This is a genomic window from Sphingorhabdus lacus (genome assembly GCF_009768975.1).
In the GTDB taxonomy this organism is placed as follows: Bacteria; Pseudomonadota; Alphaproteobacteria; order Sphingomonadales; family Sphingomonadaceae; genus Sphingorhabdus_B; species Sphingorhabdus_B lacus.
Genome location: NZ_CP035733.1, coordinates 1 through 57,061, shown reverse-complemented (window position 1 = coordinate 57,061; position 57,061 = coordinate 1). Strand labels below are relative to the sequence as shown.

56 protein-coding genes, 1 tRNA gene and 2 pseudogenes are annotated in these 57,061 nt (G+C 55.6%); 38 read left to right on the top strand and 21 right to left on the bottom strand.

The window, feature by feature from the left end; all coding sequences use genetic code 11:
• Positions 1-238: 238 nt before the first annotated feature.
• Positions 239-799, top strand: a complete 561-nt coding sequence (locus EUU25_RS00290; RefSeq protein WP_158897490.1) for a hypothetical protein — start codon at positions 239-241, stop codon at positions 797-799.
• Between the two features lie 131 nt (positions 800-930).
• Complete coding sequence (locus EUU25_RS00285) at positions 931-1,704, top strand: DUF4126 domain-containing protein (protein ID WP_425505191.1); 774 nt, start codon at positions 931-933, stop codon at positions 1,702-1,704.
• Positions 1,705-1,792: 88 nt separating this feature from the next.
• Here EUU25_RS00285 and EUU25_RS16520 read toward each other — a convergent pair.
• Positions 1,793-2,548: pseudogene (locus tag EUU25_RS16520) on the bottom strand (murein L,D-transpeptidase catalytic domain-containing protein); the annotation flags it as partial.
• Positions 2,549-2,738: 190 nt separating this feature from the next.
• Here EUU25_RS16520 and uvrA point away from each other — a divergent pair.
• Positions 2,739-5,771, top strand: coding sequence for an excinuclease ABC subunit UvrA (gene uvrA / locus EUU25_RS00275; protein WP_158897488.1), 3,033 nt, complete (start codon positions 2,739-2,741; stop codon positions 5,769-5,771).
• Positions 5,772-5,809: 38 nt separating this feature from the next.
• On the opposite strand, the gene EUU25_RS00270 is transcribed toward uvrA, so the two are convergent.
• Both EUU25_RS00270 and EUU25_RS00265 read right to left on the bottom strand, forming a co-directional pair.
• Positions 5,810-6,493, bottom strand: coding sequence for a hypothetical protein (locus EUU25_RS00270; protein ID WP_158897487.1), 684 nt, complete (start codon positions 6,491-6,493; stop codon positions 5,810-5,812).
• On the bottom strand, positions 6,490-8,079 hold the full coding sequence (locus EUU25_RS00265; protein ID WP_158897486.1) for an RNA-directed DNA polymerase: 1,590 nt from the start codon (positions 8,077-8,079) through the stop codon (positions 6,490-6,492). The genes EUU25_RS00270 and EUU25_RS00265 overlap by 4 nt, the downstream gene beginning before the upstream one ends.
• A 175-nt stretch (positions 8,080-8,254) precedes the next feature.
• On the opposite strand from EUU25_RS00265, the gene EUU25_RS00260 reads away from it, so the two are divergent.
• From EUU25_RS00260 to EUU25_RS00250, 3 genes are all read left to right on the top strand, one after another.
• On the top strand, positions 8,255-8,455 hold the full coding sequence (locus EUU25_RS00260) for a hypothetical protein (protein ID WP_246162817.1): 201 nt from the start codon (positions 8,255-8,257) through the stop codon (positions 8,453-8,455).
• Between the two features lie 263 nt (positions 8,456-8,718).
• Entirely contained in the window at positions 8,719-10,248 is a 1,530-nt protein-coding gene (locus EUU25_RS00255; RefSeq protein ID WP_158897485.1) for an alkaline phosphatase family protein, read from the top strand.
• Between the two features lie 64 nt (positions 10,249-10,312).
• A complete protein-coding gene (locus tag EUU25_RS00250; protein ID WP_158897484.1) occupies positions 10,313-10,639 on the top strand; it encodes a hypothetical protein in 327 nt (108 codons plus the stop codon).
• Between the two features lie 120 nt (positions 10,640-10,759).
• Here the strand turns inward: EUU25_RS00250 and EUU25_RS00245 are convergent, their stop codons facing one another.
• Positions 10,760-11,359: a fasciclin domain-containing protein gene (locus EUU25_RS00245; RefSeq protein WP_158897483.1), complete on the bottom strand. Its 600-nt coding sequence runs from the start codon at positions 11,357-11,359 to the stop codon at positions 10,760-10,762.
• 167 nt (positions 11,360-11,526) lie between these two features.
• Here EUU25_RS00245 and prmC point away from each other — a divergent pair, with 167 nt between their 5' ends.
• From prmC to EUU25_RS00225, 4 genes are all read left to right on the top strand, one after another.
• Complete coding sequence (gene prmC, locus EUU25_RS00240) at positions 11,527-12,399, top strand: peptide chain release factor N(5)-glutamine methyltransferase (protein WP_158902950.1); 873 nt, start codon at positions 11,527-11,529, stop codon at positions 12,397-12,399.
• A 175-nt stretch (positions 12,400-12,574) separates the two neighbouring features.
• Positions 12,575-13,273: a DUF4167 domain-containing protein gene (locus EUU25_RS00235; protein ID WP_158897482.1), complete on the top strand. Its 699-nt coding sequence runs from the start codon at positions 12,575-12,577 to the stop codon at positions 13,271-13,273.
• A gap of 81 nt (positions 13,274-13,354) precedes the next feature.
• Positions 13,355-14,743, top strand: coding sequence for a DUF4139 domain-containing protein (locus tag EUU25_RS00230; RefSeq protein ID WP_158897481.1), 1,389 nt, complete (start codon positions 13,355-13,357; stop codon positions 14,741-14,743).
• Between the two features lie 4 nt (positions 14,744-14,747).
• On the top strand, positions 14,748-16,316 hold the full coding sequence (locus tag EUU25_RS00225; protein WP_246162816.1) for a DUF4139 domain-containing protein: 1,569 nt from the start codon (positions 14,748-14,750) through the stop codon (positions 16,314-16,316).
• Here EUU25_RS00225 and EUU25_RS00220 read toward each other — a convergent pair.
• Together EUU25_RS00220 and EUU25_RS00215 are read right to left on the bottom strand one after the other, a co-directional pair.
• Positions 16,313-16,708 carry an acyl-CoA thioesterase gene (locus EUU25_RS00220; protein ID WP_143776203.1) on the bottom strand — a complete coding sequence of 132 codons (396 nt, stop codon included), beginning with the start codon at positions 16,706-16,708 and terminating at the stop codon, positions 16,313-16,315. The two genes, EUU25_RS00225 and EUU25_RS00220, sit on opposite strands and share 4 nt — an antisense overlap.
• Positions 16,705-16,998 (bottom strand): hypothetical protein, encoded by a 294-nt coding sequence (locus EUU25_RS00215; protein WP_158897480.1) that lies wholly within the window; start codon positions 16,996-16,998, stop codon positions 16,705-16,707. Before EUU25_RS00215 ends, EUU25_RS00220 begins: the two co-directional genes overlap by 4 nt.
• A gap of 63 nt (positions 16,999-17,061) precedes the next feature.
• Here EUU25_RS00215 and EUU25_RS00210 point away from each other — a divergent pair, with 63 nt between their 5' ends.
• Both EUU25_RS00210 and EUU25_RS00205 read left to right on the top strand, forming a co-directional pair.
• Positions 17,062-17,490, top strand: coding sequence for a CBS domain-containing protein (locus EUU25_RS00210; RefSeq protein WP_158897479.1), 429 nt, complete (start codon positions 17,062-17,064; stop codon positions 17,488-17,490).
• 311 nt (positions 17,491-17,801) lie between these two features.
• Complete coding sequence (locus EUU25_RS00205) at positions 17,802-19,268, top strand: GGDEF domain-containing protein (protein ID WP_158897478.1); 1,467 nt, start codon at positions 17,802-17,804, stop codon at positions 19,266-19,268.
• Positions 19,269-19,289: 21 nt separating this feature from the next.
• On the opposite strand, the gene EUU25_RS00200 is transcribed toward EUU25_RS00205, so the two are convergent.
• From EUU25_RS00200 to EUU25_RS00190, 3 genes are all read right to left on the bottom strand, one after another.
• A complete protein-coding gene (locus tag EUU25_RS00200) occupies positions 19,290-20,018 on the bottom strand; it encodes a hypothetical protein (RefSeq protein WP_158897477.1) in 729 nt (242 codons plus the stop codon).
• A gap of 145 nt (positions 20,019-20,163) precedes the next feature.
• Positions 20,164-20,907 carry a Bax inhibitor-1/YccA family protein gene (locus EUU25_RS00195; RefSeq protein WP_158897476.1) on the bottom strand — a complete coding sequence of 248 codons (744 nt, stop codon included), beginning with the start codon at positions 20,905-20,907 and terminating at the stop codon, positions 20,164-20,166.
• A 148-nt stretch (positions 20,908-21,055) separates the two neighbouring features.
• Positions 21,056-21,526, bottom strand: a complete 471-nt coding sequence (locus tag EUU25_RS00190) for a low molecular weight protein-tyrosine-phosphatase (protein ID WP_158902946.1) — start codon at positions 21,524-21,526, stop codon at positions 21,056-21,058.
• Between the two features lie 117 nt (positions 21,527-21,643).
• On the opposite strand from EUU25_RS00190, the gene EUU25_RS00185 reads away from it, so the two are divergent.
• From EUU25_RS00185 to EUU25_RS00175, 3 genes are all read left to right on the top strand, one after another.
• Complete coding sequence (locus EUU25_RS00185; protein ID WP_158897475.1) at positions 21,644-23,260, top strand: spinster family MFS transporter; 1,617 nt, start codon at positions 21,644-21,646, stop codon at positions 23,258-23,260.
• A gap of 80 nt (positions 23,261-23,340) precedes the next feature.
• Complete coding sequence (locus EUU25_RS00180; RefSeq protein WP_158897474.1) at positions 23,341-24,495, top strand: acyl-CoA dehydrogenase family protein; 1,155 nt, start codon at positions 23,341-23,343, stop codon at positions 24,493-24,495.
• Between the two features lie 125 nt (positions 24,496-24,620).
• The gene (locus tag EUU25_RS00175) at positions 24,621-25,052 is read left to right on the top strand and encodes an acyl-CoA thioesterase (RefSeq protein WP_158897473.1); all 432 of its coding nucleotides are present in this window, start codon (positions 24,621-24,623) and stop codon (positions 25,050-25,052) included.
• Here EUU25_RS00175 and EUU25_RS00170 read toward each other — a convergent pair whose 3' ends face one another.
• Together EUU25_RS00170 and EUU25_RS00165 are read right to left on the bottom strand one after the other, a co-directional pair.
• Positions 25,053-25,850, bottom strand: coding sequence for a crotonase/enoyl-CoA hydratase family protein (locus EUU25_RS00170; RefSeq protein WP_158897472.1), 798 nt, complete (start codon positions 25,848-25,850; stop codon positions 25,053-25,055).
• A complete protein-coding gene (locus EUU25_RS00165) occupies positions 25,847-26,467 on the bottom strand; it encodes a 2-hydroxychromene-2-carboxylate isomerase (RefSeq protein WP_158897471.1) in 621 nt (206 codons plus the stop codon). The genes EUU25_RS00170 and EUU25_RS00165 overlap by 4 nt, the downstream gene beginning before the upstream one ends.
• 227 nt (positions 26,468-26,694) lie before the next feature.
• Here EUU25_RS00165 and EUU25_RS00160 point away from each other — a divergent pair, with 227 nt between their 5' ends.
• From EUU25_RS00160 to EUU25_RS00145, 4 genes are read left to right on the top strand one after another with little or no spacing between them, the layout of a single operon-like run.
• Positions 26,695-28,266 carry a M23 family metallopeptidase gene (locus EUU25_RS00160; RefSeq protein WP_246162815.1) on the top strand — a complete coding sequence of 524 codons (1,572 nt, stop codon included), beginning with the start codon at positions 26,695-26,697 and terminating at the stop codon, positions 28,264-28,266.
• A 39-nt stretch (positions 28,267-28,305) separates the two neighbouring features.
• Positions 28,306-29,313: a porphobilinogen synthase gene (gene hemB / locus EUU25_RS00155; protein ID WP_158897470.1), complete on the top strand. Its 1,008-nt coding sequence runs from the start codon at positions 28,306-28,308 to the stop codon at positions 29,311-29,313.
• A complete protein-coding gene (locus tag EUU25_RS00150) occupies positions 29,310-31,544 on the top strand; it encodes a fused MFS/spermidine synthase (RefSeq protein WP_158897469.1) in 2,235 nt (744 codons plus the stop codon). Before hemB ends, EUU25_RS00150 begins: the two co-directional genes overlap by 4 nt.
• On the top strand, positions 31,541-32,104 hold the full coding sequence (locus EUU25_RS00145; protein WP_158897468.1) for a gamma carbonic anhydrase family protein: 564 nt from the start codon (positions 31,541-31,543) through the stop codon (positions 32,102-32,104). The genes EUU25_RS00150 and EUU25_RS00145 overlap by 4 nt, the downstream gene beginning before the upstream one ends.
• Here the strand turns inward: EUU25_RS00145 and EUU25_RS00140 are convergent.
• Positions 32,101-34,191, bottom strand: a complete 2,091-nt coding sequence (locus tag EUU25_RS00140; RefSeq protein WP_246162814.1) for a TonB-dependent receptor — start codon at positions 34,189-34,191, stop codon at positions 32,101-32,103. The genes EUU25_RS00145 and EUU25_RS00140 overlap by 4 nt on opposite strands.
• A 171-nt stretch (positions 34,192-34,362) precedes the next feature.
• Here EUU25_RS00140 and EUU25_RS00135 point away from each other — a divergent pair, with 171 nt between their 5' ends.
• Positions 34,363-34,710, top strand: a complete 348-nt coding sequence (locus EUU25_RS00135) for an arsenate reductase family protein (protein WP_158897467.1) — start codon at positions 34,363-34,365, stop codon at positions 34,708-34,710.
• A 29-nt stretch (positions 34,711-34,739) separates the two neighbouring features.
• Here the strand turns inward: EUU25_RS00135 and EUU25_RS00130 are convergent, their stop codons facing one another.
• A complete protein-coding gene (locus EUU25_RS00130; protein WP_158897466.1) occupies positions 34,740-37,100 on the bottom strand; it encodes a putative bifunctional diguanylate cyclase/phosphodiesterase in 2,361 nt (786 codons plus the stop codon).
• 168 nt (positions 37,101-37,268) lie between these two features.
• Positions 37,269-38,996, bottom strand: a complete 1,728-nt coding sequence (locus tag EUU25_RS00125; RefSeq protein ID WP_158897465.1) for a fatty acyl-AMP ligase — start codon at positions 38,994-38,996, stop codon at positions 37,269-37,271.
• A gap of 112 nt (positions 38,997-39,108) precedes the next feature.
• Between EUU25_RS00125 and EUU25_RS00120 the strand changes: the two genes are divergently transcribed.
• The 5 genes from EUU25_RS00120 to EUU25_RS00100 all read left to right on the top strand — a co-directional run bounded on the left by EUU25_RS00120 (position 39,109) and on the right by EUU25_RS00100 (position 41,754).
• Positions 39,109-39,639: a regulatory protein RecX gene (locus tag EUU25_RS00120; RefSeq protein ID WP_158897464.1), complete on the top strand. Its 531-nt coding sequence runs from the start codon at positions 39,109-39,111 to the stop codon at positions 39,637-39,639.
• A 285-nt stretch (positions 39,640-39,924) separates the two neighbouring features.
• The gene (locus tag EUU25_RS00115; protein ID WP_158897463.1) at positions 39,925-40,401 is read left to right on the top strand and encodes a helix-turn-helix transcriptional regulator; all 477 of its coding nucleotides are present in this window, start codon (positions 39,925-39,927) and stop codon (positions 40,399-40,401) included.
• Positions 40,402-40,467: 66 nt separating this feature from the next.
• Positions 40,468-40,839: a hypothetical protein gene (locus EUU25_RS00110; RefSeq protein WP_158897462.1), complete on the top strand. Its 372-nt coding sequence runs from the start codon at positions 40,468-40,470 to the stop codon at positions 40,837-40,839.
• Positions 40,840-40,993: 154 nt separating this feature from the next.
• Positions 40,994-41,278: a hypothetical protein gene (locus EUU25_RS00105; RefSeq protein WP_246162813.1), complete on the top strand. Its 285-nt coding sequence runs from the start codon at positions 40,994-40,996 to the stop codon at positions 41,276-41,278.
• 8 nt (positions 41,279-41,286) lie between these two features.
• A complete protein-coding gene (locus EUU25_RS00100; protein WP_158897460.1) occupies positions 41,287-41,754 on the top strand; it encodes a helix-turn-helix domain-containing protein in 468 nt (155 codons plus the stop codon).
• 71 nt (positions 41,755-41,825) lie between these two features.
• On the opposite strand, the gene EUU25_RS00095 is transcribed toward EUU25_RS00100, so the two are convergent.
• Positions 41,826-43,919 (bottom strand): RelA/SpoT family protein, encoded by a 2,094-nt coding sequence (locus EUU25_RS00095; protein WP_158897459.1) that lies wholly within the window; start codon positions 43,917-43,919, stop codon positions 41,826-41,828.
• 181 nt (positions 43,920-44,100) lie between these two features.
• The gene (locus tag EUU25_RS00090; protein ID WP_158897458.1) at positions 44,101-44,457 is read right to left on the bottom strand and encodes a CC_3452 family protein; all 357 of its coding nucleotides are present in this window, start codon (positions 44,455-44,457) and stop codon (positions 44,101-44,103) included.
• Positions 44,458-44,653: 196 nt separating this feature from the next.
• Here EUU25_RS00090 and EUU25_RS00085 point away from each other — a divergent pair, with 196 nt between their 5' ends.
• The 8 genes and pseudogenes from EUU25_RS00085 to EUU25_RS16660 all read left to right on the top strand — a co-directional run.
• On the top strand, positions 44,654-45,172 hold the full coding sequence (locus tag EUU25_RS00085) for a winged helix-turn-helix transcriptional regulator (protein ID WP_158897457.1): 519 nt from the start codon (positions 44,654-44,656) through the stop codon (positions 45,170-45,172).
• Positions 45,173-45,382: 210 nt separating this feature from the next.
• Positions 45,383-45,910 (top strand): CarD family transcriptional regulator, encoded by a 528-nt coding sequence (locus tag EUU25_RS00080; protein WP_143776229.1) that lies wholly within the window; start codon positions 45,383-45,385, stop codon positions 45,908-45,910.
• 106 nt (positions 45,911-46,016) lie between these two features.
• Positions 46,017-46,766: a head GIN domain-containing protein gene (locus tag EUU25_RS00075; RefSeq protein WP_158897456.1), complete on the top strand. Its 750-nt coding sequence runs from the start codon at positions 46,017-46,019 to the stop codon at positions 46,764-46,766.
• A gap of 10 nt (positions 46,767-46,776) precedes the next feature.
• Positions 46,777-47,403 (top strand): class I SAM-dependent methyltransferase, encoded by a 627-nt coding sequence (locus tag EUU25_RS00070; RefSeq protein ID WP_158897455.1) that lies wholly within the window; start codon positions 46,777-46,779, stop codon positions 47,401-47,403.
• Positions 47,358-48,116 carry a GIN domain-containing protein gene (locus tag EUU25_RS00065; protein WP_158897454.1) on the top strand — a complete coding sequence of 253 codons (759 nt, stop codon included), beginning with the start codon at positions 47,358-47,360 and terminating at the stop codon, positions 48,114-48,116. The genes EUU25_RS00070 and EUU25_RS00065 overlap by 46 nt, the downstream gene beginning before the upstream one ends.
• Entirely contained in the window at positions 48,113-48,625 is a 513-nt protein-coding gene (locus EUU25_RS00060) for a DUF192 domain-containing protein (RefSeq protein ID WP_246162811.1), read from the top strand. Before EUU25_RS00065 ends, EUU25_RS00060 begins: the two co-directional genes overlap by 4 nt.
• A 40-nt stretch (positions 48,626-48,665) precedes the next feature.
• A complete protein-coding gene (locus tag EUU25_RS00055; protein WP_158897453.1) occupies positions 48,666-49,052 on the top strand; it encodes an NADH:ubiquinone oxidoreductase subunit NDUFA12 in 387 nt (128 codons plus the stop codon).
• Positions 49,049-49,465, top strand: a pseudogene (locus tag EUU25_RS16660) (DUF2155 domain-containing protein); the annotation flags it as partial. The gene EUU25_RS00055 and the pseudogene EUU25_RS16660, both read left to right, overlap by 4 nt.
• 35 nt (positions 49,466-49,500) lie before the next feature.
• Here the strand turns inward: EUU25_RS16660 and aat are convergent.
• Positions 49,501-50,265, bottom strand: a complete 765-nt coding sequence (gene aat, locus EUU25_RS00045; RefSeq protein WP_158902938.1) for a leucyl/phenylalanyl-tRNA--protein transferase — start codon at positions 50,263-50,265, stop codon at positions 49,501-49,503.
• Positions 50,266-50,439: 174 nt separating this feature from the next.
• Here aat and purC point away from each other — a divergent pair, with 174 nt between their 5' ends.
• Positions 50,440-51,219: a phosphoribosylaminoimidazolesuccinocarboxamide synthase gene (gene purC / locus EUU25_RS00040; RefSeq protein WP_143776235.1), complete on the top strand. Its 780-nt coding sequence runs from the start codon at positions 50,440-50,442 to the stop codon at positions 51,217-51,219.
• 6 nt (positions 51,220-51,225) lie between these two features.
• Positions 51,226-54,123, top strand: a complete 2,898-nt coding sequence (locus tag EUU25_RS00035; protein ID WP_158897452.1) for a M16 family metallopeptidase — start codon at positions 51,226-51,228, stop codon at positions 54,121-54,123.
• Here EUU25_RS00035 and EUU25_RS16485 read toward each other — a convergent pair whose 3' ends face one another.
• Entirely contained in the window at positions 54,124-54,276 is a 153-nt protein-coding gene (locus tag EUU25_RS16485; RefSeq protein WP_170226820.1) for a hypothetical protein, read from the bottom strand.
• Positions 54,277-54,455: 179 nt separating this feature from the next.
• Between EUU25_RS16485 and purS the strand changes: the two genes are divergently transcribed.
• Positions 54,456-54,689: a phosphoribosylformylglycinamidine synthase subunit PurS gene (purS, locus tag EUU25_RS00030; protein WP_158897451.1), complete on the top strand. Its 234-nt coding sequence runs from the start codon at positions 54,456-54,458 to the stop codon at positions 54,687-54,689.
• Positions 54,689-55,354: a phosphoribosylformylglycinamidine synthase subunit PurQ gene (purQ, locus tag EUU25_RS00025; protein WP_158897450.1), complete on the top strand. Its 666-nt coding sequence runs from the start codon at positions 54,689-54,691 to the stop codon at positions 55,352-55,354. The genes purS and purQ overlap by 1 nt, the downstream gene beginning before the upstream one ends.
• On the opposite strand, the gene EUU25_RS00020 is transcribed toward purQ, so the two are convergent.
• Positions 55,307-55,717: a hypothetical protein gene (locus EUU25_RS00020; protein ID WP_158897449.1), complete on the bottom strand. Its 411-nt coding sequence runs from the start codon at positions 55,715-55,717 to the stop codon at positions 55,307-55,309. The two genes, purQ and EUU25_RS00020, sit on opposite strands and share 48 nt — an antisense overlap.
• Complete coding sequence (locus tag EUU25_RS00015; RefSeq protein WP_158897448.1) at positions 55,717-56,448, bottom strand: queuosine precursor transporter; 732 nt, start codon at positions 56,446-56,448, stop codon at positions 55,717-55,719. Before EUU25_RS00015 ends, EUU25_RS00020 begins: the two co-directional genes overlap by 1 nt.
• Before the next feature lie 58 nt (positions 56,449-56,506).
• Here EUU25_RS00015 and EUU25_RS00010 point away from each other — a divergent pair.
• A tRNA-Arg gene (locus EUU25_RS00010) sits at positions 56,507-56,583 on the top strand.
• Positions 56,584-56,704: 121 nt separating this feature from the next.
• Here the strand turns inward: EUU25_RS00010 and EUU25_RS00005 are convergent.
• Positions 56,705-57,061: transaldolase family protein (locus EUU25_RS00005; protein WP_281346998.1), on the bottom strand; the 357-nt coding region annotated here is incomplete at its 5' end.

Sequence of the window (57,061 nt, the reverse complement as noted above, 5' to 3'; positions counted from 1 at the left end):
TTAGACGGAGTGGAGAGGGGGCGTTGGTGCGCTGACCTCGCCGTCGGAGCCCCTCACCAACTGCGCCTAGGCCTGTCGGCCAAGGCTTCGTATCCTCTCCCCTGAAGGGGAGAGGAAATAACCTTTCTTATTCATCCCGAAAAAACTCCAAAAAAATTTCGAAGGGTTTCCAAACCTCATGCGTTTCAGTTTCAGGAGCGGGGAAATTCTCCCTCCCTTTGAAAACTGGAGAATGACCATGAAATATCTTATTGCACTTCCTCTCGCCGCCCTTGCCTTTGCCGCATCGGCCAATGCCCAGACCAGCAAGACGGTCACCGTTGAAAAGCCAAAAGGCACCGCAACCAAGACCGTAACCCGCGAAAACGGTAATGTAACCGTTGATGCGGTCGCCACACGCGCCAGCGACGGTGCAACCGCCACGCATCACCGCGAACGGACAAAGACCGAAGATGGTGTCAGCGGCAGCGGATCGCAGACCGGCTTTAACGGCAAGACCCGTTCCTATGAATATGACCGTGTCCGCACCGAAGATGGCTTCACCACCACCGGATCCGCCGTCGACAAGCAGGGCCGCACCTATGAATATGACGCCTTTGGCCGCAAGACGGAGACGGGCCGTGAAACCGGCCGTACGGTGCTGCGCGATGGCGAGCAGGTGTATAACCGCACCAGCAATGTGAACCGCGCTGACGGTCAGGTAACGCGCGACGTCAATGTCACACGCGCCCAGGACTTCCGTCCCAAAAAGGCCCTGCCGATCCGTCCGGGCAAAGCCCTGAAGCGTCGCGGTAACTAAGCTGCGAGGTTGGGGACTGTCCCCAACAGTAAAAGCAAATCTATCCAGTTTGCCGCGCGCCTGTCCGCACTCAGGGCGCGTGGCAATCCTTCCCCCCGCCCGGGCCATGCGACCCTGAACCCGGGCACCCTATGGGGAGCAGAGATGCGGGCCTCCACATCCCTGCTCCCCACCCTTTTTGGAACTTCGGATGTTGGGCGACAGTCCTCAACCCGCCTGCCAACAGCCCCATTGCGCCCGACATCCATACATGGCAGCGTAGCCGGATACGGGTGGAGGACAATATGGGCATCATCGAACTATTAGGACTCGCCGCCAGCCTGAGCCTGCTTTCCGGATGGCGCTTTTACCTCACCATTTTTGCGACCGGCCTTGCGATGCATTTCCAGATCGTACCGCTTCCCGAAAATCTCCAAATGCTGGATGTTCTCGCCAACCCCTGGGTGTTGGGGATCAGCGCGGTCGGGGCCATTGCGGAGTTCTTTGCTGACAAGATTGCCTGGCTCGATTCCATCTGGGACGGCATCCACACTCTGGTCCGGCCCGTCGGCGGAGCGCTTCTTGCGCTGGCAATTGTCGACAGTTCGGACCCGACTTGGCAGGTGATTGCCTTCCTCTTGGGTGGCGGGGCGGCTTTTGCGAGCCATGCCACCAAGGCAAGCGCGCGGGCGGCGGTGAATACGAGTCCTGAGCCGTTCAGCAATATCATCCTGTCCAGTGTCGAGGATGTCGCGACCGGCGGCCTGCTCGTGCTGGCCTTTGCCAATCCGGTGGCAGCGATGCTTATTGCCCTGACGCTGCTGGCGCTGGCGATATGGGGGTTGTGGGCGGGCTACCGGGCGTTCCGGCGGCTATTTCCGAAGCCGGTGGCGCAGCAGGAAAAGCAGGCGCCGCCGCAGGAGTAGATCCGGTCCCCCGGGCAAAGATCACATTGGGATTGGCGACCGGCACGATGGGTTGCGGCAGCTTGCCGCTATAGCCCGCATAGAGGAAGCCGCCGTTCTCGAGCGTTTCCAATATCCATTCGCGCTTGTCCGGTTCCACCACAAAACAGCCTTCACTTGATCCCGGGCGGCCGCGGGTGGCGATCAGGTCGGCGTTGAAGTAGCGGCGGCGTTCGGGGGTGTAGCTGTGCACGACGATGTCGCGGACGCGCATCTGGTTGTTGCTGGGCTCCAGCCCGTCGAGCCGGAGCGAGAGGCCATTGATACCCACATAACGCTCCCCACCCCGCGCCGCGCCGAGGGAGGAGGTCAGGCTGTCCTGCACATTGGTGAAGATCGTGGCAAAGCCGTCGTCGTCCGGATCGGAGCCGATACCGTGCGCCACGCGGATCGGGCTGTCGAGTCCCTCCCCGCTGCGCAGGTCGACGCGGTAGAGGCGCGGGTCGCTGCTGTGCCGGGCGAAGTCGACGATGACGATGACCGCAGGGCCGCTGCTGCGCCCGAACTGGCAATGATGCTCGCGATACTTCGCGACCGCCGCGGAAAAGAGCCCGGCATCCAGACGCTGCCGCGGCGCGTCCAGCCCGCCATAATAGCCAAAGCCGATCGCCCGCTCGGCAAGGGCCAGCGTGTCGCAGCCGATCTCGGCGCGCGGCGGCTTGACATAGATGGGTTGCGCGACCGGGGCGTTTCCGGTGCCGCTCTGGAACACGATCGGAGATGCGGCCTCCTGCGCCAGACATGGCGCCGCAGCCAGTGCGCAATACACCGATATTTGTTTCCGGAGGATAGTGTACCAAGTCATGCGTCTGCCCTAGCCCTGCCCAAAAGCTGTTAGCCCAACGTTGCGACCATTATTTCGTTCCATTATGCTGCATTTGCGAGATTCGGCAAGCTTGGGAAAAACCCTGCCTTGAAATGGGACGCAAGTCGGGCCATTTCGCATGTCACGCACCCTCTTGCGCATTTAGAACAAATCTGGAACAACTGACCCCATGTCACTCACCCATATCAAGGTGCGCGGTGCGCGCGAGCATAACCTCAAGGGCGTCGATATCGACCTGCCCCGGGACAAGCTGATCGTCATTACCGGCCTGTCGGGGTCGGGCAAGTCGTCGCTGGCCTTCGACACCATCTATGCCGAGGGGCAGCGCCGCTATGTGGAATCGCTGTCCGCCTATGCGCGCCAGTTTCTGGAAATGATGCAGAAACCCGATGTCGAGCATATCGAGGGCCTTTCCCCTGCCATCTCCATCGAGCAGAAGACGACGAGCCGCAACCCGCGCTCGACCGTCGCCACCGTGACCGAGATTTACGACTATATGCGCCTGCTCTGGGCGCGGGTCGGCGTCCCCTATTCCCCCGCCACGGGCCTGCCGATCACCGCCCAGACCGTCAGCCAGATGGTCGACCGCGTCATGACCCTGCCCGAGGGCACGCGCGCCTTCCTGCTCGCGCCCGTGGTGCAGGGCCGCAAGGGCGAATATCGCAAGGAACTGGCCGAGTGGCAACGTTCGGGCTACACCCGCGTGCGTATTGACGGCGAATTTTACCCCATCGAAGAAGCCCCCGCGCTCGACAAGAAATACAAGCATGACATCGAAGTCGTCGTCGACCGCATCGTGGTGAAGGACGGCATCCAGCAACGTCTGGCCGAAAGTTTCGAGGCGGCGTTGAAGCTTGCCGATGGCTTGGCTTTTGTGGATCTGGCGGATGGGACTGTGGCGGAGGCTATGGGCACCGCCAGCTCCGGTTTTGCCGAAGCCAGAACCCCGTTCGTAACACAAAACCGTAGTCCTGAGCTTGTCGAAGGACGACCCACAGCCGAGAACCGCCCTTCGACAGGCTCAGGGCTTACGGTAGATGGAGATGGCAGTTCATCCAAAGCCAAGATGAAAGGCACCGGCCTGCCCGCCAACCGCATCGTGTTCAGTGAGAAATTCGCTTGCCCGGTCAGCGGCTTTACCATCGCCGAAATCGCGCCGCGCCTCTTCTCCTTCAACGCACCGCAGGGCGCTTGCCCCGAATGCGACGGACTGGGCGAGCGGCAGGAATTCGACCCGCAACTGGTCGTCCCCAACGAACATCTCAGTCTCAAAAAAGGCGCGATCGTGCCTTGGGCGAAGTCCAACCCGCCGTCGCCTTATTATATGCAGGTGCTCGCCAGCCTCGCGAAGGCCTATGATTTCAGCCTTGATACCCCGTGGGAAGACCTGCTGCCCGACCAGAAGCTGATCATCCTGCACGGCACCGGCGGCCTGCCGGTCGAGCTTACCTTCAAGGACGGGCGCAAGGAATATACGGTGCGCAAGGCGTTTGAGGGCGTCATCGGCAACCTCAACCGCCGCCTGCTGCAAACCGACAGCGCGTGGATGCGCGAGGAGCTTTCGAAATACCAGACCGCGCAGCCCTGCGAAACCTGCCACGGCGCGCGGTTGAAGCCGGAGGCGCTGTCGGTCAAGATCGCTGGCGTCGACATCTCCATCCCCACGCGGATGAGCGTCGCCGACGCCGTGAACTGGTTCGCCAGCGTCAACGACACGCTGACCAACCAGCAGCAGCAGATCGCCAAGGCCATCCTCAAGGAAATCAACGAACGGCTGGGCTTCCTCAACAATGTCGGGCTCGATTATCTCAACCTCGACCGCACATCGGGCACGTTGAGCGGCGGCGAAAGCCAGCGTATCCGCCTCGCCAGCCAGATCGGTTCGGGCCTGTCGGGCGTGCTCTATGTGCTCGACGAACCCAGCATCGGATTGCACCAGAAGGATAATGACCGCCTGCTCGCCACGCTGCGCCGCCTGCGCGACCTCGGCAACACGGTCATCGTCGTCGAACATGACGAAGACGCCATCCGCACCGCCGACTGGGTGGTCGACCTTGGCCCCGGCGCCGGGGTGCATGGCGGCACCGTCATGGCGGAAGGGACGCTGAAACAAATATTGAAAGCCAAGGGCAGCCTGACCGCCGACTATCTGAACGGCACGCGCGAGATTGCGGTGCCCAAGACACGGCGCAAGGGCAACAAGAAGAAGCTGACCGTCCACGGCGCGCGCGCCAACAACCTGAAGAATGTGACCGCCAGCATTCCGCTCGGCACCTTCACCTGCATCACCGGCGTGTCGGGGTCGGGCAAGTCGAGCTTCACCATCGACACGCTCTACGCCTCTGCCGCCCGCGCGCTGAACGGTGCGCGTGTCATTGCGGGCGCGCATGACAAGATCACGGGCCTAGAGCATTGCGACAAGGTGATCGACATCGACCAGTCCCCCATCGGCCGCACCCCGCGCAGCAACCCGGCCACCTATACCGGCGCCTTCACCAATATCCGGGACTGGTTCGCCGGATTACCGGAATCCGAAGCGCGCGGGTACAAGCCCGGCCGGTTCAGCTTCAACGTAAAGGGCGGACGCTGCGAAACCTGTAGCGGCGACGGCCTGATCAAGATCGAGATGCACTTCCTGCCCGACGTCTATGTGACGTGCGAGGAGTGCAACGGCAAACGTTACAACCGCGAAACGCTGGAGGTGAAGTGGAAGGGCCTGTCCATCGCCGACGTGCTCGACATGACGGTCGAGGATGCGGTGGAGGTGTTCAAGGCCGTCCCGCCCATCCGCGACAAGATGATGATGCTGGCCGAAGTCGGCCTCGGCTATGTCAAGGTGGGGCAGCAGGCGACGACCCTATCGGGCGGCGAAGCGCAACGCGTCAAACTCGCCAAGGAACTCAGCCGCCGTTCCACCGGCCAGACACTCTACATATTGGACGAGCCCACCACCGGCCTCCATTTCGAAGATGTCCGCAAATTGCTGGAGGTCCTCCACCGCTTGGTCGAACAGGGCAACAGCGTGGTGGTGATCGAACATAATCTCGACGTCATCAAGACCGCGGACTGGATCATCGACCTGGGGCCAGAAGGCGGCGTCAAGGGCGGCGAGATCGTGGCCGAAGGGACGCCCGAGGATGTGGTGAAGGTGCCCGCGAGTTATACGGGGCATTATTTGAAGCCGATGTTGGGGCGGGGGTAGAAGGCAGAACCTCTCTTTCAGGGGGAAGATATCAAGGCTTAGCGGCTTGCCCCGCCGGAACCTACCGCCGCAAAAAACTTGTTCTGGATGTCTGTAAAATTTGAACCGGATGTGTCCGAAACGAAATCTGATAATTGAGCACCAAAAAATATACCGCGCCTTGCGTTTAAAATTGCGAGTTTTTTAATAGTGCTAGAACCTGTTGACCGGTCTTGAAATATATACGTGATTAGCTGTCTAAAATCCGTAGATCGAAATGTACGATCGACCGATTTTACTTCAATTATTACATCAGTTGTTCGGATATCTCCCCTTGAGTGATTTAGTAAACCACATCCAGAAAATAAAGGATCATATTGAAGTGGAATGTTATTACCTGCTATTCGTTGAGCCATAATTCCTATTCGGTGAGCTAGATCAGTAGCAGCCTTTGCCTCGTCACTGCTCAACTGTTGATCATCAACTGGCACACCCGGCAAATTCGCAAGCCGGATTTTTGCCTCCGAGAATGCATCGGAAATCGTCAACGAAGGGTGTCGACGCATGCAAAACGCAACTTCGCTAACGAGGGCGCTTCGCAGTGGTGCTATAGGCCAACTTAATTCATTGAAGCTTCGTTCGTACCCGCCAGCATTGATTACTCGAACGTAATTTTCCAACGCTGGAAAACAATCTGACCAAAAACTGTGATGCGAAGAAGCGAACTGTGCCGATGAAATCATATCAAATCACCATACGATGACGCGTCAAAGTTGGAGGAGGTATCTCTTACAAAACGATCAAAATCATTCAAAATATTGTCGTTTCTCCAATGCTTTCCTTCGTCGCCCAAGCCATAGGAAGCTGCAATCATCGCGCGTTTGACCCACGCCGTTTGACCAGCCGTCCTATTCTTGAAATCAGACAGGTGGTCCCAGCCACCGCGCGCAGCGAAGCCTATTATTACGTCCCTTTTTAGTGCCGAGCACCCGTTCGCTAGCCAATCGGTAAACACGCTATCGACACGATAATCCGGTAGTCGATAAAGTAGTCTAACGGCATACGCCCTGTGAACATCCAGCGCCATTAGATATGATTTATCGGAAACCATTTTTAAAATTGCATCACAAACAATTTTAGTTTCGTTTTCCGTAAGATCATCTCTCATGCTGTTTAACATTATCAGCAATTGGGAAAAAACTGGGTAGAGCAATGGCACATTGCCGACGAGAGTTTTAATTGCTTGTTCTCGGACGGTTCCGTCAACCGCGCGAAGTGCACGGATTAACTTAGAAACAGTTGGCGTATGAACCTGTGACTTATGCAACTCCTCATCGAGCAACGACAAAAAATCTATACCACTGAGAGACTGCTTAAGTGTCTCATAGTCAGTCTCCGCAGTGGGAGAGTATGGATCGTAATTCAAATCAATTGTGAACAGGCGCTCACGATCAGACTGGGCCGTAGCCCCTGGCACTAAATGGCTAGGAAATGTGCCAATAAATTCAGCGCCGGTCATCACCCTAGTCTTACTCTTCTGAAGATTAAGCCCCTGATTTATTATCAATAACTCAGTTAGTTGTTGTAAACATCGATAAGCGTCTTCTTCTGAATTTGCGAAGATATGAAAGTCATCAACGAATCGGCAGAAATTTATTCCTCGAGCATTCAAAAGGTGATCGACTTGATTTATAACAATCTCAGCCATTATGCGCGATGCCGGCCCACCAATTGGAAGCCCGTACGATGTTCCCAAACTAAATGCCGACAGCAGTTCTATTATTTTATCGGGAATGTTGGTTTTGCACACGCGCTCTAAAGAATTTTCCACGCGGTGATGATAAATTCGTCTGTAAAATTCCGAAATGTCGGTTGTGACTACGTACGCATGTTGAGAGGCTCTAGCATACGATTCTTGCATGAAGCTTCGCCAATTCCATTCCTTTTCGAACAGATCGTCGGTGGTTTGATCCGCTGACAACCGATATGAATGGACGGATCGCTCGGTTGTCGGAGTTCTTGCATTTTCCAGCTCGACCGCATGGCGGAGTAAACCAGATAGCATGAACGCGTTCCAGTACGGGTCAATTTGGGTAATCCAACGGTATCCGTTATAACCTACTGGCGAAAGTATGTTTTCAAATTGTGGCGGGTTTGACTTAATGTATTCGTCAAACGAGTTTGAGAGTCTCTCAATAAGTTCCACAAAGCCGTCAGTGTTGCGCCTTATAAGTACATTTTCGAACGAGTACGGAAAGACGTCAGTGTCGCCAAACGATATGACATTTTGCGCCGCGCGCTTTATATTCTTCTTATGTATCTCCGGCATCTTTAAGTGTCCCTGCTAGTCGAGATCGTTTTCTAAGGAAATTCAGTAGTATAAGCAAGTAGCTGAGGTGTTGGGCCGATGACTGTGTTAATGCAACAGGCGCAGAAATTATACCGGCTTTAGCCATCGTTCGATAAAGTATATCTGAACCGCCGTAACCGAGAAGAAGCGACAAATGATTATGGTATCGAAGCGCTTGAAAACTGAAGAGAAGTGGACCGGACGTCGCGTAGACTTCCCGGTGTTCAGCGACACCTTGTCGAAACGCCGCGCAGAGCTCGGCAATCCGGAACTGGCCCGCAACAGCGGCAAAAACCGTACAGAGAGCAAAAAGGCACTGCTGAAGGCAATCAAAGACGCGGGCGGGAACTGGTAACCACCCCCATTGAAATGTAGGCAAACCCCTGCCACCCTCCCCGCATGACTGCGCGCGCCTCTGTTACGACGCTTCGCTCCCCCGCCTCCCCCGCTCTTAACTTAAAGCAACAAAGGATACAGTTTCCGACCCGTTTTGCGTGTCTTTTGTATCTTTATCTCGGCGGCCCTCGCCAAGGTCATGGGACCCGTCTAAGCGAAGGTCTGTCATGCGGGCGTCATCTTCTTCTGCGACGCCGCGCGGGTCTTTTGAAGGAGAGTATCATGCGTCACCCATCTTCCCTGTTGCTTGGCCTTGGCCTGATCGCGGCGGCGGCTCCGGTTCTGGGCCAGACGGCGCCCTCCCCCGCTCTGGCGCCAGCGTCCGCACAGGCCAAGCCGCCGGTCGCGACCAGCGAAGGCTATTTAAAGGCGGGACAGGATGAGCTGAAACGCTTGCAGGCGGACAAGCCCAATAACCGCAAGGCGCGCAATATCATCCTGTTTATCGGCGACGGCATGGGGATCAGCACGCTGACCGCCGGACGCATATTTGAAGGACAGCAGCAGGGCGTGGACGGGGAATCCTTTGTCGCGCAAATGGACCGCCTACCCCACACCGCTTTGGTCAAAACCTATTCCCATGATGCACAGGTCGCCGACAGCGCGCCGACCGCCACCGCGCTGGTCGCCGGGGTCAAAACCAAAAATGGCGTGATCGGCGTCGGGCCGGAGGCGATTGAAAATGACTGTTCCGCGACCGCGCCGTTCAAGGTGCCGTCGCTGTTCGAAATGGCGGAGGACAAGGGCTATGCCACCGGCGTCGTCACCACCGCGACCATCACCCACGCGACCCCCGCCGCCACCTATGCCCATGTGGCGCAGCGGAATTGGGAGGTCGACAGCCTGATGCCCGATGCGGCCAAGGCAGCGGGCTGCACCGATATTGCGCGGCAGATGGTCGAATGGCCGCATGGCAATGGCCTCGACGTCATGCTGGGCGGTGGACGGGCGCATTTTCTGCCCGCCGCTACCGTCGATCCCGAATATCCGGCCTTCAAGGGGCTGCGCGCCGATGGCAAAGACCTTGCCGCCGTCTGGCAGGCCGCCAATCCCAAGGGCGCCTATGTGTGGAACAGCGACAGGTTCAACGCGGTCGATGTGCAGAAATCGTCCAAGCTGCTCGGCCTTTTTGAACCGTCGCATATGCAATATGAAGCGGACCGGACCGCGGCGGGGGAGAAGGAGCCTTCGTTGGCCGATATGACGCGCAAGGCGATTGCGATGCTGTCCAAGAACCGCAAAGGCTATGTCCTGATGGTCGAGGCCGGACGTATCGACCATGCCCACCATGCCGGCAATGCCCGCCGTGCGTTGCAGGATACGGTGGCGCTGAACGCCGCGTTGAAGGCCGCGATGGAGAGTGTCGATCTGTCCGATACGCTGATTGTCGTGACGTCGGACCATAGCCACACCTTCACCATGTCGGGCTATCCCGAGCGGGGCAATCCGATCCTGGGCGTGGTGGCGGCGCCCATCGGCACGCCGACGCTCGCCAAGGATGGCAAGGCCTATACCACGCTCGGCTATGCCAATGGCCCCGGCGCGGTTTCTGCGGCGGAGCGGGCGGACCCCTCGAAGGAAGATACCGAAGCGCTGAACTATCGCCAGCAATCGTTGGTCGGGCTGTCGTCCGAAACGCATGGCGGCGAGGATGTCGTGGCGCGGGCGGCGGGGCCGAAGGCGCATCTGTTCAAGGGGACGATCGAGCAGAACACGATATTCCACATCCTGCGCGCGGCGTTAGGCTTGTAAGTCGGTGTCGCTGTCCCCAACTCATGGCATGGGTTTGGAGCCTGTGAAGGAAAGTTGAGAATTTATGCGAACACACTCCCTATTGGCGCTCCCCTGCCTTGCCCTCGCCCTCACCGCCTGCGGTGAAGGGGGCGTGCTCGACGAAAGCGTCAAAACCACGGTGCGCGAACAACTGGTCGCCACCTGCACCGCCACGGCCGAAGGGCAGATTCCCGAGGGCGTCACGGTCGACCTCAACCAGGTCTGCGACTGTGCCGCCGACAAGGTGCTGGACGGCAAGAGCGTGCAGGATCTGGTATCGAACCCGCCGACGAGCGCCGAGGATCTCGACAAGGTGCGCGAATGTCTGAAGGAAATGGGGCCGGTGAAGCTGGATCCTGTGGGCACATAACAAAGAACCCCGCCCGGAAGGGAGGCCTCACCGGACGGGGTCTTTAGGCCCCTCCCACCTGCTAGGGGGAATGGAAGGGCTGTATTTTCAGGCTCCCCCCGAAAGGGGAGCCTAGAAAACTCAGGGCATAACGACCGTATCAACGGCGTGGATGGTGCCGTTCGAACCAATCATGTCCGCGCCGGTAACGGTGGACTTGCCACCCTTGGCGTCGGTCAGGACGATCTTGTCGCCATCCATGCTGGCCTTCAGGCTCCCGCCGTTGAGCGTCTTGATGCTGGCCATGCCTTTGGCGGCGGTGATCAGTTGGGCAATGTCACCCGACTTCAGGTTGCCGGCAACGACATGATATTTCAGAAGCTCGCCCAACTTGGCTTTGCTTTCCGGCTTCATCAAACCGTCGAGAGTGGCCTTGTCGACCTTGGCAAAGGCATCGTTGGTCGGGGCAAAGACCGTAAACGGACCCGCACCGTTCAGCGTTTCGACGAGGCCGGCTGCAGTCAGAGCGGAGACAAGCGTCGAAGCTTGCGGATTGCTCTGCGCCAGACCAACGATGGTCTGGTCACCGACAGGGGCCTGCGCCACCATCGTGTCGCCAGCCGTCTCGTTCTGAACGACTTCGGTGTCGGCAGCGACCGGATCGGCAGGTGTCTCTTTCGCACAGGCCGCCAACGACAGGGCGGACATGGTGGTGATAAGCGCGATTTTGATGCTATTCATAACTGGTTCCTTCGGAAGGATTGTCCCTCGGGCATTCATAACCGTGGCACAGGGCAAAAGGTTGCATCGCCCCCACAAAAAATCGCCCGTCCAAAACACCCCACCGAAACCCGTGCCCGGATTGAGACAGCTTGCACCGTTCAACGGCGACGCTATGGGCAGAGACGATGGGTACTCTGGCCTACACATTGCGCGACACCGCCATTCGTCTGGCCGAGGTCAGCACCACCCCGCGCCTCGACGCCGAATTTCTGGCGGCGCATGCGCTCGGTCTGGAAAGGTCGGCAATGTTGCTCCGGTTGACTGATCTCGACACACCGCCGGACCTAGCAGCATTGACGCAGCGGCGGCTGCGCCATGAACCTGTCGCCTATATTACCGGACGACAGGCTTTCTGGGATCTCGATCTTGTTGTCACACCCGATGTCCTGATCCCCCGCGCCGACAGCGAAACGTTGATCGAAGTCGCGATTGACCACTTCAAAGCTACCACCGCCCTTGGCCAAGTCGGGCCGGCGCGCATCCTTGACCTTGGAACAGGCTCTGGCGCGCTTCTGCTTGCCTGCCTCTCGGCATTTCCGGAGGCGAGCGGCGTTGGCATCGATGCGAGCGCCGCTGCCCTGGCTGTGGCGCAGGCCAATGCAGCCCGACTGGGGTTTGCCGCGCGGTTGCACTGGCTTCATCGCAGCTGGATCAATGCGGACTGGAGCGACGATCTGGGGCGATTTGATCTCATCATCTCCAATCCGCCCTATGTCGAAACAGATGCTGATCTGGACCCGATGGTTGCGGACTATGAACCCCATTCTGCCTTATTTGCGGGGTCGGATGGGCTGGACGATTACCGCATTCTCGTTCCCCAACTCGCATCCATGCTCTCGCCGGGAGGCATCGCCATATTTGAAATCGGTCATAGCCAAGCCGATGCCGTTAGCGATTTGGCAAGCAATGCGGGGTTATCCACTGAAATGCGCCGCGATCTGGCTGGCAAACCCCGCGCTCTACGCTTTTCGCTTGGAATCGGGGGTATGAACGGCTAGGACGCATAGTGCATCGCAGCAAAAACGCCCCGACCCGGGCCTTTCGCGCGAAGCCGCCCCCCAGCGCAGATGGTATGATATCAAGGTCGGGAAGGATCTTGGCAGAACCCGAAGGACTGGGTTCAAGGGGGCACCAAGCAACATTTATGCTAAGCAGAGGACAGGGCAAATCCTGATGAACACCAACAACCGGCAGCAGAATAACAACAACCGGCGTCGCGGTCGTAACAACAATAACCGTCAGCAGAACAACAACCGGAGCGGTTTTGACTATCAGAACCAGATCGACAACCGTGCGCGCGGAAACGCAGCGCAAATGCTGGAAAAATATAAGAAACTGGCACAGGATGCGCAGTTTAACGGTGACCGCGTCAACGCCGAATATCATCTGCAATTTGCCGATCACTATTTCCGCGTCCTCGCTGATTTCCGTAGCCGTCAGGAAGCCCGTCAAGAGCAGCAGGGCGAACGCCGCCCCCGCGACGAATGGCGCGATCAGGACCGTGAAGGCACCTTTGATGAAATGGATGCCGGCGAAACTTCGGACCGTGACAGCGAAGCCGAAGGCGCTCAGGAAGAAACTGAAGAACAGCCCCGCCGCGAATCGCGCGACAACCGTCCTCGCCGGAACGAACGGCCGGAACGTGGCAACCGTCCCGAACGCGATGGCAACCGCGCACCGCGTCGTCACCACAGCGAAGAAAGCGATGACGAACCAGCAGGGCTCGATTTGGCGGTATTGCCGCCCTCGATCGCTCTTGCGTCTTCGGACGATGGTGATGTCGAGATCGAAGCTGTCAAACCAGCCCGCAAGCCCCGCGCGCGCCGTCCTAAATCGGCGAATGACGAGGAAACGGTTACCGCTGCAGAATAATTTCCGACACAGCGTTAAGCATCTGGTCATCTAGGAAAAATTAGCTAACTCTCCACAGGTCTTTACTGGGGGAGAGATGAAATGCGCCATTTGCTGCTTTTGGGAATGGGATGCATCATCGCAGCCCCGCTATCCGCGCAAGGCGACGTAGCCAGCGCACAAGGCGACGTCGCCGTCACCATCTATCAAAATGGCCAAAGCCTCGTCCAGGACAGCCGGCAGATGAACCTGCCGTCAGGCCGGTCGAAACAGGAATTTCCTGACGTTTCGGCCCAGATCCGTGCCGAAACGGTGACTCTGACGGGACCCGGAATTGGGATCGTCGAGCAGAATTTCGACTATGACTTACTGACGCCCGCAAAGCTGATGGAAAAGGCGGTCGGGCAAACAGTGACGTTACTGCGCACCAATGTTGCGACTGGTGTCGAGACGCGAGTTCGCGCTAAAGTATTGGCCGCCAATGGCGGTGTGGTTCTGCAAATCGGCGACAGCATCGAAGTCTTGCGTGACGATGGCCTGCCCGTTCGCGTCATATTCGACCGCGTCCCGCCCAATTTGCGTGCGCGCCCGACACTTTCGGTCACGGTTGAATCAAAGGGCGGCCTGACCCCTACAACTCTGACATATTTAACCCCCGGACTCGGCTGGACATCCGATTATGTCACCCTGTTCGATGATGCGAAGCAGACCATCGATGTCCAGGGTTGGGTTACCCTGACCAACAATACCGGCACCGACTATACAAACGCCGACGTGTTGCTCGTTGCGGGGAATCCCAATCAAGGGGGTAACCGCCGCATGTACCAGACCCCCTATAGCCCATCGACCGGAACGATTGACGAGGCCGGTACCGAGTCAAACAACCGCGAACGGCTTGGGGACTATTATCTCTATCCTTTGGGGGAGCGCACCACGATCGCCAATGCCCAGCAAAAGCAAGTGAGCTTTCTGGATGTAAAGTCGGCGCCCGCGCGCAACACCTATGAATTCAACAATGGCTGGCTCGCGACCAACGAAGCGGCCAGTGCGTCATCCGTGCTCAAATTCTCCACTTCGCGCAGCGGCGGTTTGGGTGACCAATTGCCCGAAGGCACGATGAGGGTCTATATGCGCGACAAACGCGGCGATCCGCAATTCATCGGCGAAAGCCGCATTGAAGCTACCCCCATGGGCAGCGCGATGTCGATCCGCACGGGTGAAGCCTTTGACGTAAAAATCAAAACCGTGGTGGAGGAACGCACCCGGATAAGCAGCAATCGCTGGAAAACCCGCATGCGCTATGAAATCACCAATGCACGCGGCAATGCCGTTACCGTTGACCTCGGCCAAAACGGGTTGTGGGGCGATGTTCGGATCAGCGAGCAAAGCCAGGAAGGCAAACGCGTATCTGCCGACCGGATTGAATGGAGTGTTCCGGTCCCGGCAAATGGCAAGGCGACCGTAACCGCCACATTCGACAGCCGTTATTAAGCCTGTGCGCGGGCTGGTTGCCCTTTTCTTGGTGTTGGCCGCGGCTCCGGTCGCGGCACAGACCGTCGTGGTTTCGGAAGAGCCCGAGGCCGTCTCGCTTACCGTGTACCGTGGCGAGAAATATGGGGGGCAAGCGATCGATCCCAATTGGCCGACCGGTTACGCCCTTGTTACGGAAACGCGCACCCTCACCATTCCAGTAGGAGAAAGCGTCATACGCTTTGAAGGCGTCGCCGAAGGAATGTTCCCCGAGAGCGCGATCGTCACCGGCCTTCCCAAAGGCGTCAAAGAAAAGAACCGGGATGCACGGCTGCTATCGCCATTAGGTTTGGTTGACGCCTATCTGAAACGGCAAGTGATAATTACCCGCACCGAACGGGCGACTGGCAAGACGCGCGAATTTCCTGCAATGATCACATCGGCGCCCGGTGGAGCTGTTATCCTCCAAACCAGCGACGGATATGAAGCCCTGCATTGCACGGGTTTGCCGGAGCGGATGGCATTTGCGCAGATACCTGAAAAACTGTCTGCAAAACCCACCTTGTCGGTCATTACACAAAGCGACAAACCGGTAACGGCGAAAGTTACCTTGACCTACATGGCTGCCGGATTCGACTGGGAAGCCAATTATATCGCGCAAGTCCAGAATCGTGGGTCAGATGGCAAAGGCAAGGTCGACCTTTTCGCATGGTTGACCCTTGCAAATGGAGGAAACCAGAGTTTCACCAATGCCAACACAATGGCCATTGCCGGCAAACCGAACCGTGAAAATAATGGGCCACAAGTCAAACCGACGGGCGGCAGCCTGGAACTGAAATGCTGGCCCAACCAACGCACCCATGAAGTACCTTATAGTTTAGGATATTTCCCCGCTCCACCTCCTCCTCCGCCCGCGCCTGCGGCATATATGGACGAAGAAAGTGACAGCATCGTTGTGACGGCCCAACGAATGCGGGGTGAGTACTTGGCTTCTTACTCTCCAGTCGCGGTCGTGGTGGCAGAGCAGGAGAATTTAGGCGACCTCAAACTCTACCGCATTCCTGAACCGGTAACAGTCAACGCAAAGGGACAAAAGCAAGTTGCGATGCTGGTCAAACCCGGGGCGGCATTTACGCATCACTATTCCGCATCCGTTGAAAACTACGGCGCACAGAGCGAACCGATGACCCTGATGCTGCGCGGTAAAAACACGACTGACAAAGGCCTCGGACTTCCGATGCCGCAAGGTCAGGTCATGGTGTTTGAAAACAGCGAATATGGTCCTCTGCTTACCGGTGAAACAACGCTTAAGGACCGTGCGGTCGGGGAAGATGTGGAGATTGCAGTCGGGACGTCTGTGGATGTGCGCATGAAAGTGACCCCACAGTCGGAAAAGGCGGACAATCAGCGGTGGGAAATCAAGGTCACCAATGCCCGCAATACGCCGGTCAACATAGAGGTCGAGATCCCTTACGAACTGCGTGGAAAATCGAAAGCCGTCACCAAAATCAGCGGGGTCCCGACTTGGAAAACTACCGTGGCTGGAAATGACAGCGCAACGCTATCTTACGACATTAAGCTGGAACGGGATTAGCTTTCAGGCAGTGGCCGCGGCTTGTGCTGCTCATCAAGAGCAACGAAGGTGAACAGACCTTCGGTCACCTTGACCTCTTGCTGCCCCCGCTCACGCGTTGCGATGACTTCGATGCGGATACCCATTGACGTCCGCCCGCGCCGTTCGAGCGAGGCATAGACCGAGATAATGTCGCGCAACAAGATCGGCGCAATGAACTCCATTTTTTCGATAGCGACTGTCGCACAGGCACCCTGCGATACACGGCCGGCAACAATCCCGCCTGCCTGATCCATGACACCCAATACCCAGCCACCAAAAATATGCCCGTTGGCGTTGATATCGCTCGGTCCGGGAATAACGCGTAAAATAGGATCCGTCCGCTTTGGAAGATTACGGATTGTATCGCTCATCGGTCGGCTTCATCTTTAAAAATGTCTTCGATCGACTCATCATGGCCGGTTCCGCTGGACAGGAAAACTAGCCCCATAAGAGCCGCGGTTAGCATCATGGCTCCAATGATAGCACCCGCAGTTGCAATGAAAAAATGGATGGAAACCATGCCATTATTCCACCAAAAACTGCCCAAAACCAACAATGTGACTGACACTGTAAAAAGCAGCATCCACCGCATTAGGCGCCAATAGCGTTTCCAGGCATAGCTGGCATATTCGGGATCTTCGAGGCGGGATGGTTGGGTCATAGCTTGATAAGGCCGCCTTATGCTATAAGTTCCCCCAGGAGCAAGGATATAGGGAGAGAGTCGATGACTATTTCTGAAATATTGGGCAACAACCAGCATAGCGTGTTTACAGCGCATCCCAATGAAAGCGTCGGGGAGGTTGTCACCCGCCTTGCGGAAAACCGCATCGGAGCGCTGCCGGTGGTGGATGGCGCGGAAGTTGTCGGCATATTTTCGGAGCGCGATATCGTCTACGGCATTGCAAAACACGGTGCAGCTTTTCTTGCAAAAACCGTCCGTGAGACGATGACGGCGCCTGCCATTACTGTGTCGAGCGATACCGCGATCATGTCCGGTCTTTCCCTCATGACCAAAAGGCGTATTCGGCACCTTCCTGTCGTTGAAGAGGGGAACCTCACCGGCTTTGTTTCCATCGGCGATCTCGTCAAGCATCGGATTGAAAAGATTGAAGCAGAGGCCGCCGCGATGCGCGATTATATCCAGATGGCCTAGCGCGCAGAACGTCTGAAATTTCTCCGCGTAAGCCTGATTTTACAGTTAAGGGGAAATTTACGCTGATGCGATAACCGTCGGGGATGCAGGCTGCGCGCATCTCTCTTCTAAAACCCGTTTTGGCTGCGCTTGCCTTGTTGCTTTCCTTTGCCATGGGAGCACCCCAAGCATCGGCAAAAAGCGTTCCTCTTGATAGTTGTACGCTTGCAGCAACAGCTTCAGACACAGTACCTTCGGTGCTTTCCAAGCCTCAAGCTTTCTCGTGCGCGGACACGCAAAACCAGCTCTCTCCCGGAAATTACTGGGTTAAAATGCAGGCCCCGGCCGTCGCACCGGGTGACGGTCGCAATCTTATTTTCCGTACCGCCAGTCTCTGGGACGAAGGTTTTGAACTTTGGACCATCCACAGTGATGGGCACATTGAACATTACCAGCCTTTTCAGAAGCAGGCGATCAGCCCCATGCGCCTGGGTGCGACCACGATCGTACCGCTGCGCAATCATCCCGCACCCATCAGGATGTTTCTGGCGAAAGTTTCGGACAGCGGCGCGGTGCGGGGTGTGATGTTGCAGTCACAGATCAGTACAAGCGAATCCGCAATCACATTCGAAATGATCATGAGCGTCTTTTATGCAGGCTTTGCAGGCGTTTGCATCGCCTTACTAGTCTATAATATCGCGCTGTGGCGGGCGATGCGGGAACCTTTCTTGCTCGCTTATTGTATGATGATTGTCGCAACGTTGTCCTATGGTTTGTTTACTTCGGGCGCATTGCACTATTTTGTATCGGGTCTGTCGGGACCTGACCGACTCCGTATCACGATCCCATTGTTGGCCTACAGCGCCAGCGCAGCGCTGATCTTCATCCGCTTTTTCTTCGCCAATACCGAGATTCCATCGTGGTTGGTAAGAACGACATATGTCCAAGCGACAGCAATGGCGGCAACCGCGACGATCTATGCGATCCTCGCTCCATGGCAAATAAAGACACTCGATGCGATTTACGTTTATAGCTTCACACCGGTTCCAGTCATATTCGGGGTGTACGTCTGGAAAGCCTGGAAGAGCAAAGACCGCTTCCTCGGCTACTTCCTGTTGGGCTGGAGCGGCGTCGCGTTTTCAACATTCTTACGGATGCTGCATGCCTTTGATATTGTCCCTTACCATATCCTGATCGAAAACAGCACGTTGTTCGGGCTGGCATTCGAAGCATTGGTCAGTTCGCTCGCTATCGGTTACCGCGTTCGCCTGCTCGCAAAGGCACGCGACCGTGCCGAGATTGCGGAGGCGCATGCCATGGCGATCGCCGATACGGACCCCTTGACCGGGCTGCTGAACCGACGGGCATTTTTGCGCGCTTTGCTTGAAAGGCACAGCCATTGGACCTTGGTTCTGCTCGATGTCGATCATTTTAAGCGGGTTAACGACAGCCTCGGCCATGCCGGCGGTGACGAGGCATTGGCGCTTATTTCGGAAACCCTTCAGGAGGTTGCACCGCAAGGTGCATTGGTCGCACGCTTGGGCGGCGAAGAGTTTGCGATTGCCTATCGTGGAAACCTGTTGCTGCTTGAGCCTGAAGATCTGCTGGCGTCCGTCCGGCAAATCAATCTACCTCAAGGCTATAGAATTACCGCAAGCATCGGGATCGCCAACCGCATTGTGACGTCCGAGGATGACTGGAAAATCCTATACCGCGCTGCCGACATGGCCCTGTACCGGGCAAAAACTGGCGGTAGAGATCGATTCATTCTGATCCGGCCACAAAACGTAGCAGCGTAACCGGACCACATTAGCGATCCTCTAACCTCCAGAAGCTTTAGAGGGTGGTGGCGTCGTGACGGTCTGCTGTGGCAAAGGTGCAAAGGCCGGCTTGGGCCCATGTTTCATATTCCAATCCGCAAGATCACGTTCATATTGCGCATAGGCGTCAAAAAAGCGGATGAAGATGCCGTCGATATCGGTCAAGCCGCCCATGGCATATTCGGGCAAGGCAGCTACAGGAACCGAGTTCACCTCCACAACCTTGCGCAAAGCCGCATCGCAATATTCCGAACGAACCGGCGGTAACGCGAAATAATTATACAGGTCTGTCAGTTTTGTGTCGCGTACACGCAGGCCATTTTGGCCAGGATAGCGTGCCACATATTCGCGATCCACAGTCTTGCTGCTCTTTGAAAGCTGGACCTTATGCGTAATGATGAATTTGTTATATTGCGTCGCGATCTGCCCCCAGACAGGACCTTGGCAGTTAAGCGCCGCGACGTTTAGTGCAGCCCGGAAATGCCAGATTTGTTCGTCTCGGCTAAGACCCCTGTTGGGAGTAACCCGCACGCCATCTAATCCGAGCGCCGGGATCCTCATCGAAGCAGCCGCGCCACCAGGGGGCAGCGGCATTACAGGCGGCGGGGGTGGTGGAATATAGACGGGCGGAGGCGGAGCAATGACCACCGGCTTTGGCGCAGGAGCACAAGCCGATATGGCGGTCACCGTAAAAACGATAGCTGCCACATTTTTAAATCCGCGACGCATTATTATCCCTCCAACCAAAGAGCGCCTTTCCAACAGGATTTTTACAACAAAGAAAAGTCTTCTTCGGTAAGCTGCATAAAGAAAATGGCCCAGCGGTTTCCCGCCGGACCATTGTTAGCGCTTCAACCTTAACCGCAGGTGACTTTTAGTCGCGGTTACCCAAGAAGCTGAGCAGGAACTGGAACATATTGATGAAATCCAGATACAAGTTCAGCGCGCCCATAATGGCCGCCTTGCCCACCATGTCGGAGCCACGGATCTGGAGATAGATGCTCTTGATCGTTTGCGTATCATAAGCGGTCAGGCCTGCAAAAAGCAGAACACCAACCGAACTGATCACCCAATGCATCGTATCGGACTGAAGCCAGATATTCGCAATCGAAGCGACAATAAGACCAACCAGACCCATGATCAGGAAGGTTCCCATCCCGCTCAGATCCTTCTTGGTTGTATAGCCCCAAAGGCTCAAACCGGCGAAGGCAGCGGCGGTTGCAAAGAATGTCTGGGCAATGGACTCACCTGTGAACATCATGAAGATGCGCGACATGGAAAGGCCCATAAGAACCGCGAACGCCCAGAACATCGCCTGAAGTGCGGATGTCGAAAGGCGGTTTTGCCCAAAGCTCATGATCAACACGACCGCCAAGGGCGACAAGATGATAACCCAGCTTAACAAGCTGGGGTTGGTCATCAGATTTTGCGCCAACTCGGTTTGCGCAAACAACATGGCGACGATTCCGGTCAAAAGGACGCCGGACGCCATATAGTTGTACACCTTGAGCATGTGCGCGCGAAGGCCAGCATCAACCGCGACGTCGCCAGCGCTCGAGCCTACACCTGCAAGACTTGACTGGGTCCCGGTTACCCGTGGATCGGACCACTGTGCCATGACTTATTTCTCCTCAAAACACGGCACCATAGCCGCATGGACATAATATTGGAGGGAATCGCTCCAATTTCAAGCAAAACACGACACAGCCGTGCCGGATTTTGCAGTTCCCGGTTCAACCGGACGATTAATTATCCCGAAACGAGCTTTATTGTTCCAGCTTTTTCAGAAAATGCTCCGTTGCGGACTTCACTTGCTTCCAACAGATTTCGAAATCCGCAGCGGCTCCATAATAGGGATCGGCAACAGAGCGACCCTCGGCTCCCGGCACATAATCGAGTAGAAGAGAAAGGTGAGCACTGGATCCCTCAGGCATCATTGCTTCCAAATTTCGTAAATTAGCGGAGTCCATCGCCAGTATAAAATCAAACTGGTAGAAATCGGAACTACAGACCTGCCGGGCCCGCAGATCGCGAATGTCTACACCCCCAAGGCTTAGTGCAGCGGCACAGGCCCTCGGATCAGGTGAGCTTCCAATATGCCAGTCGCCAGTTCCCGCAGAATCGATGCTGATCGCAAATCCGCTGTTCGCCGCCGCTTGGCGTAATGCAGCCTCCGCGAGCGGTGAGCGACAGATATTGCCAAGGCATACCATCAACACCGACGGCGCAGAGTTCATTTTGCTGTTGTTCATTCTCGCCCCGCCAAGTTGAATAGTAATTCAGGTTGCGCCAAAAACATGTTCTGCTAGCCATGATGGCACGCGGCGACAACAGCCAAGAACAGGGAGACGGATGTGAGTGATACGGTCGAAAGCGCCAAAGAGAACGCTGGAACCGCGCCAGAAACACCCGCACGTGAAGCCACTGGATATAGCTGGTATGTCCTTACCGTACTGGTCGTTGTCTACATTCTCAATTTCATCGACCGCCAGATCGTCAGCATATTGGCCGTCGATATCAAGGCCGATCTAGGACTGACCGATTCCGATATGGGCTTTCTGGGCGGCGCGGCTTTCGCCGTGTTCTACGCCCTTTTCGGCATCCCACTGGGGCGGCTTGCGGACAATTGGAACAGGGTTCGACTGCTGTCGATTGGCTTAGCCCTCTGGTCGTTGATGACCGCGCTTTCCGGATTTGCCCGAAACCAGGTCGAATTGACCTTGGCACGCATGGGTGTCGGCGTAGGGGAGGCAACGGCGAGCCCGACGGCATATTCGCTGATCTCCGACTATTTCCCCAAACGGCAGCGGGCAACTGCGCTAGCGATCTACTCTTCCGGTCTCTACATCGGTGGCGGTGTGTCACTGTTTATCGGCGCTCTTATTGTGCAGGCCTGGAACAAGGCCTTTCCCGGCGGCGGCCCCCTCAATCTCGTGGGTTGGCAAGCGGCATTTCTGGCCGTCGGTATTCCCGGAATCTTGGTTGCTTTCTGGGTATCCAGCTTGCGTGAACCGGTGCGGGGCGCGATGGACGGCCTTGCCGCGACAAGTCACACCAACCCGTTCCGCGCTTTTTTCAGCGATCTTTCGATGATTGTACCGCCCTTCACTCTCTATGGTGCGTGGCAGCGCGGGCCGGTTGCGCTTGCAATAAACCTGCTGACCGCGGCGGCCATTGCCGCATTTGCCGCATGGATGATACGGCTCACGGGTAATTTCCCCCAATGGTCTGCAGTTGGCTTTGGCTATTATGCCGTATTTTCATGGGCCTCCACTTTGCGGGCGAAAGATCCGGCGACGTTCCGCCTGATCTGGGGCACGCCGGCCTTCATCTGCACCACCCTTGGCTACGGACTGGTATCGCTGGCTGCCTATGCTCTGTCTTTCTGGTCGGCACCTTATGCCGAAATCGTGCTCAAGCTGCCGAAGCAAGAGCTTGCTTTCATACTGGGCGCCAATGGCGCGTTGGCTGGCTTTCTGGGTGTTATCATCGGAGGACGGGTCGCCGACGGTCTGCGTGCAAAATACCCGGCGGGTCGCATATTGGTCATCATCCTCGGCGTGATCGGGCCCGTTGTTCCGATCTGGATCGGCTACACGACCGAAAATTCAACGCTGTTCTATGCGATGAATTTCTTGGCAGGTATGTTGGGTGCAACCGCCCTCGGCGCTGCGGCGGCCACCACACAAGACCTGGTCCTGCCCCGCATGCGCGGTACGGCTACGGCAGCTTTCTTTCTGGGCACCACCCTCGTCGGATTGTCGTTCGGACCTTATATGGTCGGCCAGATTTCGGATCTCGCAGGCACGATGGTCGACGGAAAGCTTGTCGGTAACTTGCGCGTCGGCATCCTGGCACTGATCGCGGTCGCTCCCATTGCGCTGGCGCTTCTCGTCTTTGCCTACCGCCTTGTCCCAAAAGCCGAAGCGAGCATTGTCGAGCGCGCACGGGATGCTGGAGAAGCCATTTAATCGCTCGATTAAATTCTGCTTGACCCTAACGTAAACTTGGTGTCTCTACATGGTATCAACGATATCAATTGGAGAGTCCCATGTCGCTCGATACCATCCCGCGTTCCGCCTATAATGAAGACCATGAAGCGTTCCGCCAGTCGGTAAGGCAGTTTCTGCTCAAGGAAGTCGCGCCGAACGCGAAACAGTGGCAGGAAGACGGTATTGTCCCTAAATCGATCTGGCCCAAGGCAGGCGAAGTCGGCATGCTCTGCCCCACTGCTCCGGTCGAATATGGCGGCCTCGGCCTCGATTTTGGCTACAACGCAATCGTGGATGAAGAGTCGGCCTATTATGGCGGCGCCGCCACAGGTTTCTCGCTGCAATCCGACATCGTCGTCAATTATCTCGTCAGCTATGGCAGCGAAGAGCAGAAAAAGCATTGGCTACCCAAGATGATTTCCGGCGAGGTCATCACGGCGATTGCGATGACCGAACCCGGAACGGGCTCTGACTTACAGGGGATGAAAACCACCGCACGTAAAGATGGAAACCATTATGTCATCAACGGCAACAAGACCTACATAACCAACGGTCAGAATGCCGATCTTATCCTTGTATGCGTAAAAACCGACACCGAAGTGCAGCCTGCGTGGAAGGGCATGTCCATCGTTCTGGTCGAAGCAGACCGCGAAGGTTTCAAGCGCGGCCGTAATCTCGACAAGATCGGTATGGACGAAGCGGATACCTCCGAACTCTTTTTCGAAGATGTCCGCGTGCCAATGACCAACTGTCTAGGTGAAGAGGGTAAGGGCTTCATCTACCTAATGAGCGAACTGCCGCAGGAACGTCTTTCCATTGCCGTTTCCGCGATGGCCAGCACGCAGAAAGCGTTCGACGAAACGGTCGCCTTTGCCCGCGAACGCATCGTTTTCGGCAAGCCGTTGCTGGATTTCCAGAATACGCGTTTTGTACTCGCCGACATCAAGTCGAAGCTGCAGGTTGGCTGGGCCCATCTCGACTGGGCCCTAAACCGCCACTACAAGAAAGAACTCACCGCCGAAGAAGGCGCTGCTGCCAAGCTTTGGCACACCGATCTTCAATGGGAAGTTGTCGACGCTTGCCTCCAGTTACACGGCGGCGCGGGCTATATGAACGAATATCCGATCGCACGCATGTGGCGCGGTGCACGTGTCACCCGGATTTTTGGCGGCACCAATGAAATCATGAAAGAACTGATCGGTCGCGGTCTATAATCGCGAAACTCTATATAGCGTTATCTTGAATCTGGCGGGCCCCGGCCCTGACATTTTCGGATAACGCTCTATAGGCATGCTCGCCGAACCAGATTCGGTGAGCAAAAATGTTGAAAGTGTTTTGAATGCCCAAACCGCAGTCCTGGCAACTTGATCCTGCAAGTTACCCGTTTAGCCACCGTACCGAAACGCGATTTGCTGACATGGACGTGCTGGGGCACATCAACAACGTCTCTATGGCGGGTTTGTTCGAACATGGCCGCGGTATGTTCAACCACGCGATTGAAGTTCAGAACAAGGCCGCGGGTCAACGTTGGCTGATCGTGAGCGTGTCGCTCGATTATATCGCCGAAGCCCATTTTCCAGAGCATGTCGATGTCGCGTGCGGCATCCTGAGGATTGGCAACAGCAGTTGGGATATTGCGTCCGCCGCTTTCCAAGGCGGAGAGTGCAAAGCGACGTGCATAACAACAATCGTTTTGACCGACGCCAATGGCCCCACTGCAATCAACGAAGATTTGCGCGCGAAATTTGAACGGCTGACCGTTCGCCGGTGATTAGTCCTTAAAATTCGCTGCCCTTTTCAACATCTGCGACATTACAGCTTCGATCTGGTTGGGTGTGCGTATCACACGGTTCTGGCGGACGCTTTCCGCCATCAATATCGCATCTTCGTCCAGGTCTGCATATTCGTTGAACAGAGATTTTGCTTCACGCATGGCTTCCGGATTGCGGTTTGCAATTTCCTGCGCAATCGCCATGGCGCGCGTATGCGGATTCTCGTCGACATAGGTCGCAAACCCCAAGGCCAGCGCATCTGACCCCGAAAACTCCCGATTGGTGTAAGTCAGTTCCCGCAGCACATCTTCGCGTACCATGCCGCGCCAAAGGGCATAGCCGCCCATATCGGGGATCAGGCCCCATTTCATCTCCATCACCGCCATTCGCGCATCGGGGGCAACGACCCGGATATCCGCGCCACTCGCTATTTGGAGTCCTCCGCCAAAGCACACACCATGGACAGCGGCGATGACCGGCATGGGTAATTTACGCCAAAGCATGGCCACTTGCTGGAAGGTATTTGCATTGCCATGCGTGCGGTCAGTCAAGCTTTTGATGCCGCCGCTCGCGCTTGCGCCACCGCCTTTCATGCTTTCCATATCAAGACCGGCACAAAAACTCCGGCCCTCACCAGATAACACGACGGCCCGAATACCCTGCATCGCCGCGAGTTCTTCGCCGGCGGCGATGATCCCTTGAAACATGGCGGGGTCGAGGGCATTCATCTTGTCTGCCCGTGTCAGTCGCACGTCGGCGACATGGTTTTCGACGGTGATGCTGACACGTTCATTCATGCGGGCGTTTCCTTCAATGCAAATTCTACCAGTGGCAATTGGTCGTTACCAAAATACATCTTTGTTGTGTCGACGAAAATAGTGGGCGATCCATAACCGCCGCGCGCAATTACCTCTTCGGTGTTCGCGCGAAGCAACATTTTCACCTCGTCCGTCTGCGCTGCGGTCCGCATGGCTTCACCGTCCAAACCTGCCGCATTGGCTACCGCGACCAGAGTATCGGGATCATCGAGATTTTCTTCGCGTCCAAAATAGCTCTCGAATGCCGCCTTCGTAAAAATGGCAAGCGCGGCCATATCATCCCCTAAGGTGCACGCCATACGCATGGCATTCACACTTTTCGCCGGATGATATTGCGAAGGAAATCGCAACTCTACACCGGTTAAAGCGGCCCAATCTTTCAGAACCCGCCAACTATGCTTCAATTTGCGGTTGTCGGTGGCTTCACGCGCGGCATAGACGGACTGGTTTACCGCATTAAACACGCCGCCCACCAATATGGGACGCAAACGCGCTGTCGCACCCGTTCGTGCCAGCACATCTTGTAAATTGGTGAATGCCAGATAGGTCCAAGGGCTGGAAAGATCATAAAAAAATTCAACGCGATCGCGTGGCATAGCCGCCTCTCTTTCACATCGATTCATAGCATTCGAACGTTTTTAATGAAGTGATTAATTATCGGCGCCTGAAATATTGCAATTGTTCCCGCGCTTGTCGGCGAATTTACACATTTGGCCGCATGTAACGATAAACGAACCACGTCTTAAATTGACTTTAACCATATCGCGTCACAGGGGATGGGGGATAAAATTCCGTCCAATTCGGATTAGGACAGGGGTCGCTGATGTTTGAAGGCAAAGATATGCGCTTTGCCAGTGCTGGGGTAGGAGGCAGCGTCGCGCTTGCGGACGCGATGATTACCCCATTGCGCCAAACAACCATCCGTTCTTGGGTGGACCGTATTTCCGAACTCGACCTGGTGCCCGATTTGGGCGAAGATATTGGCTCAATTCGCTGGTTCCGTGGTCTAGGCACTCTGACCGTTCTGAGCGTTTGTGCACTAGCTTTACTGCCTGATTTTGGACCTGTGTTCGGCGCACAACCCGCGTTACCCACAGAGGCCGAGTTTGAAGAAGCGCGCGCACAAATGATCATGCCAATCGCTTATGGCAGTGACAGCGGCAAACGCATGGCAGCGACCGACACCGTGGTCGCGCTGGCGGGTAGCCCGGAACGCCCCCGGATCGAATTGACCGCTACGCTTGGACGCGGAGACAGCTTTTCGCGCGTTCTGCAGCGTGCTGGCGTCGGCGGAAGCGAAGCCAGTTATGTGACCTCACTGGTTTCAGGCGTGACATCCTTGGGTGGTATTGAGCCCGGCACTCCGATCGACATCGTGTTGGGCAAAAGAACCACTAAGAATATGGCCCGCCCCCTGGAATCCGTTGCCTTCCGCGCCCGTTTTGACCTGAATTTGGAGATCAACCGCAACGGCAGCGGCTTGCAACTGGTTCGCAAGCCGATCGCGGTTGACGAGACACCGTTACGGATAAGGGGCGTCGTCGGCGACAGCCTCTATCGCTCCGCCCGGGCTGCTGGTGCGCCTGCAAGCGCTATCCAGGATTATCTGAAAGTAATCTCGGGACGAACATCGCTCTCATCACTTCGACCCAGCGATGAATTCGACATCATCGTGGATTACAAGCGCGCCGAGACAGGCGAAGTTAAGGTCGGGAATCTTCTTTACGCTGGCGTAGATCGCGATGGCCGCTCCGCAATCCAGATGCTGAAATGGACCATGGGGGAAACAACCCAATGGTTTGAAGCGTCGGGCGTAGGCGAATCCAAAGGCGCGCTGAGCCGCCCGGTCAACGGAGCGATCACGTCAGGCTTTGGCATGCGCCGTCATCCCATATTGGGCTATAGCCGCATGCATAGCGGCCTCGATTTCAAGGCAAGTTACGGCACACCGATTTATGCCGTGACCGATGGAACAGTGGCATTCGCTGGACGCAAGGGCGGATACGGGAATTTTGTTCAGCTGAACCATGGCGGCGGCCTTGCTTCGGGCTATGGGCATATGAGCCGCTTTGCGGTGTCATCGGGCACACGTGTCCGTCGTGGGCAGATCATAGGATATGTGGGTTCAACCGGCCTATCGACCGGACCGCACCTGCACTATGAGCTGTATCGCGGTGGCCGGGCGGTAAATCCGATGTCGGTCAAATTTACCCAACGCGCGCAGCTGTCCGGAAGCGATCTTGCCCGCTTCAAAGGACGTCTTAACAACCTGAAATCGGTTAAAGCCGGTGCGGCGCTGGCTCCATTGCGGCCTACCGAGCGCATCAAGGAAGAACCCAAGCGGGAAATCGACCGGTTGACGCAAAATATGGATGGTCGCCCGCCACGCGGATAAGCCGTTGAGCATAGTGCAATGCTTCGCTAGACAACGGTCATGAGTGACAATGCAAGCTTTCCGAATACCCGCATGCGCCGCAGTCGCGCCGCATCGTGGAGCCGTAAAATGGTGTCGGAAACGACCCTCAGCCCCGCCGATCTGATCTGGCCCTTGTTCATTACGGAAGGCGAAGCCATTGAGGAGCCCATAGCTGCTTTGCCCGGTGTATCACGCTGGTCGGTAGATAATATCGTCGCGCGCGCCGGCGACGCTATAGCGCTTGGCATCCCATGCATCGCGTTGTTCCCAAACACACAGGCCGACCGCAGAAGCGATGACGGTGCCGAAGCATTGAACCCGGAAAATCTGATGTGCCGGGCGATCCGCGCCATAAAGGCTGCCCATGGCGATGCGATAGGTGTCCTGACCGATGTCGCACTCGACCCCTATACAGCGCATGGCCAAGACGGGTTGATTGATGAATCAGGTTATGTCCTGAATGACGAAACCGTAGCTGTCTTGGTCGATCAGGCGGTGAACCAGGCCGACGCTGGCGCAGATATCATTGCGCCAAGCGACATGATGGATGGCCGCATCGGCGCAATCCGCAAGGCACTGGAGATGAACGGACATTCCAATGTGCAAATCATGTCCTACGCGGCCAAATATGCGAGCGCCTTTTATGGCCCGTTCCGCGACGCGGTCGGATCGCGCGGGCTGCTAAAGGGAGATAAAAAGGGCTATCAAATGGACCCCGCGAACAGCGATGAGGCATTGCGCGAAGTGGCAATGGACATCGCAGAAGGCGCCGACAGCGTCATGGTCAAACCGGGCCTGCCCTATCTCGACATTATCCGCCGTGTGAAGGATCGCTTTGAAATACCTGTTTTTGCTTACCAAGTTTCTGGCGAATATGCGATGATTGAAGCAGCCGCCGCTGCGGGGGCTGGCGATCGCGACGCCCTGGTTTTGGAAACCTTGACGGCCTTTAAGCGGGCGGGTTGCTCGGGCATTCTGACGTACCACGCAGCACATGCGGCACGGCTACTCCGGGCCAAAGCATGACCGCAGGCACCACGGGCAACAGCAGGGCGCTGTTCCTCATCACGATTTTGACCGGCAGTTTTCTGCTGTTCTTAGTACAGCCAATGATCGCCCGCATGGCCTTGCCACGTCTGGGCGGCGCGCCGGCGGTCTGGAACAGCGCCATGCTCGTGTATCAGGCCCTTCTGCTGGCGGGATATGCCTATGCCCATCGCCTGACACAGACATCGCCACGACGACAGGCAATCATTCACATCATTCTCTTTGCAGTCGCCATCTTATGGCTGCCCATCGGCCTTGCGAATTTGCAACCCCCGGCGGACGGATCGCCTATATTCTGGGTGCCCTGGTTGTTGATTGCATCCATTGGCCCCTTGTTCTTTGTTGTCGCCGCGCAGGCTCCATTGATGCAGCGCTGGTACAGCATGTCCGGAAATCAGGGTGAGCCCTATGCTCTCTATGCCGCTTCCAATATCGGAAGCTTCGGCGGGCTGATCGCCTATCCCATTTTGGTTGAACCGTTTACAACCCTCCAGAGCCAGAAGTGGATTTGGAGCGGTATCTATCTGGCCTTGATGGCACTGGTCGGTATTTGTGCCATCCAGATCTGGCGCACAGCAGGTGCCAACACGACACCCACTGAAGCGGCAGCGAACGAGGCGCCCATCGGTTGGCGTCGGCGGCTGTACTGGATTATTCTGGCGGCCGTTCCTTCGGGCCTGATGTTGTCCACTACTTCGCATCTTACAACCGACCTCATGGCGATGCCGCTTATTTGGGTCATACCGCTTGGCATCTATCTTCTTAGTTTCAGTGTGGCCTTTGCCGACAATCAGAAACCCGCCTATTGGATCAGTCGCTTTGCGCCGATCGTATTGATCGTCTCTGCTGCCTTTGTCTTCGTTGTTTGGGGGAAGGCAGCAATCGGAGGGCTTACAGCGAGCTTGAGCTTGCTCTTTATCGTCGCGGTCGCGCTACATAACGAAATGTACCGGACGCGTCCGGCCCCTGCCCAGCTTACGAGTTTCTATCTCATGATGTCTGTTGGCGGTGTTCTGGGCGGATTTTTCTGCGCAATCGTTGCGCCTTTGCTGTTCGATTGGACGTGGGAACATCCGATTCTGATCCTGATGGCAGCCGCGCTGCTTCCGGCGATCCCGCTCCTACGTCTGAACGAAAACGACAAGCGCTTACCTCTTATAATGGTCGTAATCGGAATGATCGCACTCGCGCTCGGCCTGTTCGGCGGCATTTCGGAACCGGTTGAGTCCAGCTTCACCAAAATCCTTCTGGCCGCGACGATTATGACGTTGGGCATTGCGGTAGCAGGGTTCCGCATACCTTTTCTGCTCGCGGTAGCCGGTCTCCTCACGATCAACGGCGGCTGGTATAGCGTCCAGCAAAGCCTCGATGGTGTCCGGATGCGCAGCTATTTCGGCACTTATACCGTCAACGCCAGCGAAAGCGGGCGCGTGCGTTGGCTCAACCACGGAACGACCATGCACGGGATGCAATTGCTGGACGATCCTACACGTCCGATCAGCTATTATCCCGACACATCCGGCGTCGGGATCGCCATGCTAAATGCCCCCCGGCTTTATGGGCCAGAGGCGAGCATAGGCGTGGTAGGTCTTGGGACGGGCACCTTGGCTTGCTACCGTCGGCCCGGACAATATTGGCAGTTTTTTGAAATTGATCCGTTGGTCATCGAAATTGCCCGCGAACGCAAAATCTTCTCCTTCCTTGAAAAATGTGCACCGGATGTTCCCATCACATTGGGCGACGCACGCCTAACCTTGGCCGCCGTTCCGGAAGGGAAATTCGACATTTTGGCGCTGGATGCTTTTTCGTCCGATTCCATCCCGCTTCACCTTTTGACCAAAGAGGCATTTGCAACCTACCGCAAGGCGTTGAAACCTGACGGCATATTGCTGGTCCATATCTCCAACCGGTACATCGACCTGAACCCAGTGGTTGCAGCCGAAGCAAAGGCGAATGGCTGGAGCGCAGCCTTGCGCCACGACAGCCCGACCGAGCAACTGATAAACCGCGGCAACCGTGCCTCGCAATGGATCGCCCTCAGCCGCGATCCCGCCAAGCTCGCTGAACTTACCGGCAAGGTCGATAAGGTGAAAAGCCGCTACTATAATTCAGAGCAGTGGCTTCAACTGGATGCGCCCGGAAAAACAAGCCCGTGGACCGACGATTATGCGTCCGTTTTGCCCCATCTATCCCTTTGGAAAACCCTATGACCCTTCATCGACCAGACGTCAGCATCATTTCCATAAATGGCAAGACGCCCAAAATTGATGACCGCGCTTTCATTGCGCCCGGCTGCCGCATTATCGGCGACGTCGTCATCGGTCCGGAGTCGAGCATCTGGTACAATTGCGTGGTTCGTGCCGAGGTCAATCGCATTGTCATTGGCGCCCGCACAAATATCCAGGATGGCAGCGTGATACATTGCGACGGCCCTGCCCCAGGCTTCCCAGACGGATTTCCGACGCTGATCGGGGACGATGTGCTTGTTGGACATAATGTACTGCTGCACGGCTGCGTGCTGAAAGATCGGGCATTTGTCGGCCTATCGGCCACCGTGATGAACGGCGCAACAATCGAAGGCGACGCAATGCTCGCCGCCGGGTCCATGCTGACACAAGGCAAACATATCGAGAGCCGTCAGCTATGGGCGGGGTCACCAGCGCGCTTTGTCCGCGATTTGGATGATGCGGCGGTGATGGGTATGCGCATGGGCGTGGCGCATTATGTAGAAAACGCCAAGGCCCATGCCGCGGCTATCGCGCAAAGTTAGAATTTCGCCCGGATCGTGAAACGTCCATTAATGGGCGCTCCGGTCGAAATATTATTGTTGTTATGGGCGTCCGAAAAATAGGTCGTATCGAACAAATTCTCGACATTCACCTGCACTTCTACCGTATCGCTGAGATCGTAATAGAGCGCAGCATCGACGCGTGTGAATGCAGGGAGGCGCGTGGTATTTGCCGCCGTGCGAATGGCGGCGAACTGGCTTGATTGGTGAATGATGCCCACGCCAGCCGCAAAGCGGCCGCCGAAATCATAGCGGTTCCACAAACTGGCCTGATGTTTGGGCACCTGCCCCAGTCTGATCAGATCGTTGCCCGCAAGAGTCGCATCCTGATAACTATAGCCGCCATGCACCTGCCACGTCGGCGTAATGCGACCGGTTACTGCCAGCTCAAGGCCCTTTGTGGTGGTTTTGCCCACATTGATTGTCGCCAGCGGATTGAGGGGATCCGGCGTGGTCGCGTTGCTGCGGTCGAGTTGGAACAGGGCGAGCGTTAGATTGAGGTTCGGCCGCACATCCCATTTTGCCCCCACCTCGTAGTTGGTGAACTTCTCCGGTGCGAGATTTTCTTGCGTGGTGCTCAAGGACAAGAACTGGTCGCCGGAGCGCGGCAGGAAGGATTGACTGAAGCTGCTGTAAATCGACACACTCTCGACAGGTTTGAATATCAACCCAAGCCGCGGACTGACTTTGGTATCCTTTCGTGCGAACGGTCGGTCCACGACGGGGAACAGGTCTACGCCCTCAATGTCGAAACTGTCGTAGCGCAATCCGCCGACAATATCGAAATGTTCCCCGATACTGATCTGATCCTGCACATAGGCCGAAAAGAAAGTCACATCGGAAACGGTGTTGCGTGCCGGTGCGTTGAAGACAACGGTCGGGAAAACGGGATTGGCCAGATTGAAGGACGCGTTTGACAAGGTTCCGTTCGTGCGTCGATTTTCACTCTTTTGATCGCCATATTCGATGCCGACCAAAATCTTGTGCGCAAGCGGACCCGTTTCGATATCCCAAACCAGATTACCCTGGGCAATGAAATTGGTCCGCTGCGTAGGATCGCTATAGGCGGCGAGCGCCACGGTGCCATTTGGTCCGCTCGCAGGACCGTTGGCAAACACATTGTCGTAGATCTTGTCATAGTCGCCGTACAACATCGTGCCGTTGAACTGCAGGTTTTCGGCCAATTGCCCGTCCAAACGCAATTTGCCAATCTGGGCCTCCAGCGTTGTTCTGTTTACGCCCGGAATTCCGAAAAACTGATCGCGGATGCCACGCAGAGGTGCATTCGGTTGACCAGCGACCGTTGCCACCGAAGGAATGCCACGATCGGTTGTGCGATCATCATAAACATATTCGTACGAAACGCCGAGATTCCAGCCATCACCCAGTTTAAAGGCGACGTAAGGGTTCCAGGCATAGCGCTCGCCACCCACAAAATCGCGATGGCTATCGAGATTTTCATAGACGGCATTCAGTCGAATGGCGGCGGCGTCATTCAGCGGTGCATTCAGGTCAGCGGAAATATCGAATGCACCGAAGCTGTTCACACTGGCTTGGCCTGCGTAGAAAATGTCGGTCTTTGGCGATTTCTGCACCCGGTTGACAATCCCGCCGCCACCGCCACGTCCGAAAATCAGAGCATAAGGTCCCTTCAATATTTCGACCCGCTCTATGTTATAGATACCGCGATAATATTGAACGTCGTCGCGCACACCATCGAGAAAAAAGTCCGCCGTCGTATTCTGACCACGCAGCGTGATCTGGTCTCGATTGCCCTCCCCTTGGCCGACAGTCGTTCCCGCGACATAGCGCAGCACGTCACTTAACGAATGATGGGCCTGATCTTCCAGTTGTTCGCGCGTCACCACGTTGATGCTCTGGGGGATATCCAGCAGGGGCGTGTCGGTTTTGGTGGCCGTTACAGAGTTGGAGGCGACATACCCCTCGCTCTGGCCTGTGACGATAATGGTCCGGCTATCGTCATCGGTTGCGATTTCCTCAGCGTGAACGGGTATATGTGACACGGCAGCCAAAACCATTGCCACCGAATAAGAAATTGAATGACGCACTTTAATCCCTTGAAACTTTATATTGAGAATGAGTCGCAACGATAGTCCGGCGTTATTGCGAATTGTTCTCATATGCAAATTTAATTTAGGTTATATGCGAAAAGATTTTTGCAACTCTGTGGGTGGCGCGATAGCAGGCAGATATTGGACCATGGCAACTAGGAAATAGCGATGCATGCAACGATCTGGCACAATCCGAACTGCGGCACATCCCGCAAAACATTAGCGATATTGGAAGCCACGCCGGGTGTCCAACTTACCGTGATCGAGTATCTTCGACATCCCTATAAGGAGGAAAAGCTGGTGCAATTGTTTGAGGACGCCGGTCTTACAGCACGTGAAGCGCTGCGCACACGGGGATCGAGGGCTGAAGAATTGGGCCTGATCGAAGGCGCTTCTAACGAAGTAATTCTGGAAGCAATGGTCGCCGATGCGATGCTGGTTGAGCGTCCTTTTGTCGAGACCGAAAAAGGCGTCCGCCTGTGTCGCCCACAAGAAAAGGTCGGCGAGATCCTTTAAGCGCGACAATAATCCCTGTCTTGGCAAGGTCAGGCGACGTTGCGTCGGGGACCTTTGAACAGCTCCAGACTATCCGCGAACACCATCGGGCGTCCGAAATAATAGCCCTGGATTTTCTTGCAGCCGAGTTGCTGGATCATCGCCAACTCGCTCTCGGTTTCCACACCTTCGGCCGTCGTTGCAATGTTCAAACTGTCGGCAAGAGCAACCACCGCCCGGATAATGGCCAGGCTCTCCGCCTTGTTCTTCGCCGCGCCCTGAACAAAACTGCGGTCGACCTTGATGGTATCAAATCGCACGTTCCGCAAATAGCCAAGCGAAGAATAACCAGTGCCGAAGTCATCAAGCGACAGCTTGATCCCCAACCCACGCAAGCGATCCAATACTTGCACAGCGAGCGTGCCGTCGCGCAGGAAAATGCTTTCGGTCACTTCCAACTCAAGCCGCCACGCGGGCATACCGCTGTCATGAAGCGCTGAAATAACAGTCTCCACGAAGTTGGTGCTCGTCAGCTGGTCGACCGAGATGTTCACAGCGACACGGGTCGATTCCGGCCAGCTCATCGCATCTTTACAAGCCCGGCGCAGAACGAAGTCGCCGATCGGAACAATCAGCCGGGCATCTTCTGCAACCGGCACGAATTTGGCCGGAGACACATTGCCGAACTTGGGATTGTTCCAACGCAGAAGCGCCTCGAAACCGACCAATATGTTATCGCCATCCGCATTCACGACCGGCTGATATTCCACATGTAGCTGTTCGCGCTCGAGGGCGTTGCGGAGCTCGAACTCCATCAAGCGCCGCTCTTCCGCATTGGCATGCAGCTTATGCTGATAGCTATGATGCGTATTGCCGCCTTGGTCCTTGGAACGGTACAGCGCCAAGTCCGCACTGCGCATCAGCAACTCTACGGTACGCCCATCAATTGGACCCAACGCGCTGCCGATACTGGCGCCAATATATAATGTGTTCTGGTCAACCTCATATGGGCGTGACAGGCTTTCGATGATGCGTCGTGCCAATGTCGCCACATATTTGCTGTCGTTGGCGTCTTTGATGACGACGGCGAATTCGTCACCGCCCAACCGGCCGCACAGCTCATTATCGGACATGATCAGTTGAAGGCGCCGCGCAACTTGCGCCAATAGTCGGTCACCAACCGGGTGGCCCAGCGTATCATTAACTGCCTTGAACCGGTCCAGATCGATCATCATAAACCCGCACCGACGGCGCCACTTGTCGGCATCAGATAGAGCTTCGGCAAGCGTTTCGGTCAATTGCAGCCGGTTCGGCAAACCGGTCAGCGTATCAAACCTGGCCAGATGCGAAATCTTGTCAGCCGATTCCCGCTGTTCGGTCACGTCGGAACCAACACCCCGGAATCCGAGAAAGCTTCCATCTTCGGAATGGCGGGGCGATGCCGACAATTCCCACCAGCGGGTAATTCCCTTGATCGTCACCGGGACAATCAAATTGCTGAAGGACTCGCGCCGTTTCAACCGATCCGCAAGATCGTGAAGAGCCTGCGGATATTGACCCTTTTCCCATGCGTCGCCTGCAATGAGCTTGAGCAGTGGCTGGCCTTCAATGGCCTTAGCTTCTTCGCCCAACGCATATGCGAAGCGCGGCGACACATGTGTTGCACAGCGCGAGGTGTCCGTCTGCCAAAGCCAGTCTGCGCCGCTATCCTCAAACTCGCGTAGCAATAAGCTCACGGTTTCGGACTTTTCCTGGACGATGCTGTTGGCGACCTCGAACAATATTTGCGCCCGCGCCGACCGCAAACAGGCCATGATGAGGAGTGCACCTATGCCACAGGCGGCAACGGCGAGATAGTAGCCGCTGTGAAAAACAAACCCGATGCTTGCGCACAGGCTCGTAACGCCGATGAAAATGGTCGCGGCCATGGGCGCGGTCGGCAGGAGAAGCGACGCATAAACCATCATGCCCAGCACGATGGACCACAGCCCGATCAACTCCATGAGCGAACCACTCGTGCCCAAAAACCCGAATGCCGAACCCCACATTATGGCGGTTACGGCGGAATGCGTGTTCAGTTTGCGTACGTCTTCCCGGTTTATCTGAGGTCGATCCCACACCCATTTCGTACCAAATTGATGGAAGGTGAAAAGATGAAAGGCACTGAACAATATGGCCCAGGACGCCAAGGCCCAAGTCGGGGCAACGCCCTTGTACAGAAATATCGCCATGATGGCGCAAACGAGGTTCAACCCTACACGCAAGGTCGTGCGTTGACGCATCGTACGCGCCTGAATGCCGCGCATGACATCGCCATCCAAGCCGACAGGCTCGGCAAGGCCCAACAGCGCCTTGAACGACAGTTCATTTGGCAATTCTAGGGACGCGTCTTTTTTTATCACGCCCGACATTTAGCGCGGGAACCTTACTCAAAGGTAATCAGACGCATCAATTCGGCGTTTTTATCCACATAATTTACAAATAAAATCAACCGTTACCGAACTTTACCGGATATTCACCATAAGGGCTTTGCGATGCCCCAACAGATATAGCTTACGACCCCCGAAATATGCACCCGGTTAAGCCGCTACGGCATAGGGTTGAATTTCACCCGAGAGATAGAGATTGCGTGCCTTAGCGCGGCTCATCTTGCCCGAACTGGTGCGCGGGAGCGTCCGCGGCGGGACCAGTTCAACCACGCAATTCATGCCGGTTACCGACCGCACCTTATCCCGTATCTGTTCACGCAATTTGGCACGCTCGACCTCGTCCGTTGTCCTGCATTGGACCAATACCGCGGGCGCTTCTTCACCGCCGGGTGTCGTCACAGAGAAAGCAGCAATATCACCGGCCTTGAAGCCCGGAAGTTGCTCCACCGCCCACTCGATATCCTGCGGCCAGTGGTTTTTGCCATTGATAATGATCATGTCTTTGGCGCGGCCGACGATGTAGATATAGCCATTGGACATATATCCCATATCGCCGGTGTCGAGCCACCCATCAATCAGGCACGCATTGGTCGATTCTGGATCGCGGAAATATTCTTTCATCAGCGAAGGTCCGCTGCACCACACTTTACCAATGACCCTGTCGGACAAGGGCGTGCCATTTTCATCACGGATTTCGATCGTCATGTCTTTGACCGCTTTGCCGCAGTTAACGATGGCGCGGTAACGCACCGGCCGATCCGCTGCACCCGGATGACCGGTCAACTCGGTTTCCTCAACCAGTTCTACCTGAATGCCTTCGCCCGGGGGCATGATCGAGACAGCCAGGGTCGTTTCAGCGAGACCGTAGCTCGGCAGGAAAGACGATGCCTTGAACCCGGCGTCGCTGAACGCGTCGACAAAAGACTGCATTACATCGGGACGGATCATATCGGCCCCATTGCCAGCCAAGCGCCATTTTGAAAGATCGAAGCGGTCGTTGACATGGCTTTGGCTTGAAATCCGGCGCGCGCAAATGTCGTAGCCGAATGTAGGAGAATAGCTGATAACCGTACCATCCGCCGCGCTGATGACATCCAGCCATGCAAGCGGGCGCCGGGCAAAATCTTCGGTCTTCATATAGTCCGTCGAAACCTGATTGGCGACGGGCGATAGGAAGCATCCGACGAGGCCCATGTCGTGATACCAGGGTAGCCACGAAACGCAGCGGTCATGCTCATTTACTTGCATGCCATGGGAGTGCGCAGACAGATTATTCAGCAGCGCCTTATGCGTCACGGCCACACCGTGCGGGAAGCGGGTTGAACCGCTGCTATATTGCAAATAGCAAATTTCGTCCGTGTCCGCGCTCGGCAGATCGGCCTTCAGCGGAATTCGATCCGCAAAACTATCCCAATCCAGCCCTTCCACACCACAGGCGCGCGCGGCATCGCCCGCCATGTCGGCCAATTCCGGTGGGTAGAACAATATTTTGGGATCGCAGCTTTTGAGCTGGACCGACAATTGGTCCACATAGCTTTCCTTACCGCCGAACGATGTCGGCAGCGGAAGCGGAACCGGCCATGCGCCCGCGTAAATGCAGCCGAAAAAGAGCGACGCGAATTGCGTGCCTGTTTCGGCGACCAAAGCAACCCGATCACCCTTCACAATGCCATGGCTGATCAACCGATACGCCATGTCCAAAGCATCGGCCCGCATTTCGGAGAACGGATAGGGGCGCGCCAAGCGACCACGCATATCGTGAAAGTTCAGACCACGCTGGCCAAGAGCGGCATAATCCAGTGCTTCACCCAGGGTAGCAAAATCCGAAAACCGGCGTTCCAAGCGGTCCAGCGTAGGCGTGCTCGCGAGTTCGCTCATATTTCATCCCATTATTGAGGGCGGCGGCCCTAGTTGCGTTTATGTTATGGCGACATTTTAGGCGCTGATACCAGTTCAAAATTCGACCCGACTGTGGCAAGAATAGGGCGTAATGTACCGTACATCTGTCAAACCGTCCCCTCCTGCGCTGAACGAAGAGCGAATGCGAGGGTTAGCGCTGCATTATGTCGGAAAGTATGCAACGACCCGCGCCAAGCTTGCCACCTACCTCAACAGGAAAATTCGCGAGCGCGGCTGGGACGACGAAAAACAGGCGGACATCGAAGCACTTGTGAACAGCTTTTCGGAGCTAGGATATATAAACGACACGCAATTTGCGGAAGCACGCGGCCGCGCGTTTGTCAGGCGAGGATATGGAAAGCGGCGGCTCGACGAAGACCTGCGCGCAGCCGGAATAGAAGATGGGGATTCCGTATCAGCTCGTGATTTCGCAGAGACATCGGAGTTTATCGCTGCGGAAAACTTCGCCCGACGGAAACGCATCGGACCATTCGCGCAGGAAATCGCTTCGGAGGAAAGGCGACGGAAAAACATGCAGGCATTTTTGCGGGCGGGCCATGGATGGGAATTGGCCCGCCTCTTTGTGAATGCCGATCCGGGGGACGTCATAAACGAAAACTAAGGTGTGGAACAAACCCCACACTAGGGTGTTAATGTGCGCGCAAATGCCAAAAATTTCGTTGTTAACAACCGCCAGGGAAATTTCTACGATTTGGCCGATATTTTCTGAAAACTATCGATGCAAACGTTAGTAATGGCAAATTTTAACATTAAATAAAGCACAGCCCGAAAGATGCGTAACATTATTATGATTGTATATCATTATCCTACGCCAGATTTTAAAAATCGGGCCGAAAATTGTTAAAAGTAATTGTAAAATTCACTTGGAATCCGTTAACCTTAGGACGTGGGCATCGAACAGGGACATCCGGTCACTCGTCTTAGCGCCGTTCAAATCGAAACGTTGCGCCTTGTATACGCACATAAAAACTCCAAAGAAATCGCACGGATCATGGGCGTGTCCTCCCACACCGTCGATGAGCGCATTCGCACGTCCATTCGGAAGCTCGGAGTAGACTCCCGAACGAAGGCGGCGATTTTGGTCGCCGAAACTCTCGACCCCAACACCTATCAACCGTTGAGTTATCAACCGTCCGTTATAGGTTTTGAAACACAATTTGAGCAACCCAGTGGCCTTGACCCGGAAGATCTGCAGTCGACGCCAATCTGGCTGAGGCCGCCCTTCCCAACGAAAAGGAGGCCACACAACACCGATTCATTTGGAGAGCGTTTGCTGTGGCCTGTGCTGATTGCAATGGGGACGATCATGGCATTTGCCGCTCTCTACGCCGTAATGCTCGGACTGGGGGCAATGCTATCCTGACCGGGCTTTCTTAAAAACGATCCGAGCGAAGAGAGAAATCGTTCGGCAGCCAAGGGAAACAGGATAATGTTGAAACAAAGAGTGGTAGCAGCCGAAAAAATTGCCACGGAACTTCACGAAGCTGAAGACGCGATCGACCAAGCCATTATCAAGTTGGCCAAATTAGCCGGGACACTTCCGGTGGCGCGTTTTGAAACAAATATGTCCGCCATCGTTGGGCAGGATGCTGTCGCGAAGGTAACGCAAGCCGTTGCCGCCGCCGGACAGGTTCGTCAGATGGTCGCAGAAGCGCATCAGGCGCTGAGCGAAACGCAACGGCAGGTTGGACTTGGTGCACGGATGTTCGGTGCCGGTACGGAAAAGCCAAAGGGTCAGTCGGTAACGAACGACCGAAACGCTGCGAACGAAGCTGAATTGCAAACTCGGGCAGTCGCTTGAAATAATGGAACCGCACGTCGCCACATATTATGCGGTGCTAGTTGCAACGGTCGTTGCGGCACATTGGCGCGGCAAATCATGTGAAAAGGCAGGTGCCTGGATTGCATTATCCGGTTCCCTGTTGACCAGTGCAGTGCCTTGGGGCGGCATCTGGATGACGTTCGCGGTTCCAATATTTTTCATCGATCTTATGGTCTTGGCAGGGTTTTGGTCCCTTGCATTATTCAGCAGCCGTTTTTGGCCCTATTGGGCAACGGGATGGCAATTGGTGGGTTTACTCATCCATATTCAACGGATGATGTTCGATGATATTTTGGAAAAACCTTATGGTCTTCTTTCCATGTACATCGCTTATCCCATCCTTCTGGTCATTCTAATCGCATCTTTGCGGTCAGGCGGCGCTGTAAGAATTCAAAGGATCCATGCCACCGCCAAATAGGGGGCGAAATGGGGATTAATCAGATAATAGATGAGCTGTCGGCTCTGAAATCTAATATTGCTGAAATTTCCGAAAAAGTCGAAAATCAACTCAGAGCAGACATATTAGATAATGATGATAACAAACTCCTTACGGTTTTCGTGTCGAGATATATGGAGAACCGTAACCTACGAAGCAAAATGATCAGTCAGGATCTGTTTTCGGATCCTTGCTGGGATATTCTTATGGACGTATTTTCCGCCAGACTGAATGATAAAAACATATCAGTCAGTGCGGTCGCAACTGCCGGGAACATGCCCCATACGACGGGACTTCGCTATATCGATACGCTCGAAAAAATCGGCTATATTTATCGCGAACGTGATGACTGGGATGGACGAAGAATTTTTGTCAAAATGTCGGACGACACATTCCGCATGATGAAAGAATATTTTCTACGCGTCCTGCAAAAATCTCAGGAATATCGTTACTCGTAGAATGTCTAACCGCAAGGATTGTGGTGGGGCGGTCTTCATGGCCGCCCCATTTCACAAGGGCCTATGCTTCCTCAATCATAAACGCGATCTGCCGTAGCGACCGCCTCGCTCGCTCTCAATGCGGAAATAATCCGCATCAAATGCTGCAGATCGTGAACCTCCAGATCGACTTCAAATGTATGGAACTCAAGGTCACGGGCGGTCATTCGCAAGTTAATGATATTCGCCTTATGATATCCAAAAATCCCGGCTATTTCACCCAAAGTACCCGGCCGGTTGTGAATAACCACGCGCAATCGGGCAGAGGCGCCGTCGCTGCCCTGCCCCCAGCTGAGGTCAACCCAGTCCGCATCCACGCCGCTCGCAAGCCGGTCACACTCAATGGTGTGAACCTCCACAGGTTGCCCCGGCAAACGCAGACCCACGATACGATCACCCGGAATGGGGTGGCAGCAATCGCCAAGATGGTAGCCGACGCCCGGGGTTAGACCCCGGATGGAAATCGCCCGTTCTTGGTTGGGAAAATCACCGGAGACATCGCCTGCGTCAAAACCCGGGACAAGCGCTTCCAAAAGCGCGCGATCGTTGATTTTGCCGGCACCAATGCGATGCATCAGTTCTTCTTCATTTTCGAGCTTCAAGCGATCGACCGCCGCCGTCAGCGCTTTCTTTCCGATCTTTGCCGGAAGGCGTTGCGCGATTTCTTCATATAATTTTCGGCCGATTGCGACCAGTTCGTCGCGTTCCCGGTGCCGGACATGGCGACGGATCGCCGCACGGGCTTTTCCTGTGGTCACGAAATTCAGCCAAGTCGGCTGTGGCTCCTGCGCCTTTGACTTCAAAATCTCGACCATGTCGCCGTTGTTCAGTTGTGTGCGCAGAGGCACATGACGACCATTCAGCTTCGCGCCTACGGTCTTGTCGCCTAGATCAGTATGCACCGCATAGGCAAAATCGACCACTGTCGATCCCTTTGGAAGCTGGTGAAGAGCACCCTTTGGTGTGAAGGCAAAGATGCGATCCTGATACATCGCCATGCGGGTGTTTTCGAGGATGTCTTCGGCATCCTGGCTGGTCTCGAGAATTTCGATCAGGTCGCGAAGCCAACCGGCCTGTCCATCCGGTTTATCGGCTTGTTTATAGGCCCAATGTGCCGCGAACCCATATTCGGACGCGCGATGCATTTCCTTGCTGCGGATCTGGACCTCCACCCGCATATTTTTGGCAAACATGATGGTGGTGTGGATCGATTTATAACCGTTGCGTTTGGGCGTTGAGACAAAGTCCTTGAACCGGCCGGGGACCATCTGCCAGCGGCGGTGCAAGACCCCCAAGGCCCTGTAGCAATCCTCCTCCGTTTCCGTAATCACCCGGAACGCATTGATATCGGTGAGCTGTTCGAATGCGACATGGCGCTCCTGCATCTTTTTCCAAATGGAATAAGGATGCTTTTCGCGCCCCGATATCTTGATCTTCAATCCCGCCTGTTCCATTTCCCAGGCAATTGTCTGGTTGATCTGGTCAATCTCGACATCGGCCTTTTCACGGATTTGTTTCAGCCGCCCCGTGATCGTCTCATAGGCCTCCGGCTCCAGTTGCTGGAACGCAAGCAACTGCATCTCGCGCATATATTCGTACATGCCGATCCGCTCCGCCAACGGCGCGTAGATATCCATGGTTTCTTTGGCGATGCGACGGCGCTTTTCCGGACTTTTGATAAAATGCAGCGTACGCATATTGTGCAAGCGATCCGCAAGCTTGACGAGTAGGACCCGGATGTCGTCCGAAATGGCCAGCAAAAATTTGCGGAGGTTCTCGGCAGCCCGTTCATCTTCGGTCTGGGCCTCGATCTTCGAAAGTTTGGTCACGCCGTCAACAAGACGTGCGACTTCCGGTCCGAATTTGTTTTCGATATCCTCAATCGTCGTGAGCGTATCTTCAACCGTATCGTGCAGCAGTGCGGTGATGATTGTGTCCTGATCCATTTTCAGGTCGGTCATCAGACCCGCAACCTCTACCGGGTGGCTAAAATAGGGGTCTCCACTGGCCCGCTTTTGCGCGCCATGCATTTGGACTGTAAATACATAGGCTCTGTTTAGCCGATCTTCATCAACCTCCGGGTCGTAAGCACGCACCCGTTCCACAAGTTCATATTGCCGCATCATATAATGACACGTTGGGTCATTGCTTCGCGCATGCAACAAAAAAATGCACCGGTGGCGCGTCGATGGTGAAATTTCTCCATCAAGGCACTCCGGTGCATAGGTATTTCGGCACTCTGTGTACCGGTTCGCAAACCGGTTCGGGGGTAAGGAGGAGAGAGGTACCGAAAAATCTGTTCAAAAATCAATTCTTGGCAATTACTTCCTTCTTGCTGCCATTGCAGGCGGCAAGTTCTTCAGCGGTGAATACGCGGTCACCTGCCGAGAAGGCCGATACTTCGCCAAATTCGCGCGCGATGCTGATGCACATATTCTTGGGTGCGGTCGAGGCCATCGGAGCGCGGCAGGCGGTGCCTTCGCACTTCACGAAAACGCTGCGCAGCAATTCCTGCTTGGATGCAGCGGGCTGGGCCAGTTCAACCTTGTAGTAAGGACCGCTCGATGCGGCATGTGCCTGAGGAGCAACGAACAAAAGAGTAGCGCTGATTACAGATGCAGCGGCCAGTGCGCCAAAACGCGCAGAAACATGGGAGAGGGTCATTGTCGTATCCTTTTTAGCTTTGCATGGTCTGCAGAACGACAACCGGAACTTTTGTTGCCTCGTCGGCGTTCTGCGCTTCTGGAAAACCAGTTGCGAATCACTACCTATTAGATTAGGTTTCTAGTTGCAACTTAAAACTGATTAGGTGTTGCATTTTTTTCCAGAGCGGCACAGGCTGTCGCCAAGAGGATGGATTATGGGTGAATTGAGAGAGTCGCTGAATGATATTTTCGAATGCGGATTACCCACCGCATTGGAGGCTATGGGCGAACGATGGTCGTTTATGATTTTGCGCGCCGCGTTCAACGGCGTGCGTCATTTTGAGGAATTCCTCACCGAAATCGCCATTGCGCGTAATATTCTGGCCAATCGCCTGACCCGATTGACCGAAAGCGGTATATTGCATCGCACGCCCTGCCCCGACGACCGGCGCAAGGTGGAGTACCGCTTGACGGAAAAGGGCCTGGATCTTCTGCCGACCATGATCGCGTTGCGGCAGTGGGGCGAAAAATGGGGCACTGGCATCCCTTCCAACCCGGTTCTTGTCGACGAACAGGATCGCCAGCCGATCTTACCCGTCAGCATCCGCAGCCACGATGATCGCGTTCTGGGACATATGGACCTGTGCTGGATGAATTCAGCCGATATCAAACCGATAAGCTTCCAGGACCATGAAGACGATGACAACCGGGTGCGTAAATTAAGCGCCATCTGAGTCGCGTTATTGACATCCGGTAAAGCAGGCATTGAAATTTTATTGCGAATCTGTTACACTCTGTGTCGACAGGCCAAATATGGTCATCGATTGCGCTGACGATAGTGCCAGGCAATCGGAAACGTGCAAGGGACGAACCGAACAGTCTTATGGGTAACTATCGTTACCGGAAAAGCGAATTCATCCCAAATAATCAGAAAGGGTCCGTACATGACGTCCACCGCGGCGATATTTGATGTAGGTGATTATGTAGTTTATCCGAAGCACGGCGTAGGCCGTGTGATCGAACTGCAGGATTCCGAAATCGCAGGGATGCAACTCCAACTTTATGTTTTGCGTTTCGAAAAAGAAAAAATGACCCTTCGCGTGCCCTTTAACAAGGCAGAAGGCGTCGGCATGCGGAAGCTGTCATCCGACAAGACCTTGAAGGAAGCGATGCACACCCTGACCGGCAAGCCCAAGGTGAAACGCACCATGTGGTCGCGTCGCGCGCAAGAATATGAAGCGAAAATCAACTCGGGCGATCTCGTATCTATCGCCGAGGTTACCCGCGACCTTTTCCGCCCCGATGACCAGCCAGAGCAGAGCTATTCGGAGCGTCAGATTTTTGAAGCCGCGTCCAGCCGCCTCGCACGTGAATTGGCTGCGATGGAAAAGACGGATGAGAAAGCCGCGCTGCAAAAGATACTCGCTGTACTGAACGAAGCAGCGCCGCAATATTACGAAAAAGCGGAATAACAGTTTCCTTACCGGAAATCTGAAGGGCGTCGGAAACGGCGCCCTTTTTTTTGTTGCGTGGCATGGCCTGACGTGTATTATTCAAGCAATACACATGGAGTAGATCATGAAAAAATCGCTTTTGCTTATTGCCCTCGCCGCCATGCCTTTGTCCGCTTGCGGTTATTCCGTCATGGACGCGGCAGAGGATATTTCCGGCTCGGACAATGGCTTGGCCAATGGAACAAAAATTGGAACATCGGCGTCGGCTACCGGCTCCTTTACCAAATTAGAGGGCGTTGGTCCGGACAATATCATTTTTGTCGTTGGCGATAGCTTTAGCATCAAGGCCGAAGGAACCGACGAGGCGCTAGCCGCGCTGCGCTACAAATTGGACGATGGAGCCATTCGCATCGGGAGAACAAAGGGCAAATGGTTTGGTGAGGGTGCCAAACCTGCAACGATAACGATAACTGCACCTTTTCTGAGCCAGGCCTCCTTGGCGGGATCCGGAAATTTCGCAGCGGACACAATGGATGCTGAGGAACTGGATCTGGAGATTGCAGGTTCCGGGTCGATCAAAGTTGGTTCGCTGACCGGGCGCAAACTGGAAACCAATATCGCAGGATCGGGCGAAGCATTTTTGGCAGGTAAAGTCGATAAAGCGAAATATTCCATCGCTGGCGCCGGCACCGTCGATGCGGCGAAGCTTGTGTCGACCGATGCCGAGGTGAACATTGCAGGGTCCGGAGACCTGAAACTGAACGCTACCGGCACGGTAGATGTCTCAATTGCAGGAAGCGGTGATGTCGATGTCACCGGCGGCGCGAAATGCACCACCTCGAAAATGGGGTCTGGAAACGTCAATTGTTCGTGAGTCGCCAACCATGAACGGTTTCTGGGACAAACATGTTGTTCCGCGCCTAATCGGATGCGCATGCCGCCAGCCTGCGATCATGAAGGATCGGGCCAAGATTGTTCCACGTGCATCGGGCGATGTACTGGAACTGGGGTGCGGCGGTGCCGCGAACTTGTCCTTTTACGATTGGTACAAAGTGCGCAGCCTTTCGGGCATTGATCCGTCAGCCGAACTTCTGGAGCGTGCGCAGGCGGAACTGGCGCACGCCGGCCGTAAGGCAAATTTCGCAATTGGCGTGGCGGAAGCCCTGCCCTTCGCCAGCGGCAGTTTTGATACCGTTGTCACAACATTCACCCTGTGCTCCGTGCAAGACCCCGCCGCGGCACTTTCAGAGGCAAAGCGCGTATTGAGACCGGGTGGCAAATTGCTTTTCGTCGAACATGGCCAGGCTCCTGATGCCGCCCCCGCCAAATGGCAGACGCGGATTGAACCTGCCTGGAAACATATTGCCGGTGGTTGCCATTTGACCAGACCGGTAACACAGGCCATATCCGCTGCGGGTTTTGCAACAGAGGGGTTGCATGGCCATTATATGAAAAGGACACCAAGATGGCTGGGCTGGGTAGAATGGGGCGAGGCACGCGTAGTATCCTAGCAACCCTGCTGCTTTTTAGCAGCGCTGCGCCGGCACAGTCCGATAAGGCGATCGAGCGCAAACTATTGGTGGCGAGCTTTGAAAATATCGTTGTGATAGGTGATATGAGTGTATCCATTACAACGGGAAAGGCGCCCTCGGCGATCGCCAGCGGTGACAAGCGCGTGCTGGATTCTTTGAAATTAGAGCGTGTCGGAACGACCTTGCGGGTGCGCTTGCAAAATATCATCAATAACAACCTTGGCGTTCCTATCACGGCACCTCTGCGCATTACGCTGACCACTCAAGATATTAAGGACGTCACGCTGAGCGGTAATGGCAAGCTATCAATATCTGAAGTGAAGCAACCAAATCTCGTACGTATGCTGCTCGCAGGAAATGGTGCAATCGCCGTCGGCAAGCTTACTACTGATCAATATAACGCCGCGATCAACGGCAACGGGAAAATTGACCTTGGTGGAGGTAGCGTTCGCGACGCCAAGGTTACAATCGAAGGCGCCGGTGTCTATGAGAGCGAAAAAGTCCGCACCCGCAAATTGCGGCTGGAACATGTGGGCAATGCCATTTCAACCGCGACAGTTGAAGAGGGGACCGACATCTACAATCGTGGATCCGGAAATATCACCATCGGCGGAAAGGGTACGTGCTTTTTGAAACAGGCAGGATCTGCGTCGATTAACTGTGCAAAAGTCGATACAGGATCCAGCAAATGAATAAAACCAAACTCATCCGGTCCGGGATTATCAGTCTCGCAATAGCCTTGTCGGCATGCACCATGCCGGCAAACAGCAAGAGCTCAACAGGTGGCTGCGGATCATCCACGCCATTGGCGGCATCGCCCGCTGGACTTGCACAAACCAGCCTGTGTATCACAAGTGGAACAAAGACCCGGCAGTTCACCGTGGAAATTGCGCGCACATCCATGGAACAGGCCAAAGGTATGATGTTCCGCACAGAATTGGCGGACAATGCGGGGATGATTTTTCCATTTCCGGAACCCAAAGTGGCCAGTTTCTGGATGAAAAATACCGTGATCCCGCTCGACATCATCTTCATTCGGGCGAACGGAACGATCGAGAGTATTGCCGAAAATGCGATACCCTATTCGACTGCACCTGTTGAAGCCGGCGAACCCGTCGTTTCCGTACTGGAATTGCGTGGCGGCTTGACGTCCGAACTGGGCATATCCGCGGGCGACAAGGTCGTCTGGCAATCCAAATAGGGATTGCACACGGCACCGGTTCGCCCTAATCGCTCCAACCATGGGTATCCTTGGAAAAATCTTCACTTGGTGGGACGGTGCCACCATCGGCACGTCCCTGTATAGCTGGCGCAAAGGCAAGTCGGTCGGCCAGGACGACGCCGGCAACAGCTATTACGAATCGGCGGACGGCAAGCGACGCTGGGTCATCTATAATGGAGCAAATGACGCAAGCCGCGTTTCGCCGGACTGGCATGGCTGGCTTCACGGAACCCATGATGGCAACCCAGAAAGCTATTTGCCACCTGTGCGCGGATTTGAAGCGCCAGCAATTCCAAACTTAACGGGCACGGATAATGCCTATCGCCCGTCCGGTGCCATTGAACGCGGCGGACGGCGCGCCCGCGCAACCGGCGATTATGAGGCGTGGAGTCCCGACGCATCATGACATTATATCGCGGCCTGATGCTGGTGCCATTTTTGGCCGTGCTCGCCGCATGCGGATCCTCTGGCGAGGACGACGCTGCTCTTGCCCCGACAAAGTCGGGCAAACCACAGGCAACCCGTGACAAGATCGTCGCAACAGGCGCTGAGTCATTAGGAACACCGATGGCCGAACGCGTTGCTGTTTTGGGTTTGCTCAACAAACGCAACGGTCAAACCCGTGACATTGAATTAAAGCCGGGTGAGGCAATACGCTTCGGCAAAGTCGTTGTGCGTGTCCGTGCTTGCGAAAAAACGGCACCATGGGAAACGCGTCCGGACGAAGGCGCTTTCGTGCAACTGATCGTGAACGAACGGCCACCGGGCACAACGCAATCCGAACGCTGGCGTCAGGTATTCTCCGGCTGGCTTTTCAAGGAAAATCCGGCCGCGAATGTCGTCGAACATGCAATTTACGATGTTTGGGTCAAAGCCTGCAAGATGAGCTTCCCGGGCGAAGACGAAGCGGTAGATGAAAAATCCTCTGATACAGCACCTGCCCCTGCGGCCAAAAAGCCGTCCAATGCGCCCCAGACGCCCGCTCCTGCTGAAACACCGGATGACGCAGGCGCCGCGGACAGCACTACCGAAGCTTGAAAATCCCGTCCTAAGGATTGCTGCAGAAGGACGAGATAGTCCTCTTGTGGCATTTCTACGGCCCCCAAACTCTGCAAATGGGAGGTCATGAACTGGCAGTCCAGCAAGGTAAATCCTCCGACTCGCAGACGCGCAACGAGCCAGGCCAACGCCACTTTCGACGCATCGGTCGCTCTTGAAAACATGCTTTCGCCGAAAAATGCCCGGCCCAAAGCCATGCCGTAAAGCCCGCCAACCAGCTTTTCATCCTCCCAGCATTCAACGCTATGCGCGTATCCGCGCCGGTGCAGTTCGCAAAAGGCATCCTCAATATCGGGATTGATCCACGTGTCTTGCCGCCCCTCATTTTTGGCGGCGCATGTCGCGATCACGCGCGGAAACACGGTATCCGCCGTCACACGGAACCGGTCCTGTCTTATGGTTTTGGCCAGCGACTTGGACAATTTAAACCCATCCAGCGGCAAAATCGCCCGCATTTCAGGCTCGATCCAAAATGTATCGGGGTCATCGCGCGCATCGGACATGGGGAAGATGCCGCTTGCATAGGCCCGCATCAGCAAATCGAGATCGATGGACAAAATGCGGTCCTTTTCCGGATCGGAGTAAATGTGCGCAAAGGGCACTGATTATTCTATCTCGAATTGCACCCGTGCTTGCAATGGCTTATAGCCACTTTACTAGCCCCGGCTGTGTCGAGTCCACGCAGGACCTGCGCTGCCGGGGCATATCATTTCACGTTAAGTCAGGGACCACATATGACCCGCCGCCGCAAAATCTACGAAGGCAAGGCCAAGATCCTTTATGAAGGTCCCGAACCCGGCACGCTGATCCAATATTTCAAGGACGACGCGACCGCTTTCAATGCCCAGAAAAAGGGCACCATTTCCGGTAAGGGCGTGATCAACAACCGCGTGTCGGAGCATGTGTTTACGCGGCTGTCGCATATCGGCATTCCGACGCATTTCATCCGCCGCCTGAACATGCGCGAGCAGCTGATCCGTCAGGTCGAAATCGTCCCTATCGAAGTTATCGTGCGCAATGTTGCTGCCGGTACATTGTCGAAGCGCCTTGGAATCGAAGAAGGCACGCCGCTTCCCCATACACTTCTCGAATATTGCTACAAAGATGACAGTCTCGGCGACCCGCTGGTTGCCGAAGAGCATATCGCATGCTTCGGCTGGGCCAGCCAGGAAGAGATGCAGGACATCAGCTCGATGGCGATCCGCATCAACGATTTCATGTGCGGTATGTTTGCTGCCATCGGCATTCGCCTGATCGACTTCAAACTGGAATTCGGACGGCTTTTCGATGGCGATTTTTCGCGCATCATTCTGGCGGACGAAATCAGCCCGGACGGCTGCCGTCTCTGGGATATCGAAACCGGCGAAAAGCTTGATAAGGACCGTTTCCGCCGCGACCTTGGCGGTGAAGCCGAAGCCTATCAGGAGGTTGCGCGTCGCCTGGGCCTGATGCCCGACGAAAGCGAAGGGGCTGTCCTCGACATGGTCAGCCATCGTCTGCGCAAGGGGAAATAAATCCGGGTGGCGGTACGTCGGTTTTGGCCTGTCTTTGCGACGGCTTTCCTATTCTTCGCAACTGCCGCCAACGCTGCGCCGGATAAAGCCGTCCCCGGCACAGAGCGGACGGCCCCATGGAATGCCGAAACCTCTGATCTGGAACCGGATTCGAGCATAATCTACGGCCGACTGCCCAACGGCGTCCGGTACGCGATCCGGCCAAACCAGCGCCCTCAGAACCAGGTCATCGTGCGTATGACCGTCGATTTCGGCTCTGCCGCCGAAACCGAGGACGAACAGGGTCTGGCCCATTTCATAGAGCATATGGCGTTCAACGGTACGACCAACGTCCCCGAAGGGGAGATGGTCAAAATGCTCGAACGGTTGGGGTTGTCCTTTGGCGCCGACACCAATGCGTCCACCGGCTATACGCAAACCCAATATAAGCTCGACCTGCCCCGCGCCGATCCCGCTTTGCTCGAACGATCCCTGTTTCTGATGCGGGAAACAGCAAGCGAGATTCTCTTTAACGAAAGCGCGGTCGACGCAGAACGTGGGGTCGTCATTGCGGAAAAGCGCGAACGTGAAAATTTCGGCTTCCAGAGTGCGCGGGCGGCGAACAATCTCTTTTACCCGAACACCTATTTCGCAACGCGTTATCCCATAGGGCAGCAGAATATTCTTGAATCTGCCCCGGCAGAACGGATGCGCGCACTCTACAGAAAATGGTATCGTCCCGACCGCATCAAAATCATCGTTGTCGGCCCTGTCGATGTGTCCACGGTCGAACAAGAGATTGTCCGCAAATTTGCCGACTGGTCGAACCCAGGGCCCGGTTTGCGGGATTTCGATACCTGCACTGTGGATACAAACCGAAATGCAGCGGCCGACATGTTTGTGCATCCCAAAATTAGCGAAGGCATAAGCGTCCAGCAATTTTTCCCGGATCGAATGCGTCCCGATACGATCGAGCGGGCATTGGTCGAACTGAAGATGCAAATTGCGTCGTCCATCATCGTACAACGGATGAGCAGGCGTTCCCGCGAAAATGATATTCCCTTCCTGAGCGGCGGGACAAGTTTCGGGATCGGGTTCTGCGATAGCTATGCCCGGGTCGGGTTCAGCGCATCGGGCAAGGACGGAAGCTGGCGCGAGCTCTTACCTTTTGCGGAACAGATCGTCCGGCAGGCGACGCGCTATGGCTTTAGCGAAGCCGAGATATCGGAGCAGTTGAAGCGCTTTGACGCCAGCTATGACAATGCCCGTAAAAGTGAGGCCACAAAGCCCAGTGTCGCGATTGCCAATGAGCTCACCGCCATTGACGAAGACGTGTTGAACTCTGCGGCCTATCGCCAGTTGCTCTGGCGGCAGCTTCGGCCGTTTATGACCAAATCGGCCATCGACACCGAATTTGCCGGCTGGTTCGGTCGGCTGGACAAACCGTTGCTGTTCCTGACAACAAAGTCGGGAGAAGGCTTCACCAAAGATGATCTGCTCGACCAATTTGCAAAAAGCCGCCAAACCGAAATAGCGCCCCCCACTGACCGTAAAGAGCAGGATTTTGCGTATACCGATTTCGGCGCACCAGCGACGGTCGTCTCGGACACGCGCATCGCGGACCTAGGTATCCGCACCTTACGTTTTTCCAATGGCGTACTTCTCAATATCAAAAAGACCGACTTTGAAGATAACCGGATACGCTATTCCCTCCGGATCGACGGCGGCGAGCTGCATTTCGGTAAGGAAAATGCGCCCCTCGCCGCGCTGATGTCCGGTGCCTATATCTCGGGCGGGCTGGAGGCGCATGACATAGAAGATCTTCGATCCTTGCTTGCGGGGACGACTGTATCGACAGGATTTAGCGTTTCGGATGACTATTTCGGCAGCAGCGGTGCCATCGCGCCTGCGGATCTGGAACGGCAGCTTCAAGTGATGGCGGCGTATACAAAATACCCGGCCTATGCGGACAATGCCCTGCGCCTTTTCCGCAGGCCACTTCCGGAACTCTACGCCCGGCTGGATGCCACGCCGGGTTCGGTGATGGGCACGTCAACGCCCAAGATTATGACCGACAATGACCCGCGGTTCAGCATTGCCCCCTTGGAAACGATGCAGTCCGTCAATTTCGCCATGCTCAAGACGGCACTGGATGACAGTCTGCTGAAGAACCGCCTGGAGATTGCCCTTGTCGGCGATGTAGACGAGGACGCAGCCATTGCCAGCGTCGCGCGCACATTTGGTGCATTGCCGGCCCGCAATACAGAAGCCGTTACCACGAGCAAACAACGCGAAACGGCATGGAGCGCCACACGGGGTACGTTCAATTTGCCGCACAAGGGCGAGGCAAATCAAATGGGCTGGCGGCGTATCTGGCCGACCACCGATGACAGTGATCAAAAGGTCAGCCAAGGCATGGACCTTCTTGCGCGGATCGTGACGATCCGGCTGACCGACGAACTGCGCGAAAAACTTGGCGCTACTTATGGAGGTGGCGCGAGTTCATTCATGTCCAATGTCTATCCGGGCCGTGGAACCTTTGCCATCGCGACAAGCGGCGACCCCAAAGACCTGCCCGCAATTGAAGCGGCCGTTGACGCGATCATCGCGGAACTGCGTGCGGCGCCCGTTAACAAGGATCTGTTTGAGCGCGCACGAAAGCCTGTGCTGGAAAGCTATACTGACTGGAAAAAGCAGAATGGGCCCTGGATCGGAATAGCCGCTATTGCGCAGACAAACCCCAAAAGGCTCGACCGGTTCCGTAATAGCGAAGAGCTGTTCAAGACCATCACGACCGACGACATTTGGCAATTGGCGAAAAAATGGCTCGAACCGTCGGCGCCGTTCACATTTCGCGCAGTACCGGACGAACTTGTCGATGTAGATGGAAGTTTGCGACAGGCGCCCTTGGCACCTGCAAAATAATCAGCCTTTGGTTTTATATCCGCAGACGATGCCGAGAATGAACGAGATAAACAGACCAAGCTGAACCTCGTCATTGGCGACGCCGGACCAGCCGAGCATTTCATGCCCGAAGGCAAAAAGCCCGATGAACATTGCCGTTGCCAATCCTACCATAGGTTCCTCCAATTGGCCTAAGTGCCGCCACGAACCATTGTGGTCACCGCGCTTACACCGGATACCGTCAATGCGGGATTGCAGTACATGGTTAAAATTCGGTTATCGCGCACTGCCCTCTTGTTTCAAAATGCGTGCGTTCTATAGGAGGCGAACGGTCCGTAACACAGGTGTAGCCCATGAAAACCCGCGTCTTTGTAACCTTGAAAAATGGTGTTCTTGATCCGCAGGGCAAGGCTATTCACCACGCCATAGAAAGTCTTGGATTTTCAGGCGTACACGACGTGCGCGCCGGACGCCTGATCGAGATTGAACATGAGCCGGGACTTTCCCAGTCCGATCTGGAGGCCATGTGCAGCAAATTGCTGGCAAATATGGTCATCGAAAATTTCGAGATTGAGCAGGCTGCCTGATGCGCGCCGCAGTTATCCAATTCCCCGGCTCCAACTGCGACCGCGACATGGCCGTTGCGATACGCCAAATTATGGGCGCGGATACAAGCCTTGTCTGGCATCGCGAAACAACCCTCCCGGATAATCTGGATCTGATCGCCATTCCGGGCGGATTTTCCTATGGTGACTATTTGCGGTCAGGCGCAATGGCGGCCCGTTCTCCGGTTATGCAAGCCGTTGTGGCCGCGGCCCACCGAGGTGTTCCGGTGCTGGGTGTATGTAACGGATTTCAGATTTTGACCGAGGCGGGACTTCTTCCAGGTGCTCTCATGCGTAATGCGGGCATTCGTTTTGTATGCCGAACAGTCCGGCTTACCGTCGAAAACAGCCAGTCGCTCTTTACCAGCCAATATGACAGCGGGGAAAACATCGCCATTCCGGTTGCCCATCATGATGGCAATTACTTCGCTGACGCCGCGACACTCGACCGTCTCGAAGGCGACGGACGCGTGGCATTCCGCTATGCCGAACCGGTGAACGGATCGTCACGCGCGATTGCAGGCATCCTCAATGACTCCGGCAATGTTCTCGGAATGATGCCGCACCCCGAACGCATGATCGAAGATGTGCACGGGGGATCAGACGGTCGCCGACTCTTTGAAGGGTTGATCCGCCAGATCGCTTGACGCGTCAGGATCGGGAGCAGGCCGGGTTACTTTCAACCGGCGTGGGAAAAGAAACCTCCCAAGAATGACAATGATCGTCGGCCAGAACATGGTGTTGTATATGTCGTGCATCGCGGAATCTAAACCAGCCTCGTCGGGGGCCGCACCGCTTAGATCCGCATATTCATTGAACAGTTCGGCCAAAAACACGACGAGCCAGCACCACAAGCTGTCCGGTCTTCGTCGGAACAATATTGCCGAAACAAACAGGAGGAGTAGCGACATATGAATATGCATCGCGTCGTTCGTCAGACCGACATATTCAATCAGCCTGATCTTGTACGCGATCCAACGTTCAGCCAAGTGCTGTAAAATTTCTTGCATTACACTTTCGTTTTGAATGGCGAGAAATCCGTATCCTCGTCAAATAGGTCAACGCCTTCTTTTCGCTTGAGCCAGCCAACTACGATGTAGGTCACGGGTGTGAGAACGACTTCCCAGCCCACTTTCAAAAGCCAATTGGTAATCATGACCGTAACAACTTGTTCCGTGCTCCACACGCCCAAAAAGGCCAGTGGATAGAATATCACGCTATCCACCCCTTGGCCGACCACGGTAGAGCCGATCGTCCGCGACCAGAGATGCTTGCCTGCGGTCCAGATTTTCATCCGCGCCATGACATAGCTGTTTACAAACTCGCCCGCCCAAAAAGCAGTTATCGATGCAGCGACGATGCGCCAGACTTGGCCAAAAACCGACTCATAAGCCGCCTGCCCTTGCCATCCGGCTGCCGGTGGCAAGGATACGACCACCCAGCTCATAAACGCCATGAAGATAAGGCCGACAAATCCCGCCCAAATGACACGGCGTGCGCGGGCATAGCCATAGACCTCGGTCAGGACATCGCCGATGACATATCCCAGCGGAAAAAAGAGAATGCCTGCACCGAAGACCCATTGCTCGCCATTCAGCGTCAGAGCGGCCGGTTTCGCGGCGCCGATCACATTCGACAACAGCAAAACAGCCACAAAAGCGGCCATGACAAAATCATAATAGCGAAAATGGCGCCCGCTGGCGGCATTAGCGCTCTCTGTCAAAATCGGAGTATCCTGCATGGCGATGACATAAGCAGCTTTGCAGCCGCGCGCAAAGTGGTTATTGCGCTCCCAGCGCGCGCCCTTAGCTCAGCTGGATAGAGCGCGAGACTTCTAATCTTGAGGCCACAGGTTCGACTCCTGTAGGGCGCGCCACGCAGTCCGCGACATCGCATTTTCCCACAGACTTCTGCTGGCTAGCGCCACAGAATAGTGGCCGGCTGGACAATTAGGAAAGCGGCTAGACGAAGTCCTGCGCACTCGATCTACCCGATTTTCACCCGATCGCCTGCCCTGTTTTCGCCCAATCGGCGAGGAAGCCTTCAATGCCCTTGTCGGTGAGGATATGCTTGAACAGTCCCTTGATGACGGCAGGCGGTGCGGTCATGACATCAGCGCCGATCTTCGCCGCCTCAAGAACATGGATACCATGGCGGACGCTCGCCACCAAAATCTCGGTGCCGAAATCATAATTGTCGTAAATCAGACGGATGTCGCTGATCAACTGCATCCCGTCAAAGCCGTTATCGTCGTGCCGCCCAACAAAGGGCGAGATAAAGCTCGCGCCTGCTTTTGCGGCCAGAAGCGCCTGATTGGCCGAAAAGCACAAGGTCACATTGACCATCGTCCCCTC

Coding starts and splice junctions, on each gene's coding strand:
- EUU25_RS00100 (WP_158897460.1), top strand. CDS start 41,287: ATGGGGATTAATCAGATAATAGATGAGCTGTCGGCTCTGAAATCTAAT.
- EUU25_RS00265 (WP_158897486.1), bottom strand. CDS start 8,079: ATGCCGGAGATACATAAGAAGAATATAAAGCGCGCGGCGCAAAATGTC.
- EUU25_RS00020 (WP_158897449.1), bottom strand. CDS start 55,717: ATGCAAGAAATTTTACAGCACTTGGCTGAACGTTGGATCGCGTACAAG.
- EUU25_RS00165 (WP_158897471.1), bottom strand. CDS start 26,467: ATGCCACGCGATCGCGTTGAATTTTTTTATGATCTTTCCAGCCCTTGG.
- EUU25_RS00150 (WP_158897469.1), top strand. CDS start 29,310: ATGACCGCAGGCACCACGGGCAACAGCAGGGCGCTGTTCCTCATCACG.
- EUU25_RS00260 (WP_246162817.1), top strand. CDS start 8,255: ATGATTATGGTATCGAAGCGCTTGAAAACTGAAGAGAAGTGGACCGGA.
- EUU25_RS00070 (WP_158897455.1), top strand. CDS start 46,777: ATGAACGGTTTCTGGGACAAACATGTTGTTCCGCGCCTAATCGGATGC.
- EUU25_RS00230 (WP_158897481.1), top strand. CDS start 13,355: ATGCGCCATTTGCTGCTTTTGGGAATGGGATGCATCATCGCAGCCCCG.
- EUU25_RS00220 (WP_143776203.1), bottom strand. CDS start 16,708: ATGAGCGATACAATCCGTAATCTTCCAAAGCGGACGGATCCTATTTTA.
- EUU25_RS00015 (WP_158897448.1), bottom strand. CDS start 56,448: ATGCAGGATACTCCGATTTTGACAGAGAGCGCTAATGCCGCCAGCGGG.
- EUU25_RS00075 (WP_158897456.1), top strand. CDS start 46,017: ATGAAAAAATCGCTTTTGCTTATTGCCCTCGCCGCCATGCCTTTGTCC.
- purS (WP_158897451.1), top strand. CDS start 54,456: ATGAAAACCCGCGTCTTTGTAACCTTGAAAAATGGTGTTCTTGATCCG.
- uvrA (WP_158897488.1), top strand. CDS start 2,739: ATGTCACTCACCCATATCAAGGTGCGCGGTGCGCGCGAGCATAACCTC.
- purQ (WP_158897450.1), top strand. CDS start 54,689: ATGCGCGCCGCAGTTATCCAATTCCCCGGCTCCAACTGCGACCGCGAC.
- EUU25_RS00120 (WP_158897464.1), top strand. CDS start 39,109: ATGTACCGTACATCTGTCAAACCGTCCCCTCCTGCGCTGAACGAAGAG.
- EUU25_RS00095 (WP_158897459.1), bottom strand. CDS start 43,919: ATGATGCGGCAATATGAACTTGTGGAACGGGTGCGTGCTTACGACCCG.
- EUU25_RS00060 (WP_246162811.1), top strand. CDS start 48,113: ATGAATAAAACCAAACTCATCCGGTCCGGGATTATCAGTCTCGCAATA.
- purC (WP_143776235.1), top strand. CDS start 50,440: ATGACCCGCCGCCGCAAAATCTACGAAGGCAAGGCCAAGATCCTTTAT.
- EUU25_RS00090 (WP_158897458.1), bottom strand. CDS start 44,457: ATGACCCTCTCCCATGTTTCTGCGCGTTTTGGCGCACTGGCCGCTGCA.
- EUU25_RS00080 (WP_143776229.1), top strand. CDS start 45,383: ATGACGTCCACCGCGGCGATATTTGATGTAGGTGATTATGTAGTTTAT.
- EUU25_RS00255 (WP_158897485.1), top strand. CDS start 8,719: ATGCGTCACCCATCTTCCCTGTTGCTTGGCCTTGGCCTGATCGCGGCG.
- EUU25_RS00125 (WP_158897465.1), bottom strand. CDS start 38,996: ATGAGCGAACTCGCGAGCACGCCTACGCTGGACCGCTTGGAACGCCGG.
- EUU25_RS00085 (WP_158897457.1), top strand. CDS start 44,654: ATGGGTGAATTGAGAGAGTCGCTGAATGATATTTTCGAATGCGGATTA.
- EUU25_RS00180 (WP_158897474.1), top strand. CDS start 23,341: ATGTCGCTCGATACCATCCCGCGTTCCGCCTATAATGAAGACCATGAA.
- EUU25_RS00290 (WP_158897490.1), top strand. CDS start 239: ATGAAATATCTTATTGCACTTCCTCTCGCCGCCCTTGCCTTTGCCGCA.
- EUU25_RS00245 (WP_158897483.1), bottom strand. CDS start 11,359: ATGAATAGCATCAAAATCGCGCTTATCACCACCATGTCCGCCCTGTCG.
- EUU25_RS00170 (WP_158897472.1), bottom strand. CDS start 25,850: ATGAATGAACGTGTCAGCATCACCGTCGAAAACCATGTCGCCGACGTG.
- hemB (WP_158897470.1), top strand. CDS start 28,306: ATGAGTGACAATGCAAGCTTTCCGAATACCCGCATGCGCCGCAGTCGC.
- EUU25_RS00065 (WP_158897454.1), top strand. CDS start 47,358: ATGGCTGGGCTGGGTAGAATGGGGCGAGGCACGCGTAGTATCCTAGCA.
- EUU25_RS00205 (WP_158897478.1), top strand. CDS start 17,802: ATGCAGGCCCCGGCCGTCGCACCGGGTGACGGTCGCAATCTTATTTTC.
- EUU25_RS00200 (WP_158897477.1), bottom strand. CDS start 20,018: ATGCGTCGCGGATTTAAAAATGTGGCAGCTATCGTTTTTACGGTGACC.
- EUU25_RS00145 (WP_158897468.1), top strand. CDS start 31,541: ATGACCCTTCATCGACCAGACGTCAGCATCATTTCCATAAATGGCAAG.
- EUU25_RS00270 (WP_158897487.1), bottom strand. CDS start 6,493: ATGATTTCATCGGCACAGTTCGCTTCTTCGCATCACAGTTTTTGGTCA.
- EUU25_RS00105 (WP_246162813.1), top strand. CDS start 40,994: ATGACGTTCGCGGTTCCAATATTTTTCATCGATCTTATGGTCTTGGCA.
- EUU25_RS00250 (WP_158897484.1), top strand. CDS start 10,313: ATGCGAACACACTCCCTATTGGCGCTCCCCTGCCTTGCCCTCGCCCTC.
- EUU25_RS00135 (WP_158897467.1), top strand. CDS start 34,363: ATGCATGCAACGATCTGGCACAATCCGAACTGCGGCACATCCCGCAAA.
- EUU25_RS00210 (WP_158897479.1), top strand. CDS start 17,062: ATGACTATTTCTGAAATATTGGGCAACAACCAGCATAGCGTGTTTACA.
- EUU25_RS00285 (WP_425505191.1), top strand. CDS start 931: ATGGGGAGCAGAGATGCGGGCCTCCACATCCCTGCTCCCCACCCTTTT.
- EUU25_RS00160 (WP_246162815.1), top strand. CDS start 26,695: ATGTTTGAAGGCAAAGATATGCGCTTTGCCAGTGCTGGGGTAGGAGGC.
- EUU25_RS16485 (WP_170226820.1), bottom strand. CDS start 54,276: ATGGTAGGATTGGCAACGGCAATGTTCATCGGGCTTTTTGCCTTCGGG.
- prmC (WP_158902950.1), top strand. CDS start 11,527: ATGGGTACTCTGGCCTACACATTGCGCGACACCGCCATTCGTCTGGCC.
- EUU25_RS00235 (WP_158897482.1), top strand. CDS start 12,575: ATGAACACCAACAACCGGCAGCAGAATAACAACAACCGGCGTCGCGGT.
- EUU25_RS00110 (WP_158897462.1), top strand. CDS start 40,468: ATGTTGAAACAAAGAGTGGTAGCAGCCGAAAAAATTGCCACGGAACTT.
- EUU25_RS00175 (WP_158897473.1), top strand. CDS start 24,621: ATGCCCAAACCGCAGTCCTGGCAACTTGATCCTGCAAGTTACCCGTTT.
- EUU25_RS00130 (WP_158897466.1), bottom strand. CDS start 37,100: ATGTCGGGCGTGATAAAAAAAGACGCGTCCCTAGAATTGCCAAATGAA.
- EUU25_RS00055 (WP_158897453.1), top strand. CDS start 48,666: ATGGGTATCCTTGGAAAAATCTTCACTTGGTGGGACGGTGCCACCATC.
- EUU25_RS00215 (WP_158897480.1), bottom strand. CDS start 16,998: ATGACCCAACCATCCCGCCTCGAAGATCCCGAATATGCCAGCTATGCC.
- EUU25_RS00195 (WP_158897476.1), bottom strand. CDS start 20,907: ATGGCACAGTGGTCCGATCCACGGGTAACCGGGACCCAGTCAAGTCTT.
- EUU25_RS00190 (WP_158902946.1), bottom strand. CDS start 21,526: ATGAACTCTGCGCCGTCGGTGTTGATGGTATGCCTTGGCAATATCTGT.